Annotated in this window: 49 protein-coding genes, 1 pseudogene and 1 riboswitch; of the genes and pseudogenes, 28 read left to right on the top strand and 22 right to left on the bottom strand. The window is 58.4% G+C overall.

Annotated features, from left to right (window positions below; genetic code table 11):
- From AAAC48_RS07065 to AAAC48_RS07075, 3 genes are all read right to left on the bottom strand, one after another.
- A partial coding sequence (locus AAAC48_RS07065; protein WP_340653505.1) for a TRAP transporter small permease occupies positions 1 to 446 on the bottom strand: 446 nt, incomplete at its 3' end.
- Between the two features lie 61 nt (positions 447 to 507).
- Complete coding sequence (locus AAAC48_RS07070; RefSeq protein WP_340653506.1) at positions 508 to 1,485, bottom strand: sialic acid TRAP transporter substrate-binding protein SiaP; 978 nt, start codon at positions 1,483 to 1,485, stop codon at positions 508 to 510.
- Positions 1,486 to 1,509: 24 nt separating this feature from the next.
- Positions 1,510 to 2,265, bottom strand: coding sequence for a FadR/GntR family transcriptional regulator (locus AAAC48_RS07075; RefSeq protein WP_340653507.1), 756 nt, complete (start codon positions 2,263 to 2,265; stop codon positions 1,510 to 1,512).
- A 231-nt stretch (positions 2,266 to 2,496) separates the two neighbouring features.
- Between AAAC48_RS07075 and AAAC48_RS07080 the strand changes: the two are divergent.
- Positions 2,497 to 3,003, top strand: a pseudogene (locus tag AAAC48_RS07080) (lytic transglycosylase domain-containing protein); the annotation flags it as partial.
- 193 nt (positions 3,004 to 3,196) lie between these two features.
- Here AAAC48_RS07080 and thiD read toward each other — a convergent pair.
- From thiD to AAAC48_RS07125, 9 genes are all read right to left on the bottom strand, one after another.
- The gene (thiD, locus tag AAAC48_RS07085) at positions 3,197 to 4,009 is read right to left on the bottom strand and encodes a bifunctional hydroxymethylpyrimidine kinase/phosphomethylpyrimidine kinase (RefSeq protein ID WP_340653508.1); all 813 of its coding nucleotides are present in this window, start codon (positions 4,007 to 4,009) and stop codon (positions 3,197 to 3,199) included.
- Positions 4,006 to 4,671 carry a thiamine phosphate synthase gene (gene thiE / locus AAAC48_RS07090; protein WP_340653509.1) on the bottom strand — a complete coding sequence of 222 codons (666 nt, stop codon included), beginning with the start codon at positions 4,669 to 4,671 and terminating at the stop codon, positions 4,006 to 4,008. The genes thiD and thiE overlap by 4 nt, the downstream gene beginning before the upstream one ends.
- Before the next feature lie 66 nt (positions 4,672 to 4,737).
- Positions 4,738 to 4,840, bottom strand: a riboswitch (TPP riboswitch).
- Positions 4,841 to 4,887: 47 nt separating this feature from the next.
- Complete coding sequence (locus AAAC48_RS07095; protein ID WP_340653510.1) at positions 4,888 to 5,847, bottom strand: TadE/TadG family type IV pilus assembly protein; 960 nt, start codon at positions 5,845 to 5,847, stop codon at positions 4,888 to 4,890.
- A 249-nt stretch (positions 5,848 to 6,096) separates the two neighbouring features.
- Entirely contained in the window at positions 6,097 to 6,855 is a 759-nt protein-coding gene (locus AAAC48_RS07100) for an ABC transporter ATP-binding protein (protein WP_340653511.1), read from the bottom strand.
- Positions 6,852 to 7,685 carry an ABC transporter ATP-binding protein gene (locus tag AAAC48_RS07105; protein WP_340653512.1) on the bottom strand — a complete coding sequence of 278 codons (834 nt, stop codon included), beginning with the start codon at positions 7,683 to 7,685 and terminating at the stop codon, positions 6,852 to 6,854. The genes AAAC48_RS07100 and AAAC48_RS07105 overlap by 4 nt, the downstream gene beginning before the upstream one ends.
- Positions 7,682 to 8,611, bottom strand: coding sequence for a nickel transporter permease (nikC, locus tag AAAC48_RS07110; RefSeq protein ID WP_340653513.1), 930 nt, complete (start codon positions 8,609 to 8,611; stop codon positions 7,682 to 7,684). Before nikC ends, AAAC48_RS07105 begins: the two co-directional genes overlap by 4 nt.
- Positions 8,608 to 9,675, bottom strand: a complete 1,068-nt coding sequence (locus AAAC48_RS07115; RefSeq protein ID WP_340653514.1) for an ABC transporter permease — start codon at positions 9,673 to 9,675, stop codon at positions 8,608 to 8,610. Before AAAC48_RS07115 ends, nikC begins: the two co-directional genes overlap by 4 nt.
- A gap of 27 nt (positions 9,676 to 9,702) precedes the next feature.
- Positions 9,703 to 11,310: an ABC transporter substrate-binding protein gene (locus tag AAAC48_RS07120; protein ID WP_340653593.1), complete on the bottom strand. Its 1,608-nt coding sequence runs from the start codon at positions 11,308 to 11,310 to the stop codon at positions 9,703 to 9,705.
- Between the two features lie 39 nt (positions 11,311 to 11,349).
- Positions 11,350 to 12,405, bottom strand: a complete 1,056-nt coding sequence (locus AAAC48_RS07125) for a dipeptidase (RefSeq protein WP_340653515.1) — start codon at positions 12,403 to 12,405, stop codon at positions 11,350 to 11,352.
- Between the two features lie 321 nt (positions 12,406 to 12,726).
- Here AAAC48_RS07125 and AAAC48_RS07130 point away from each other — a divergent pair, with 321 nt between their 5' ends.
- On the top strand, positions 12,727 to 12,897 hold the full coding sequence (locus tag AAAC48_RS07130; RefSeq protein WP_340653516.1) for a BrnT family toxin: 171 nt from the start codon (positions 12,727 to 12,729) through the stop codon (positions 12,895 to 12,897).
- Positions 12,884 to 13,018 (top strand): hypothetical protein, encoded by a 135-nt coding sequence (locus AAAC48_RS07135; protein WP_340653517.1) that lies wholly within the window; start codon positions 12,884 to 12,886, stop codon positions 13,016 to 13,018. Before AAAC48_RS07130 ends, AAAC48_RS07135 begins: the two co-directional genes overlap by 14 nt.
- Before the next feature lie 140 nt (positions 13,019 to 13,158).
- Here AAAC48_RS07135 and gyrB read toward each other — a convergent pair whose 3' ends face one another.
- A complete protein-coding gene (gyrB, locus tag AAAC48_RS07140) occupies positions 13,159 to 15,597 on the bottom strand; it encodes a DNA topoisomerase (ATP-hydrolyzing) subunit B (RefSeq protein ID WP_340653518.1) in 2,439 nt (812 codons plus the stop codon).
- Between the two features lie 563 nt (positions 15,598 to 16,160).
- On the opposite strand from gyrB, the gene AAAC48_RS07145 reads away from it, so the two are divergent.
- The 3 genes from AAAC48_RS07145 (at position 16,161) to AAAC48_RS07155 (ending at position 18,928) form a co-directional block, all read left to right on the top strand.
- Positions 16,161 to 17,540 (top strand): cytochrome P450, encoded by a 1,380-nt coding sequence (locus AAAC48_RS07145; RefSeq protein WP_340653519.1) that lies wholly within the window; start codon positions 16,161 to 16,163, stop codon positions 17,538 to 17,540.
- Between the two features lie 277 nt (positions 17,541 to 17,817).
- Complete coding sequence (locus tag AAAC48_RS07150; protein WP_340653520.1) at positions 17,818 to 18,201, top strand: MbcA/ParS/Xre antitoxin family protein; 384 nt, start codon at positions 17,818 to 17,820, stop codon at positions 18,199 to 18,201.
- Positions 18,161 to 18,928 (top strand): RES family NAD+ phosphorylase, encoded by a 768-nt coding sequence (locus AAAC48_RS07155; protein WP_340653521.1) that lies wholly within the window; start codon positions 18,161 to 18,163, stop codon positions 18,926 to 18,928. Before AAAC48_RS07150 ends, AAAC48_RS07155 begins: the two co-directional genes overlap by 41 nt.
- Before the next feature lie 148 nt (positions 18,929 to 19,076).
- Here AAAC48_RS07155 and AAAC48_RS07160 read toward each other — a convergent pair whose 3' ends face one another.
- Complete coding sequence (locus AAAC48_RS07160; RefSeq protein WP_340653522.1) at positions 19,077 to 20,705, bottom strand: alpha-D-glucose phosphate-specific phosphoglucomutase; 1,629 nt, start codon at positions 20,703 to 20,705, stop codon at positions 19,077 to 19,079.
- Positions 20,706 to 20,865: 160 nt separating this feature from the next.
- A complete protein-coding gene (locus tag AAAC48_RS07165) occupies positions 20,866 to 21,483 on the bottom strand; it encodes a L,D-transpeptidase (protein ID WP_340653523.1) in 618 nt (205 codons plus the stop codon).
- A 180-nt stretch (positions 21,484 to 21,663) separates the two neighbouring features.
- Between AAAC48_RS07165 and AAAC48_RS07170 the strand changes: the two genes are divergently transcribed.
- Positions 21,664 to 22,158, top strand: a complete 495-nt coding sequence (locus AAAC48_RS07170; protein ID WP_340653524.1) for an MmcB family DNA repair protein — start codon at positions 21,664 to 21,666, stop codon at positions 22,156 to 22,158.
- Positions 22,159 to 22,309: 151 nt separating this feature from the next.
- Here AAAC48_RS07170 and AAAC48_RS07175 read toward each other — a convergent pair whose 3' ends face one another.
- From AAAC48_RS07175 to AAAC48_RS07190, 4 genes are all read right to left on the bottom strand, one after another.
- A complete protein-coding gene (locus tag AAAC48_RS07175; protein ID WP_340653525.1) occupies positions 22,310 to 22,873 on the bottom strand; it encodes an ActR/PrrA/RegA family redox response regulator transcription factor in 564 nt (187 codons plus the stop codon).
- A 167-nt stretch (positions 22,874 to 23,040) separates the two neighbouring features.
- Positions 23,041 to 24,345, bottom strand: coding sequence for an ActS/PrrB/RegB family redox-sensitive histidine kinase (locus AAAC48_RS07180; protein WP_340653526.1), 1,305 nt, complete (start codon positions 24,343 to 24,345; stop codon positions 23,041 to 23,043).
- A gap of 101 nt (positions 24,346 to 24,446) precedes the next feature.
- Complete coding sequence (gene hrpB, locus AAAC48_RS07185; protein ID WP_340653527.1) at positions 24,447 to 26,906, bottom strand: ATP-dependent helicase HrpB; 2,460 nt, start codon at positions 26,904 to 26,906, stop codon at positions 24,447 to 24,449.
- Between the two features lie 81 nt (positions 26,907 to 26,987).
- Complete coding sequence (locus tag AAAC48_RS07190) at positions 26,988 to 27,284, bottom strand: hypothetical protein (protein WP_340653528.1); 297 nt, start codon at positions 27,282 to 27,284, stop codon at positions 26,988 to 26,990.
- A gap of 25 nt (positions 27,285 to 27,309) precedes the next feature.
- Here AAAC48_RS07190 and AAAC48_RS07195 point away from each other — a divergent pair, with 25 nt between their 5' ends.
- The 4 genes from AAAC48_RS07195 to fghA are packed head-to-tail and all read left to right on the top strand — an operon-like array spanning position 27,310 to position 30,405.
- Positions 27,310 to 28,422 (top strand): S-(hydroxymethyl)glutathione dehydrogenase/class III alcohol dehydrogenase, encoded by a 1,113-nt coding sequence (locus AAAC48_RS07195; RefSeq protein WP_340653529.1) that lies wholly within the window; start codon positions 27,310 to 27,312, stop codon positions 28,420 to 28,422.
- A complete protein-coding gene (locus AAAC48_RS07200; RefSeq protein WP_340653530.1) occupies positions 28,422 to 28,895 on the top strand; it encodes a GNAT family N-acetyltransferase in 474 nt (157 codons plus the stop codon). The genes AAAC48_RS07195 and AAAC48_RS07200 overlap by 1 nt, the downstream gene beginning before the upstream one ends.
- Positions 28,896 to 28,901: 6 nt before the next feature.
- A complete protein-coding gene (locus AAAC48_RS07205) occupies positions 28,902 to 29,552 on the top strand; it encodes a DUF1345 domain-containing protein (protein WP_340653531.1) in 651 nt (216 codons plus the stop codon).
- 19 nt (positions 29,553 to 29,571) lie between these two features.
- Positions 29,572 to 30,405 carry an S-formylglutathione hydrolase gene (fghA, locus tag AAAC48_RS07210; protein ID WP_340653532.1) on the top strand — a complete coding sequence of 278 codons (834 nt, stop codon included), beginning with the start codon at positions 29,572 to 29,574 and terminating at the stop codon, positions 30,403 to 30,405.
- Positions 30,406 to 30,464: 59 nt separating this feature from the next.
- Here the strand turns inward: fghA and AAAC48_RS07215 are convergent, their stop codons facing one another.
- From AAAC48_RS07215 to AAAC48_RS07225, 3 genes are all read right to left on the bottom strand, one after another.
- Complete coding sequence (locus AAAC48_RS07215) at positions 30,465 to 31,664, bottom strand: Mrp/NBP35 family ATP-binding protein (protein WP_340653533.1); 1,200 nt, start codon at positions 31,662 to 31,664, stop codon at positions 30,465 to 30,467.
- 284 nt (positions 31,665 to 31,948) lie between these two features.
- The gene (locus tag AAAC48_RS07220) at positions 31,949 to 32,650 is read right to left on the bottom strand and encodes a GntR family transcriptional regulator (RefSeq protein ID WP_340653534.1); all 702 of its coding nucleotides are present in this window, start codon (positions 32,648 to 32,650) and stop codon (positions 31,949 to 31,951) included.
- Positions 32,647 to 34,029 carry a formimidoylglutamate deiminase gene (locus AAAC48_RS07225; RefSeq protein WP_340653535.1) on the bottom strand — a complete coding sequence of 461 codons (1,383 nt, stop codon included), beginning with the start codon at positions 34,027 to 34,029 and terminating at the stop codon, positions 32,647 to 32,649. The genes AAAC48_RS07220 and AAAC48_RS07225 overlap by 4 nt, the downstream gene beginning before the upstream one ends.
- Before the next feature lie 85 nt (positions 34,030 to 34,114).
- Here AAAC48_RS07225 and hutI point away from each other — a divergent pair, with 85 nt between their 5' ends.
- From hutI to AAAC48_RS07310, 17 genes are all read left to right on the top strand, one after another.
- Entirely contained in the window at positions 34,115 to 35,308 is a 1,194-nt protein-coding gene (hutI, locus tag AAAC48_RS07230; RefSeq protein ID WP_340653536.1) for an imidazolonepropionase, read from the top strand.
- Between the two features lie 3 nt (positions 35,309 to 35,311).
- Positions 35,312 to 36,853 (top strand): histidine ammonia-lyase, encoded by a 1,542-nt coding sequence (gene hutH, locus AAAC48_RS07235; protein ID WP_340653537.1) that lies wholly within the window; start codon positions 35,312 to 35,314, stop codon positions 36,851 to 36,853.
- Positions 36,850 to 37,653, top strand: a complete 804-nt coding sequence (gene hutG / locus AAAC48_RS07240) for an N-formylglutamate deformylase (RefSeq protein WP_340653538.1) — start codon at positions 36,850 to 36,852, stop codon at positions 37,651 to 37,653. The genes hutH and hutG overlap by 4 nt, the downstream gene beginning before the upstream one ends.
- Positions 37,653 to 39,323, top strand: a complete 1,671-nt coding sequence (gene hutU, locus AAAC48_RS07245) for a urocanate hydratase (protein ID WP_340653539.1) — start codon at positions 37,653 to 37,655, stop codon at positions 39,321 to 39,323. The genes hutG and hutU overlap by 1 nt, the downstream gene beginning before the upstream one ends.
- Positions 39,323 to 39,868 (top strand): HutD family protein, encoded by a 546-nt coding sequence (locus tag AAAC48_RS07250; RefSeq protein WP_340653540.1) that lies wholly within the window; start codon positions 39,323 to 39,325, stop codon positions 39,866 to 39,868. The genes hutU and AAAC48_RS07250 overlap by 1 nt, the downstream gene beginning before the upstream one ends.
- An 80-nt stretch (positions 39,869 to 39,948) precedes the next feature.
- Positions 39,949 to 40,332, top strand: coding sequence for a hypothetical protein (locus AAAC48_RS07255; RefSeq protein ID WP_340653541.1), 384 nt, complete (start codon positions 39,949 to 39,951; stop codon positions 40,330 to 40,332).
- Positions 40,333 to 40,417: 85 nt separating this feature from the next.
- Entirely contained in the window at positions 40,418 to 41,782 is a 1,365-nt protein-coding gene (locus tag AAAC48_RS07260) for a PepSY domain-containing protein (RefSeq protein WP_340653542.1), read from the top strand.
- A 23-nt stretch (positions 41,783 to 41,805) separates the two neighbouring features.
- Positions 41,806 to 42,339, top strand: coding sequence for a copper chaperone PCu(A)C (locus AAAC48_RS07265; protein ID WP_340653543.1), 534 nt, complete (start codon positions 41,806 to 41,808; stop codon positions 42,337 to 42,339).
- Positions 42,339 to 42,929 carry an SCO family protein gene (locus tag AAAC48_RS07270; protein WP_340653544.1) on the top strand — a complete coding sequence of 197 codons (591 nt, stop codon included), beginning with the start codon at positions 42,339 to 42,341 and terminating at the stop codon, positions 42,927 to 42,929. Before AAAC48_RS07265 ends, AAAC48_RS07270 begins: the two co-directional genes overlap by 1 nt.
- A 408-nt stretch (positions 42,930 to 43,337) precedes the next feature.
- Positions 43,338 to 43,844: a hypothetical protein gene (locus tag AAAC48_RS07275; RefSeq protein WP_340653545.1), complete on the top strand. Its 507-nt coding sequence runs from the start codon at positions 43,338 to 43,340 to the stop codon at positions 43,842 to 43,844.
- A gap of 13 nt (positions 43,845 to 43,857) precedes the next feature.
- Positions 43,858 to 44,034 (top strand): hypothetical protein, encoded by a 177-nt coding sequence (locus AAAC48_RS07280; RefSeq protein WP_340653546.1) that lies wholly within the window; start codon positions 43,858 to 43,860, stop codon positions 44,032 to 44,034.
- Between the two features lie 311 nt (positions 44,035 to 44,345).
- The gene (locus AAAC48_RS07285; protein ID WP_340653547.1) at positions 44,346 to 45,377 is read left to right on the top strand and encodes a sulfate ABC transporter substrate-binding protein; all 1,032 of its coding nucleotides are present in this window, start codon (positions 44,346 to 44,348) and stop codon (positions 45,375 to 45,377) included.
- 20 nt (positions 45,378 to 45,397) lie between these two features.
- Entirely contained in the window at positions 45,398 to 46,258 is an 861-nt protein-coding gene (gene cysT / locus AAAC48_RS07290; protein ID WP_340653548.1) for a sulfate ABC transporter permease subunit CysT, read from the top strand.
- A complete protein-coding gene (gene cysW / locus AAAC48_RS07295) occupies positions 46,242 to 47,129 on the top strand; it encodes a sulfate ABC transporter permease subunit CysW (protein WP_340653549.1) in 888 nt (295 codons plus the stop codon). Before cysT ends, cysW begins: the two co-directional genes overlap by 17 nt.
- A gap of 11 nt (positions 47,130 to 47,140) precedes the next feature.
- Positions 47,141 to 48,178 (top strand): sulfate/molybdate ABC transporter ATP-binding protein, encoded by a 1,038-nt coding sequence (locus AAAC48_RS07300; RefSeq protein WP_340653550.1) that lies wholly within the window; start codon positions 47,141 to 47,143, stop codon positions 48,176 to 48,178.
- A gap of 344 nt (positions 48,179 to 48,522) precedes the next feature.
- Positions 48,523 to 57,150: a glucoamylase family protein gene (locus AAAC48_RS07305; protein ID WP_340653551.1), complete on the top strand. Its 8,628-nt coding sequence runs from the start codon at positions 48,523 to 48,525 to the stop codon at positions 57,148 to 57,150.
- A 40-nt stretch (positions 57,151 to 57,190) separates the two neighbouring features.
- Positions 57,191 to 57,595, top strand: a complete 405-nt coding sequence (locus AAAC48_RS07310; protein WP_340653594.1) for a Fur family transcriptional regulator — start codon at positions 57,191 to 57,193, stop codon at positions 57,593 to 57,595.
- Positions 57,596 to 57,671 lie beyond the last annotated feature (76 nt).

Below are 57,671 nucleotides of genomic sequence, written 5' to 3' on the forward strand. Positions count from 1 at the left end.
ACAATGTTTCGCGGCAGATCCACCGTGACCATGCGTTCATCGGCGACGATGTCGACATACCGCCACATCAACCAGACGGCATAGATGAAGAAGCCGATGCGCACGATGTCGACGAAGGTCGACAAGATGCGGGCAATGCCAGCCGGCAGGTAGTGGTACAGCACATCGACCTGGATATGGCGCGATACGCGCACGCACATGACCGAGCCGAGAAACACCACGGCGATCAGGCAGTTGGTGGCGATTTCCTCAGTCCAGGCGTAGCTGTCATTCATGACGTAGCGGGTGAAAAACTGCAGGAAGACGCAACCAGTCATCAGCCAGAACACGGCGAGGGTCAGCCAATCCTCAATCGAATAGTCTGACAGGTCGGCAACGGGCGCCGCATCCTCGAAAGAATGGGCTATTTCCTCGGCGGTGACCTGGGTATGTACTTCATCTGTCATGAGGTTTCTCCGGTCGTCAGTTCGGGGGAATGGCCGGGCAAGGGTACCCGGCCCGTTTCGGTCATTCCTTGATGGCGCGGATGGCTTCCCAATCGGACTTCTCGTAGCCGAAATCCTCGAACTTGACCTTTTCCGTGACATTCTTCTCGAAGTCGGACTTGTCGACCTCGGCAACGTTCAGGCCACGCTCCTTGAAGCTGGTAACGAGGGCCTTTTCCTTGTCTTCGATGATCTTCGTCGTCTTTTCGGCAGCTTCCTGCATCACGTCGCCGAAGATCTTCTTGTCCTCATCCGAAAGGCTGGACCATAGCTGCTTGGAGATCACGGTGTTGAGATGATCGACGATATGTCCGGTCAGGATGATGTTCTTCTGCACTTCGAAGAACTTCTTGGCCTCGATGGTCGTCAGCGGATTTTCCTGCGCCTCAACCGTGCCATTTTGCAGCGCAAGGTAGACCTCGGCAAAGGCGATCGGCGTCGTATTGGCACCGCAGGCGCGCGGCATTGCGAGATAGGCAGGAACGTCCGGCACGCGGATTTTCAGACCCTGCATGTCCGAGCACTTGGCGATAGGCTTGTTCGACGTGGTCTGACGCGTGCCGTAATAGCTGACGGCGGCAATGTGATTGCCGGTCTTTTGTTCGTATCCGGCCGCAAGCCGCTTGAAGATGTCGCTCTTGGTATAGGCAATCAGGTGATCCGGGCCACGGAAGATGTAGGGGAAATAGGTGACGCCGATCGGCTTGAAGTCACGTGCCGCAAAGCTCGAACCGGAAATGATGATGTCGACGGTGCCGAGTTTCAGCCCCTGGTTGATGTCGGCCTCCTTGCCGAGCTGCGATGCAGGGAACACGTCGATCTTGTAGCGGCCATTGGTCCGCTTGCCGATCTCTTCAGCCGCCCAGACGGATTGCGTATGGAATGGTTCTGATGTTTCATACACATGCGCCCATTTCAGCGACGTCTGCGCCTGAGCGGCTGCCGCCGACAATGCGAGCGCGGCAACCGCGCCCAGGATTGTTGCCAGTTTGATCTTCATGTCTTTCTCCTCCCAGATGTGAATTCAGATCTTCATGTTTCCGTTTCGGCCGCCTTTCGCAGAACGGCCCTTCTCGCTCTCCAGGTCTTCGTCGAAGCTTCTGGAAAATCTCAACTGCGACTGCTGTAGATGAAACCGCATCGCTTCCTTGGCGCGCACCGGATCGCCGGAGGCAATGGCATCGCGAATGGCACGGTGCTCCTCGAATGCCTCGCGCCACGAGGCAGGACTTTCGAAATAGCTTGCCAGCTTTTCGAAATATGGTGTCATGCGCTGATCGAAGAGCTCGCCGACAAAGCGGTTGAGGGCCGAATTTTCGATGATACCGGCAATCGTGGTGTGGAATGTCCGGTCGAGTGCGATGGATGTGCGCGGACTGTTGAATGTTTGCGCCATCTTGGTCAGCACCGCGTCCAAGGACTCAATATGATCGGGCGTTACGACTTTCGCGGCTTCTTCGGCAATGGCGCATTCGATAAGCGAACGTGCGCGGAGGAGTTCGAACGGTCCCTCCAGATCTTCAGCCGGCGCCAGGGCCGGTTTTTCGCGCTGCTGACCGGTGACGTAAATTCCCGAACCCATGCGGATATGCACAAGACCCTCCACCTCGAGCGCGATCAATGCTTCACGGATCGTCGGGCGGGACACCCCAAGTTCTTCGGCAAGCTCACGCTCACCCGGCAGCCGTTCGCCAACGGCAAACTTGCCGCCCTCGATCAGCGTGCGAATCTGGTCTGCGACCTGCCGATAAAGCCGGCGCGGCTGAATGGTTGCGAACATGGATCCTCCCTGCACGGCTCTCCCTTCCGCGCTAGACTGGTAAACTGGCCTTACCAATATCTAACTGATACATTGATATATATGCTGGAGTCAACCCAAGCTGGAGCCACTGCCCACAGCCAGTATTTCAGGATTGTAACAATCCGTATTGGAAAGTGATTGCCGCAAGCCCCCGCGAACAAGCTAAGAGAAACCAATCGTTAAATATCCGCCTCTTCGAACCGGTGACAAATGCTGCTTGAATTCCGATTGCTGCGCACTTTCGGCTTGCTGGGCCTCGGCCTGGCCCTCGGCGCCTGCACGACAACCGACCCCAAATTGCCAAGCGCATCCGCTTCCATTCCGGTTCCCGAAGCTGCGCCACGCGTTGCAAACGCAACGCAAGTCAATCCCGCGGTAAAATCCCCGGACAAATCGGTCGATGGGCTGATCTCGAAATACTCGGTAGCCTATGCGGTGCCGGAATGGCTGGTCCGCCGTGTCGTCAATCGTGAAAGCAGGTTCAATCCGGAAGCGCGCAACGGCCCGTACTGGGGATTGATGCAATTGCTGCCAGCGACCGCGCGCGGTCTCGGACACGACGGCAGCGCCAAGGATCTGCTCGACGCCGAAACCAACCTCAAATATGGCGTGAAATATCTGGCAGGCGCCTACAAGGTCGCCGACAACAATCCGGATCAGGCGGTACGTCTCTATTCACGCGGCTATTACTATCAGGCCAAGCGCAAGGGTCTTTTGAACGTTCTTGGGCCCGGCCCAACGGCGGTCGAACCCGCTGCTCCCGCAGCCACTGCCGTTTATGCCGCAGCGACAGTAACGGCTGAATCCACTGCGGCAGCGCCGGCGCTCGCGGCACAAACACAGCTTGCTTTTGCCGAAGAACACGTCGTGCTACCGGCGGTGGTCCCACTGCCGTTCGAAAGGCAGGATATCATAGCGACTGCGGCACCGGCCACCACCGGTAGAAATGGTGTACAGGCCCGCGTCCCCGCCCCACTTTGAGACCTTCGGCAGCGGCTATGGCGGCTGTCAGATACGCCTTCGCGCCCGCCACGGCGTCGCATAAATCCGCCCCTTTCGCTAGCTCCGCGGCAATCGCCGCTGCCAGCGTGCAGCCTGTGCCGTGATCATGGCTTGTCATGATGCGTGTGCTCGCAAAGCGCTCTATCGTGGCGCCGCCAAACAACAAGTCGGTACACAAGTCGCCCTTTGAATGACCGCCCTTGATCAACACCGCCGAAGGGCCAAGCGCCAGCAACTGTTCCGCCTGCCGCGCGATCTGCGCCTCGTCTTCAGCAACCGGCTGCCCCGTCAGCAATGCCGCTTCAGGCAGATTGGGCGTCAGCACCAGTGCAATCGGCAATAGAAGCTGCCGCAAAGCGTCGACCGCCTCCGGTTGCAGCAAGCGATTGCCGGACGTTGCCACCATCACCGGATCAACAACGGCCCTGCGATCCCAATGCCGTAATGCTGCAGCAATCGTCTCGATCGTCTCGAGCGTCGAAACCATGCCGATCTTGATTGCCTTCACATCGATATCGGACAACACGGCATCAATCTGGGCGCGGACAATACCCGGCGAAAGGTTCTCGATGGCCGTCACGCCGCGCGTATTTTGTGCGGTAATGGCGGTGAGCACACTGGCGCCGTAGACACCGAGCGCCGAGAAGGTCTTCAGATCCGCCTGAATGCCCGCCCCGCCGCCGCTGTCCGAACCGGCGATGGTCAGTGCGATGGCGGTCATGCCCGTACCTTCAACGACAAATCGACGACGGCGCGCAAAGCTGCGGCAGAGCTTTGTGGATCAGCCTGCCGGAAGATCGCCGAAATCACCGCCACGCCATCCGCGCCTGCCGCAATCGCCGGTGGCGTCCGATCAAGATCGATACCGGCAATTGCGCCAATCGGCAGATCCGGCTTGTCCTTGCGGATGATTGGCGCGAGCCGGCTGAACCCGTCGAAGCCGATCGGGCCGTCAGGATTATGCTTGGCGGGCGTCTCGAACAGACCACCGATGCAGGCATAGTCAATATCAGCTTCAATCGCCGTCCGGGCGTCGGCTTCATTCTTGACCGTCAGGCCGATGATCGCCTCTGGTCCGAGCAGTTGGCGGGCGTCGCTGACCGGCATGTCCTCGCGGCCGATATGCACCCCTTCGACACCGGCAGCCAGCGCCACGTCGATACGGTCATTGACGACGAGCGGCACGCCCGTGCCCTTCAGCGCCACATGGATCGTCCGGGCCCGTTCGACCATCAGGCGGGTCGGCGAATTCTTGTCGCGGTACTGGATGATTGTCGCGCCGCCGCGGGCGGCTGCAAGGGCAAGCGCGCCCAGATCCTTGTCGCCGCCAATCGCGTCGACATCGACGATGGCATTCAGCCGGAAATCTACTTTTGGTCGCACAGTCTGGACTCCATCACAGCATGGTTGGAGATCCGGATATGTGCGAAGGCAAGGCAGAGTGCGTGAAGAATGCTCAATTCCCGTTCCTACGCCGGCATAACCCGGATCAGGTTCAAGGGTCCAGCTCGACGCTATCTCAGCACTGTACAGTGCCCCCCTCGGAATAAAGTCATGATGGAATGGCGCAACATCAAAGTCAATTGCGCCGCCGGATGATTAATTGGTCAGCCGAACGTTCTCGCCATCGATCGATTTGCAGGCGGCGGATACGTGATAAAAGAAATCCTGCTGGGCCCAGCCACCGCCATCTTCCCACGCATGTGAATGCGGAGTGCTGTCACAATTAAGCAAGTTGTCGAGCGGAGGAGTCGAACCCAGCGCCAGCTGCGTGCCATCGACGAACAGGTGATCGACAGTCGTCGGATCGTCGGTGCGCAGAGTGGAGTTATAGTTGGCATACTGCGACTTCGTGCTAGCCACGCAATTGACGATGTTCGTCGAGGAATTGTTCCGATAGCCGATATCACAGCCGTCGTTCTTGATTTCCATTTCGAGGTAAAGCTTGGTGTAATCACCTAGATTATAGGTTGTGGGCGTGTTCAAATCAGGAACCGTCTTACCTGTGCCTCGGCCTCCACCGCCACTGTGATCCACCGCGGTGTAAGTGATTGTCCCGACTACCACTTCCACGCCGTTTCTGACAACGATAATCGAGACACGTTTGAACCAATACCCGTAGACACTGTCGACCGTGATCGATGCCGTAGTTGGCTTAAGCGGCGCCAGCGCTGTCGAGGTAACGCCGACCGACACGTTGTTCTGATTCAACAGATGCATGAACATCGTGCTGGTCTGGCCACTGAGATTAGCAGTAACGTTGTGATTCTTCGCGTCGAACTTGAACGTAACCGCAATCGTATCCGCTTCAGCGCCGAGATTGGCTTTGAGATAGGCTCGCGCACGCGCCTCAGCCGCCGAAGCATTTGCTCCCGTGAAGATCGAAGCGCCAGCCAGTGCGGCAGCGTCCGCGGCGTCCTGCAATTTCGACCGCTCATTGCTCGCAATGCTGTAATCAACGGCGAGCCCGGTCATACCCATGATCGGCACAAGCAGCAATGCAAACGTCAGGGCAGTAGCCCCGCGGCGGTCTTTCAGGAATTCTCGCAAACGCTTCATGTCCCACTCCGGTCGCTTACTGCGCCGTGCGTCCAGTTGGACACACGGCGCAGTAACACGTCGAATTGGCGCATCATCCTTTCCAAAAACCTTAGAGATTTTTGGGGTGATGCGCTCGTGAGACCATTGAATCCATGACGTAAATGCCGGCTTAGGAAATTCGTTCAGATTTTCACTATCCGACGCTCGACGGGCGATTTTCGCAAATGCCCTTCCGGAATGGTAAAATTGCAATAAAGGACAGACGCCTCACAGCGTGGCATCCGGCCGGACAAACCCCTGGCTCGCGACCAGCAGATTGCGCGTGTAGTCCTGCGTGACCTTGCGTCTTGCAAGTTCCGATGCGCTCAGGCGCTCCACTTCGGCGCCATTCTGCATCACCATCAACCGGTCGCACATGTGGGTGACGACGGCGAGATCGTGGCTGACCATGAGGAAGGTCAATTTGCGGTCACGGCGGATCTGCTCGAGCAGGTTCAGAACCTCCGCCTGAACCGAGGCATCCAGCGCCGAGGTTGGCTCGTCGAGCAGCAGGATCGAAGGCTCAAGGATCAGCGCCCGGGCGATGGCAACGCGCTGACGCTGGCCACCGGAAAGCTGGTGCGAATAGCGGAAGCGGAAGCTCGACCCGAGCCCCACCTCGTCCAGCGCGCGCAAGATGCGCTTCTCGATATCGCCGAAGCCATGGATCACCAGTGGCTCCAGCAGCAGCCGGTCGACCGTCTGGCGCGGATGTAGAGAGCCATACGGGTCCTGGAAGACCATCTGCACCTCGCGGTAAAATGCTTTGGTGCGTGTCGAACCGAGCGTCTTGCCGTTGACCGTGATCGTTCCGCCGCTGACCGGCGCAAGACCGGCCACGGCGCGCAACAGTGTCGATTTCCCCGAACCCGATTCACCGACGAGGCCGAAGGATTCGCCCGGCGCCACCTCGAGGCTGACACCGCGCAAGGCGCGAAACCGGTTGAACACCACTTCGAGATTCTCGGTTGTAAGGGCCTGTGTCATGCTGCCCACTCCGGTTTGCGATCAAGTACCGGCAATGGATGCCGATCCGCGCCGATCTGCGGCATGCAATTGAGGAGACCTTGCGTATAGGGATGCTTGGCGTTGCCAAGGTCCTTGGCGGCGATCTCCTCGACGATACGGCCTGCATACATGACGATGACCCGGTCGCAGAACGACGAGACCAGCCGCAGATCGTGCGATATGAAGATCAGGCCCATGCCGCGCTCACGCACCAGATTGTCAAGAATGCGCAGGACATCGAGCTGGACGGTCACATCCAGCGCTGAGGTTGGTTCGTCGGCGATCAGGAGTTCAGGCCCGGTAATCAGCATCATCGCAATCATCGCGCGCTGACCCATGCCGCCGGAAACTTCATGCGGATGCAGATCGTAGACCCGTTCCGGATCGCGGATCTGCACTGCCGCCAGCATATCGAGCGCGCGCTTGCGTGCCTCGGCTTTGCTGACCTTCTCGTGGGTCCGCAGCGTCTCAACAATCTGCCGGCCGATGCTCATGACCGGGTTGAGCGAATATTTCGGGTCCTGCAGGATCATGGCGATGCGATTGCCGCGCAATGCCCGCCGCTGCTTGACGGAAGCCCCAAGCAAATCGATCCCATCGAAATTCAGCGTCCTGGCCGTGATCTTCGCATGCGGCGGCGTTAATCCCATGATGGCGCGGCCGGTCTGCGACTTGCCGGACCCGGACTCGCCAACAATACCAAGGCGCTCGCGGCCAAGGGAAAATGACACACCGCGCACTGCATCCACAGTCCCGGTCCGCGTCGGGAATTGAACCCGCAGGTCCTCGACGGTCAGCATCGTGCTCATTGATTGTTGCCTCGCGGATCGAGTGCATCACGCAGGCCGTCGCCAAGAAGATTGAAGCCGAGGCTGACGATCAGGATGGCAAAGCCCGGCATGGCGGCAACCCACCATTGATCCATGATGAAGCGGCGGCCAGAGGCGATCATCGCGCCCCACTCCGGCAAGGGCGGCTGCGCGCCAAGACCAAGAAAGCCGAGCCCGGCGGCTGTCAGGATGATGCCTGCCATATCGAGCGTCACGCGCACGATCAGCGAGGAAAGGCACAGCGGCATGATGTGACGCAGGACGATGCGCGCCGGGGAAGCACCCATCAGCCGCACGGCTGCGATATAATCGGAATTGCGCACGGTCAGCGTCTCCGCGCGGGCAATGCGCGCGTAGGGAGGCCAGGAGGTTATGGCGATGGCGATGACTGCGTTGCCGATTCCGGGCCCAAGCGCAGCGACGAAGGCAAGTGCGAGAATTAGCTTGGGGAAGGCAAGGAAAATATCGGTGATGCGCATCAGGATCGAGTCGACCCAGCCGCCGGCATAACCGGCGATCGTCCCGACGAGCAGGCCGATCGGTGCCGCAATGACGGCAACGAGAATGACCACGTAGAGGGTCAGGCGCGAGCCATAGATCAGCCGCGAAAGAATATCGCGTCCCTGATCGTCTGTGCCGAGCAGATACTCACCGCCCGGCGGCAGCAGGCGTGCGTTGCGCAGATCGCCGGTTACCGGCGAGTGCGGCGCCAGCACACCGGCAAAAATCGCTACGAGCAGAAGTGCGATGATAATGGCGAGACCGGCGACAGCGAGCCTGTTGCTGGCGAAGCGGCTCCAGACCAGATAGGCCCGGCCAAGCCTTGCCTGCATACGCGATTGCGGCCTATCGCTCATCAGCCATTCGCGGCGTGAAATGGGGCGTGTGGGAATAGCCTGGGTCATCGCGCGCGTGTCCGTGGGTCAAGCGCCCGATACAGAATATCGGACAACAGGTTGATGGCAACGAAGACCGTGCCGATGACGATCGTACCACCAAGGACCGCATTCATATCCGCATTCTGCAGGGAATTGGTGATGTACAGGCCAAGGCCGGGCCACGAGAACACTGTCTCCGTGAGAACAGAGCCCTCCAGCAGTCCCGCATAGGAAAGCGCGATCACCGTCACAAGCGGCACTGCCGCATTGCGCAGGGCATGGCCCCAGATGATGCGCGTTTCCGACAGGCCCTTGGCGCGGGCGGCAACAATATATTCCTGCTCGAGCTCGTTGAGCATGAATGAGCGCGTCATGCGGCTGATATAGGCGAGTGAGAAATAGCCGAGCAGCGAGGCAGGCAGGATAATAAAGCTGAAAATATTCCTCAACGCATCCCAATTGTGCTGCAACACCGCATCGAGGAGGTAAAAGCCGGTGATCGGCGTGAACGTATATTCGTAAACCACATCGATGCGGCCGGGCCCCGATGTCCAGCCAAGCTTGGCATAGAACACCAGCAGGGCCAGAAGGCCGAGCCAGAATATCGGCACCGAATAGCCGATAAGGCCGATGATACGGACAATCTGGTCCATGATACTGCCGCGCTTCACCGCCGCCAGCACTCCAAGTGGAATACCGAAGATGGCGCCGATCAGGGTGCCGAGCGTCGCAAGTTCCATGGTGGCAGGGAAAACCCGTCTGATATCGGTCATGACCGGATTGGTCGTCAGCACCGAATTGCCGAAATTGCCCTCAAGCACGCCTTTCACATAAATCACAAACTGCTGGTAGAGCGGCAGGTTGAGACCAAGTTCCTCGCGCACCCGCTCAACCACATGGGCAGGCGCCCGGTCGCCAACAATGGCCAGCGCGGGGTCAATCGGAATTACCCGCCCGATGAAGAAGGTGACTGCGATGAGCCCGAGAAATGTGATGGCGCCGACCAGCAGGAACCTGCCGATCGACAAGAGAAGGCTGGAAGCCCAGGCGCCTGAACGCCTGGACTCCAATTGTGTTTCGGTGCTGCTCATTTTAACGGCCTTGGGCGCTGCCCCCGATCATTTCGATACGTTGAACACGTAGTTCGTATCGAATGATGGTCCGAGCTTGAAACCCTTAAGGTTCGAGCGCAATCCCGCGACTTCCGTCTGCTGGAAAATCAGGACAAACGGGCTGGTCTCGAGCACTTTTTTCTGCAAGTCCTGATACATCGCGGCGCGCTTGGCGCCATCGCGTTCGAGCAGGGCTGCCTTGGTCTGCTTGGTCAGCTCCGGCACATCCCAGGCGTTGCGCCAGGCCAGCGTCTTGTTGGTGCCTTCGTCCGAATTGTTCGGATTGTTGGTGAACGTATCGGCATTGGAGTTCGGATCCCAATAGTCGACACCCCACTGGCCGATATAGGAATCATGCGTACGGGCGCGGTATTTGGTTAGCGTCTGCTTACCATCGCCAGGAATAATCTCCATTTTCACGCCGGCCAGTGCCATTGTCTGCTGCACGGACTCGGCAATTCCGGTGACGGGCTGGTTGTTGCGCACATCCATGGTGAAAGAGAAACCGTCCTTCAGACCGGCCTTCTCAAGCAGGGCCTTGGCCTTTTCGACGTCAAGTTTGTAGGGGTTCTCATCGAGTTCGCCGAGAATGCCCTTCGGCAGGAAGGTTTGGTGGATTTCGCCGATGCCCTTGATCAGCTTCTCGCCGATCGCATCATAATCAACGAGGTATTTCAGCGCTTCGCGCACCTCGGGCTTAGCCAGGTTCGGGTTCTTCTGGTTGAGGCTGAAATAATAGATCGTGCCCTTCGGCGCGCTGGTCGTGGCGATGTCCTTGTTCTTGACCACCTGCTCCAGATCGTTCGGCTCAAGGTTGCGGGCAACGTCAATATCACCCTTTTCGAGCAGGAGGCGCTGCGCGGCGCTTTCCTTGACGTGCCGGTAGATCACGCGGTTCAATGGCGCCTTGGTGCCGTAATAATTGTCATTGCGCTCCAGGACGATGATTTCGTTGGCGCGCCAGTCGCGGATCTTCATCGGGCCGGAACCGGCATAGGCGGTCTTCAGCCATGCCCAGCCGAAATCGTCATTGACGACGTGCTCTGAGGCCAGCTTCTTGTCGACAACCGAGGCGACCGTTGCGGTGAGGCAGTTCAATACGAAGCTCGGCGCATAGGGCTGATCAACGGTAAAAACGAACGTCGATGGATCCGTGGCCTTGGCCTTTTCGGTCACGTTGTCGGGCTTCAGGCCGAACTGGGTCAGGATGAATGCCGGGCTCTTGTCTAGTTTGACGGCGCGCTCGAACGACCAGGCGACATCGTCCGCGGTGATCGGGTTGCCGGAGGCGAATTTCAGGCCGGGCTTGAGCTTGAACGTATAGGTCAGACCATCATCGGAAACGGTCCAGCTTTCGGCGACATCAGCCACGACCTTCGAAGGGTCGTTGATATCGAGCCGCACAAGCTTGTCGTACGTATTGCCGTTGATTTCACCGGTTGTAAGCTCGAAGGCTTCAGCCGGATCGAGCGTGATCACATCGTCGATGGCGAACGCTTCGACCAGCGTATCGGCCGGCGTCTCCGCCCATGAGGGCGCGCCGGAAAGCAGGATCGCGCAAAGCGCCGCGCCGCCGAGCAAGAGGCGGAATTTTGGATTGATCTGGTTCACCAACATGGTTCTGTTCCCTGTTTTTAGAGCAATTTTAGTTTCTTAGTTTTCTTCGTGCCAAGCCGAATGCAGGACGCGCAGCCAGTTTTCGCGGCAGATCTTCGCAAGGTCGTCCCCCGTATATCCAGCGTCCCGCAGGGCGACGACGAGATTCTGATTGCCGCTTGCATCGGCAATTTCGCCGGGGATTTTAGCACCATCGAAATCAGAGCCAAGTGCCACGCAGTCTATGCCCATCCGGCTCACCATATAGTCGATGTGGCGCACCATATCAGACAGCGACGTATCGGCGTTTTCTCGCGCGTCGGGGCGCAGCATGGCGACCGCATAATTGAGCCCGACCAGTCCCTTGCTCTCGCGTATGGCGTCGAGCTGCCTGTCGGCCAGATTGCGTGCGACGGGGGTCAGGGCATGGACATTGGAATGGCTGGCGACAAGTGGTTGATCGCTAAGACGGGCGACGTCCCAGAAGCCCTTTTCGGTGATGTGGGCAAGATCAATGAGAATGCCAAGGCGATTGCAGGCTTTGACCAGCTCTTCGCCTTCCCGCGTGAGCCCCGGACCTGTATCCGGATCCATCGGATAGGCAAAAGGCACGCCATGGGCGAAAATATTGTTGCGACTCCAGACCGGTCCAAGTGAGCGCAGTCCCGCCGCATAGAACACATCGAGCGCGGCGAGATCCGGACCGATCGCCTCGCAGCCTTCCATATGCAATACGGCGGCAAACACGTCCTCGCGCATACAATCTGCGATTTCGGCCGTGCTGCGGCAGAGTTTCCAGCCGCCGGCCCGCTCCAACTTGAGCGCGATCGACGCCATTTCCAATGCGATATCCAATGACGGCGCGCGTTCAAGCGGCGCGGCAAGCGGTGTTGAATAATGGCCATTGGCATCGGGAGCCTTGAAGGCGAGATCGCCGGATGGAACATAGATGGCGCACAGCCCGCCGATCAGACCGCCCTTCAGCGCCCTCCCCTTGTCGATGTGCCCGGACGTCGTGCCTTCGATGAATTCCTGAACCGGATCGGCTCCGTCTCTTGAATGTTTCCACAACCGGTAAAGCACATCGTTGTGACCATCAAAGACAGGCTGCATTTCAATTCCCGATCAGGTTGACCCAAAAAGGTACGCCATCTTTGCCGGGTAACCGTTGGCCGATCCCCGGGACGTCGTCCGCCCTTTTTCGACAAAAGATCATGTCGCCGACGAACAGGCAAGGGAGTTGTTGTACAAAAGTATAAAAAGCCCTGGGTTGTGTGACTGAGCGCTGTCGCTCCGGTACAACCTGTGGATCGTGGAGCGGGTTAATAACGTGCGGTATCGTCGGACAACGTGACAAAGATCAACTAAGTGACAACTTTCGAATGATTTCCTGCTCAGACCGCTCTCGCAAATCAGCCACAAATCTTCCTGCATTTGCATTTTGAAGCGCCAGCCAAGGTCGACGGGGAACCACGTTTCCTTGCAATTGGCATACTTGGACACAAGCACTGGTCGGCAGTGCGTGTTCGTCGAGCCGATAAGATTCGAATTGTCTCGGTTCGCCGTGCCCGAAGGCAGGAGATAGAATTCTGTGAAAGCGAGTGATTTCGACCAAAAATTCGACGATGGCGAGGACGTCAGCGAGCAAGTGGACTGGTCAAAAGCCCGCCGTCCAAACGCCGAAACCAAACGGGTGAATGTCGATTTTACCGGTGTGGGTCGTTAAAGGGCTGGATGAAGGCTCAACGCCTTGGCGTGACGCGCCAAGGACTTATCAAGCTATGGATTGCTGAACGGCTTGGCTAAAACGATCGATATTGGCGGCATCGCAGTGGTGCAATACATGCATTCACCACTGCCTGATGTCTATACGTCCAGATTGGCCACACTCAGCGCATTATCCTGAATGAACTCGCGACGCGGTTCCACGTCGTCACCCATCAGCCTTGAGAACAGGCTGTCTGCATCGGTGGCGTCGTTGACCTTGACCTGCAGCAGCGAGCGCGCGTTCGGATCGAGCGTCGTCTCCCACAGCTGGTCGGCGTTCATCTCACCGAGACCCTTGTAGCGCTGCAGTGACAAGCCCTTGCGCCCGGCGGCGAAAACAGCCTCGAGCAGGGCAATCGGCCCAGCGACAGTATCGGTCTTTTCCTTGCGGCGCAGCACTGGCGGCTTGGCATAGATGTCGTGCAGGCGTGCCGAGTAGCGGTCGAGCTGGCGAGCATCGGCAGAACCAAGCAGCGCCATGTCGAGCGTGACCGTTTCCTTCACGCCGCGCAACGAGCGCTCGAAGACATAACCATCAACGCCATCATCCGGCGTTGCCAGACGGCCGGTCCAGCCTTTCTCGGTTTCCTCGGCAATCAGGTCGAGCCGCTCGGCGACTTCCGTCACCAGTGATTGTGCCCTCGCCGTATCGGAAATGGCTTCCGGATTGAGCGCACCGGCAATGGTCGCCTGCTCAACAACCGCGCGGTCATAACGGGTGTTCAATCCCTGCAGCAGATGCCGCACGGCGAGCGCATCATTGACAACGGAACGCAGATCGATACCAGCACGCACTTCGCCGGTGCTCAATTCGAGCGATGCTTCCTCAAGCCCTGAATCAATCAGGAATTCCTCGAAGGCCGTCTCGTTCTTGATATATTGCGAGGACTTGCCGCGCGACACCTTGTAGAGTGGCGGTTGCGCGATATAGATGTGACCGCGCTCGATCAGCTCCGGCATCTGCCGAAAGAAGAACGTCAAGAGCAGTGTCCGAATATGGGCGCCATCGACGTCAGCGTCGGTCATGATGATGATCTTGTGATAGCGCAGCTTGTCCGGGTTGAACTCATCCTTGCCGATGCTGGTGCCCAGCGCCAGGATCAGCGTGCCGATCTGGTCGGAGGAGAGCATGCGATCCAGCTTGACCCGCTCGACATTGAGGATCTTGCCGCGCAACGGCAGGATCGCCTGGTTCTGGCGCGAACGCCCGCCCTTGGCGGAACCACCGGCGCTGTCACCCTCGACGATGAAGATTTCGGATTTGGCCGGATCCTTCTCCTGACAATCGGCGAGCTTGCCCGGCAGCGAACTGATGCTGAGCGAGTTCTTGCGGGTGATGTCACGCGCCTTGCGTGCGGCTTCGCGAGCGGACGCCGCCTGGATCACCTTCTCGACGAGCACCTTGCCCTCGGCAGGATGTTCCTCAAGCCAGGTCGAAAGCGCTTCGTTGACGAGGCTTTCAACAACCGGCCGCACTTCGGAGGAAACGAGCTTGTCCTTGGTCTGCGACGAGAATTTCGGGTCCGGCACCTTCACCGAGAGCACCGCGGTCAGCCCCTCACGGCAATCATCGCCGGTCAGTGTAACCTTGGATTTCTTCGTCTGGCCGGAAGCGTCGGCATAGCCGGTCATCTGGCGCGTCAGCGCACCGCGGAAACCGGCAAGGTGCGTGCCACCATCGCGCTGCGGGATGTTATTGGTGAAGCAGAGGGCATTCTCGTGGTAGCTGTCGTTCCACCACATGGCGACTTCCACCGTGGTGTCATCCTTTTCACCGCGAATATAGATCGGCTCGTTGATAAGCTCTTTCTTGGTGCGGTCGAGATAGCGCACATAGGCGGTCAGGCCGCCCTCATAGAACAGTTCGAGTTCGACCGGATCGGCATGCCTGCGGTCGGCAAGCAGGATACGCACGCCGGAATTGAGGAAAGCCAGCTCGCGCAGGCGATGTTCGAGCGTCTTGAAGTCGAACTCGACCATCGAGAAGGTTTCAGTTGACGGCAGGAACGAGACTTCGGTTCCGGTCGCGTCCGCATCGCCGGTGACCTTGAGCGGCGCATCGGCAACGCCATGCGTGAAGCTCATCTCGTGGATCTTGCCCTGGCGGCGGATCTTCAGCTTCAGCCAGACCGACAGCGCATTGACAACCGATACACCCACACCGTGCAGACCGCCCGAAACCTTGTAGGAGTTCTGGTCGAACTTGCCGCCGGCATGCAGCTGCGTCATGATGACTTCCGCCGCGGAAACGCCCTCGGAGTGCATATCCGTCGGAATACCGCGGCCATTGTCGGTTACCGTGCAGGACCCGTCCGGATTCAGCGTCACGGTGACGCGCGTCGCGTGCCCGGCAAGCGCTTCGTCGATGGCATTGTCGACGACTTCGTAGACCATGTGGTGCAGACCGGACCCATCGTCCGTATCACCGATATACATGCCCGGGCGTTTGCGAACTGCATCCAACCCCTTGAGAACCTTGATGGATTCCGCGCCGTATTCCGGCGAGGTTTCGACTGTCATCTCGGGTGTTTCACTCATGTAATTTCAATCTTTTTCTGGCGCCTGAATTGGCGCGCCTGTCCTTATAACAGAACCGGGCGAATCATGCCCGGTTACAGTGCTAGATATAGTGTTTAATGTCGGTTTTTCCAATTCGTGACACTCACTCTATCCACGGATCATGGCCAATTGGTGGACTTTTCGACGATTTATACCCACATGCGCGTTAGAGACTGTTCGAGAAATCAACGGGATGGACACGACCAGGCTTGCTTTTCCCGCCTGGCCCGATCCCGCGCACCGGGCCGGTCGCAATATCCGTTACTCGATGATCTCATCTCCTTCGATGCTGGCCTCGCAATCGGTGACTGCGCGTTGAGAAAACCCTTGACCTCACTGAATTCAAGAGTGCCGTCATGATTGCCATCAATCTTTGCCAAATGATCGACGAAGAAGCCCAATCCTGGCTTATCGGCCAAGGCAACGGTTACAAGGTGCGTGGGGGGCTCGCCCGCCCGAAATGCCGCCAACCGGGGCGCAGGCTGAAACAGGCCCCATTCGGGTCTTGGCGTCAAGGTAAAATCGGCGCAAGATTTTAGGCAATGGATACTACTCGACCCGCGTTCATCCCACCTGCTCCGATCCCGCGCACCGGGCCGGTCGGAACGTTGCGGCTGATCCGCACCATTTATCGCAATCCGCTCGAATTGTGGGGTGAGCCTTCCTATAACGAACCGTGGGTCTCCATCGACTGGTCTTTTGCTCACACAATCATTGCAAATGATCCCGGCCTCATCCGCCATGTGCTCGTCGACAATGCCAGGAACTACAAGATGGCCGCGGTCCGCCAGCGCATCCTGCGCCCCATCCTGCGCGATGGCTTGCTGACGGCCGAAGGCGAGGTCTGGAGGCGCTCACGCAAGGCGATGGCGCCAGTCTTCACGCCGCGCCATATCCACGGTTTCGCCGAGGCGATGAAGCGCACCACGGACAGTTTTGCCGATCGCTACGAAAACCTCACCGGCACCACGGACGTGTCGCGGGACATGACGATGCTGACCTACGACATTCTCGCCGAAACGCTGTTTTCAGGCGAGATCGCCGGTGACCCTGACCAGTTTTCGCATGAAGTCGACCGGTTGTTCGAGACGATGGGCCGCGTCGATCCGCTCGATCTTCTCGGCGCGCCGAACTGGCTGCCGCGCTTCACCCAGATTCGGGGACGGCGCGCCCTCGCCTTCTTCCGCCAGATTGTCGCCAACACCATGGAGATGCGAAAGGTCCGCATGGAGAAGGAAGGCGACAAGGTCCCGAACGATTTCCTTACCCTTCTCCTCAGAGCCGAAGGTCCGGATGGCCTGTCGCGTGCCGAGATCGAGGATAATATCATCACGTTCATCGGCGCCGGCCATGAGACGACGGCGCGGGCGCTCGGCTGGACGCTTTATCTGCTGGCGCGGGCTCCTTGGGAGCGCGATCTGATCGCGCAGGAAATCGATGCCTTCATGGATCAGGCCAAAGTTCCGCCACCGCATGCATGGCTGGATGCCCTGCCCTTCACCCGCGCCGCTTTTGAAGAAGCCATGCGGCTTTATCCGCCGGCACCGTCGATCAACCGCGAGCCCATCGAGGACGATCAATACCAGGATCTGGCACTGCCGAAGGGCGCGGCGGTCCTTGTCATGCCCTGGACAGTGCATCGCCACCGGCTCTACTGGGACAATCCGGAAGCCTTCATGCCGTCGCGCTTCCATCCTCAAAATCGCGACAAGATCGACCGCTTCCAGTATCTGCCGTTCGGTGCCGGGCCGCGCGTCTGCATTGGCGCCAGCTTTGCCCTGCAGGAAGCCATCATTGCTTTGGCAACCTTGCTCCATCGCTATCGTTTCGAGATGGCGGGAACCATAAAACCCTGGCCGGTGCAAAAACTCACGACCCAGCCCGATGGCGGCCTGCCAATGACAGTGACGCCGAGGCGATAGAAATCTCGTCGTGACGTCAATGCCGGTTATCTCCCCCTTGCGGAGGAGAAAGCGATTTGTAGCACTTAAGTACGTGCTAAAGTGCTACAAATCGCAAGCAAGGGGATAATTCGCAAGGCCGCACAGGCAAATCCCCTCTGTTGGATTTTCCAAAGGCCAGCTTCGCTAACACCAAGAAAATCCTTTCTCTCCCACAAGCGGAGAGATATCGGTCACCTTGATTTCACCAGAAATTTACTCTATATTTTGTGTCAGTAGAAAAGGACAGGACAGATCCATGCGAACCACCGCGCAACACATTGTAGAAACCCCGGGGAAGACCGCCGTGGTTTCGAAAGCGCTTTTGCGTTCGGCGGAATTGCTGGGTCTGACCGCCAAGGAGCTCTCCACCATTGTCGGGCTCTCCGAACCCAGCATATCACGGCTCAAGCGCAGCGAAGGCGGTGGCCCGCTCACCGGCAAGAGCTATGAACTTGCTCTGCTGTTTATCCGCCTCTACCGCTCGCTGGATGCAATTGTCGGCGGTGATGATGCCGTAGCCCGGCAGTGGATACGAACTGAAAACACCATGCTCGGCGGCAAGCCGCTCAACCGGATCAAAACCATTGACGGTCTCGCCCATGTCCTCGCCTATCTGGACGCCCGCCGCGCTCCGATCTGAAGCTCAAGACCGTCACGGCGCCTGCTGGCGTCTCGTCGAGGCGCAGCACCGCGTTTCCACCATGAAGCTGGTCGACACGCTTGATGAGCAAGCGCTGCTCGAAGACGAACTCGAGGCGACCAAGCCACCGCTGCCGCCTTCCTGCACCCATCTCGACTATCTGCTGGCGACGCCGTTCCGGTATGGCCGCTACCCGGGCAATTCGCGCTTCCGGCGCGAGGGCTATTCACCGGGCGTGTTCTACGCAAGTGAACTGGTGGAAACTGCCGTCGCCGAAACTGCCTTCTACAGGCTGCTCTTCTTCCTCGAAAGCCCCGGCACGCCATGGCCGCGCAACGCGCTGGAGTTCACTGCATTCGAAGCCCGCTACGCGACGACCAATGCCATCGACCTGACCGCCGCACCTTTTGGGGGCCAGGCGAAACAGTGGATGCATCTCACCGACTATTCCGCCTGCCTCGACCTTGCCGACAGCGCGCACGAAGCGGGGATAAAACTTATTCGCTACCGCTCCGTGCGCGATCCGCAAGGTGGTGCCAATCTCGCGCTGCTCTCCTGCACCTGCTTTGCCATGCCGCATCCGGTGCGTATGACAACCTGGCGCCTGCATTTTTCCAACTACGGCGTCAACGCCATCTGCGACTTGCCGGATCTGAGGCTCGGTTTCAGCATTGCGACATTTGGCGGGGACCCGCGCATGGCCAGTCGTCAGGGCGTCGTCATATGACCAGGATGGGTTCCGCCTGATTTGGTTTATCGACAATTTCGAGTCGGCGCTCAATGCGATCCAACCTGTCGTCGATTCGATCTGCCCTGCCCGCCAAAGCTAAAATAGGGATCAGATTCTACCAGATCGCAACAAGGTCCTAAGCCGATCAAGTAATGACGCTGGGCTTGTCGCGGCCTGTATGGGCTTTGATGCCGGCAAGGTCTTCGGCAGCGCGAACGAGATCGGCGAGCGCACTTTGCGTTTCCAGATCGTGGCGCTTCGGATCGGGCTCGTAGCGCTCGACATAGACGCGGATTGTTGCGCCCGAAGTTCCGGTTCCCGACAGGCGGAAGACGACGCGCGAACCGCCCTCGAACAGCACACGAATACCCTGGTTCTTGCTGACCGATTTGTCGACCGGATCATGATAGGCAAAATCATCGGCGGTTTGGATCGTCAGGCCCTGTACCGAGCTCCCGGGCAGCTTTGACAACCTGGCCCGCAGGTCATCCATCAACGTATTGGCCGCCGCGGTATCGACCCCCTCATAATCGTGTCGCGAATAGTAATTGCGGCCATAGGTTGCCCAATGTTCCCTGGCGATTTCCTGCACGCTGATGTGGCGCACTGCCAGAATGTTGAGCCAGAGCAGGACCGCCCAGAGTCCATCCTTTTCGCGCACATGGTTGGAGCCTGTCCCGGCGCTCTCCTCACCGCAGATCGTTGCCATGTCCGCATCGAGCAGATTGCCGAAGAATTTCCAGCCGGTCGGGGTTTCATATATGCCGATCTTCAGCTTTTCCGCGACACGATCTGCTGCGCCGCTGGTCGGCATCGAGCGGGCGATACCCTTGAGGCCAGCCTTGTAGCCGGGCGCGAGATGCGCATTGGCAGCAAGCATGGCGAGTGAGTCGGATGGGGTGATGAAAATGCCTTTGCCGATGATGAGATTGCGGTCGCCATCGCCATCGGAGGCCGCGCCGAAGTCAGGGCCGTCCGGTGACATCAGGAGATCATAAAGATCCTTGGCATAGACGAGATTAGGATCGGGATGATGCCCGCCGAAATCCGGCAGCGGCACAAAATTGACGCAGGTCCCTTCCGGTGCGCCGAGACGGTGTTCGAGAATTTCCTTGCCATAAGGACCGGTGACGGCATGCATGGAATCGAAACGCAGGGTGAAACCCGATTTGATGAGCGCGCTTATCGCATCGAAATCGAACAGCTCTTCCATCAACGCGGCATAATCGGCAACGGGGTCGATGATCTCAACGACCATGTCACCGAGCTTCTGCGTGCCGATTGTGTCGATATCGGCGTCCGGCGCTTCAGCGATGACATATTGCGTAATCGTCTTTGAACGGGCGAAGATCGCTTCGGTGATCTTTTCCGGCGCCGGGCCGCCATTGCTAATGTTGTACTTGATGCCGAAATCCTCGGTCGGACCGCCGGGATTATGACTGGCGGAAAGAACCAGCCCGCCGAATGCCTTGTATTTGCGGATAACGTTGGATGCGGCGGGCGTCGACAGGATGCCGCCCTTGCCGACAAGGACGCGGCCAAAGCCGTTGGCGGCCGCCATCTTGAGCGCAATCTGGATGACTTCGCGATTGTAATAGCGTCCGTCACCGCCGATCACCAGGGTCTTACCCTTGAAGCCTTCGAGCGAATCGAACACCGACTGGATGAAGTTCTCGGCGTAGTTCTCTTGCTGGAAAACCGGGACTTTCTTGCGCAAGCCCGAGGTTCCGGGCTTCTGGTCGTCGAATGGCGTGGTTGCAACGGTTTTAAACATGTGGACCTTCCAGTTTTTAGCCAGTGTCTGCGCAGTTTCCAAAGTCTGTAGGGCGCAATCTATGGGGCGCCCAATGATCAGGTCAACACGACAAAAGTCAGGCAGGCAAATAAAAAGGCCGCTCGAAAGCGGCCTTTAAGTCTGGTGCATAAGCCAGCAATTAGCGGACGATGACCTTGGCGCCGACTTCCGCGCGGTTGTAGAGGTCGATGATGTCCTGATTCATCAGGCGAATGCAGCCCGAGGACATGGCCTTGCCGATCGACCACCATTCGGGCGTGCCGTGCAGACGGTAGCCCGTGTCGCCGCCCTTGTTGAAGAGGTACAGCGCGCGCGCGCCAAGCGGATTTGTCAGCCCGGGATCCATGCCATCGCGGAATTCGGCAAGCTCGGGCCGGCGCTGGATCATTTCCTTCGGAGGCGTCCATGTCGGCCATTCGCGCTTCAGGGCTACACGTGCGGTACCCGACCATTCGAAGCCCTGCTTGCCAACGCCGATGCCGTAGCGCATCGCCTTGCCATCGCCGAGAACGTAGTAGAGATATTTTGCGCCCGTATCGACGATGATCGTCCCGGGCGCCTCGCCACCCTCATAACGGACTTCCTGGCGCAGATATTGCGAGGGAACCTTGGTGCGGGGAACGGCGGGAATCACGTAGCCGGCGTCGACGACGGAGTTGTAGGAAGCAGTCGAAAAGTTCAAACCGATAGTCGAACAGCCGGAAAGAGCGGTTGCACCCATCAGTCCAACCGCCAGGACAATAGTCTTCAATTGCATGGTCACCCCGTTAAATATTGCGCGAATCTATGATGGCTTTATTGTGCTGCCTCTCTACCGGCACTATTGTTAATACCTGATTAACCGTAAAGCGCAGTTTTCCGTTAACCATGTCTTTCTTCAGCTTGGTAGTGCATTTTTCCTGAGCATCGTTGCAGATTTGCCGATATTGTTTCGCTCATGCCTCTTGTGATTCCAGGTCAGACAAGCCCGCTCGTCGACGGCCGGCAATCGGAAAACGCCATGCTGGTGCGACGCGGCGTGCAGCGGCTTTTCCTTGAACTTGGCCTCGCCGTCCTGCCCGAATTACCGTTGGCATCGGGCCGCCGCGCGGATCTTGTTGCCCTGACGCGCAGCGGCGAAATCTGGATTGTCGAAATCAAATCGTCGATCGAAGACTGGCGGGTCGATCGTAAATGGCCGATCTACCGCGCGCACTGCGACCGGCTGTTCTTCGCCACCCATCCTGGGGTACCGGCAGAGATTTTCCCCGAGGATTGCGGGTTTATCCTTTCCGACGGCTATGGCGCGGAGATCATTCGCGATGCGCCGGAGCATAAATTGGCGGGCGCCACGCGCAAGGCCATGACGCTGCGATTTGCCCGCGTCAGCGCCGCGCGCATGACGTTGGCCGAGCTATCGGGCGTTCATCTGCCTGAGACAGATATGGACTAGGGCGCCTAAAGACCGTTTGAGAAACCAGCCTGATGGGGCAGGTGGTGCGGCTTTCGAGAATCGGAGCGCAGTGCACTTTTGGGTGCATGAGCACCGCAAGCGCAGAAAATCGCATCAGATGCCCATCAGGCTGCAGTTATCAAAAGGTTTCCTAACGAGGAGCCCGCTTGGCCAGGATCCGCTGCAGGGTGCGGCGGTGCATATTGAGGCGGCGCGCTGTTTCGGAAACATTCCGGTCGCACATTTCGTACACCCGCTGGATATGCTCCCAGCGGACCCGATCGGCAGACATGGGATTTTCCGGCGGAGCCACCTTTGCACCCGAGCGCCGCGTCAACGCCGCAAATACCTCGTCCGCATCGGCCGGCTTCGACAGATAGTCGATGGCGCCAAGTTTGACGGCATTCACCGCCGTCGCAATATTGCCATAGCCAGTCAGAACGATTGCCCGCGTATCCTCGCGGCGCGCACGAATGGCTTCGATAATGTCGAGACCATTGCCGTCGCCGAGACGCATATCAACAACGGCGTAGGCTGGGGCATTCACCTTGACGCTGGCGAGACCAGCCTCAACCGAGTCGGCGATGGCGACAGTAAAGCCCCGCGTTTCCATGGCGCGCGCAAGACGCTGCAAGAAGGGCTTGTCGTCGTCGACAAGAAGAAGTGTGCGATCACCGCCTATGGCTGCAATATCGTCCTGATCCGTGTTTTCCATCAGGTTTTCCTGCTCATTTTCTACAAATATACTCCGTTAATGGTTCGCAATGAACAAAATGTCAAAGACTATCCATTTCGGACACTTTTTCATAATTCAGCCGGAAAACAGCACAAGGCAACCCGATACGCGCAAGAGCGCATCTCGTGTCTATCGGGAACGGTTCGTCAGGAGGTCTCAGCGACAAGTTTATGGCGTGGCCAGATCACCACAACTTCGGCGCCCTGCCCAGGATCATTGCGGTTGCGGAAGGTAATGGTAGCGCCTGAACGCTCCAGCAACGTCTTGGCAATGAAAAGACCAAGCCCCAGACCGCCGCCATGTTCCCTGGTCTCGCGGTCCCGCCCGGTGGTGTATGGCTCGCCGATCCGGTCAAGAATATCGGGCGCGAACCCCTTGCCGTCGTCGCTGATGACGATCTCGACCGTCTTGTCGGTCCAGCCCCAATTGACCTCGATCGTCTCGCGGGCAAAGTCGACAGCATTCTCGACGAGATTGCCGAGACCATAGATGATGCCGGGATTACGGCGGATCACCGGCTCGTTGCCCTCGCCGCGCAGTTTGGTCACTTTTATGTTGATGCCGAAATTGCGGTTCGGCTCGATGACTTCCTCGATGAGCGAGGAAATCTTCAAGCGGGACATGTGTTCTTCGCTCGCCGATGACAGGCTTGTCAGGCGCTTGAGGATTTCGCGGCAGCGTTCCGTCTGCGAGCGCAAGAGGTCGATATCCTCGGCGAAGCGGTCGTCCTGTTTCAGGCTCCGCTCCATTTCCTTGGCGACCAGCGCGATGGTTGCAAGCGGCGTACCGAGTTCGTGCGCGGCCGCAGCCGCAAGCCCGTCCAGTGCCGAAAGGTGCTGTTCGCGCTGCAGGATCAGCTCTGTCGCGGCCAGAGCGTCAGCGAGCAGACGCGCCTCCTCGGCGACACGATAGGCATAGACGGCGGTAAACACCAAGGCCGAGACCACCGAACACCAGACGCCGGCAATCAAGACGAGCGGCAGTTGCATCGACTCGTCGGGGTACCAGGGCAATGGCAGATAAACATAGGCCAGCACCGTCGCGCATATCGTGACAAGCAGCCCGAGGGCTGCTGTCGCGTAAGCCGGCAGCGACGTGGCCGAAATGATCACCGGAACGATCATAAGGACCGCGAACGGATTCTGCAGCCCCCCCGTCATATAAAGCAGCCCTGCCACCTGCAGGATGTCAAAGCCAAGAACGGTTATCGCCGCGCGCGGCTCAAGCCGGTGGTTGATCGGATAGCGGAACGACATCAGCAAATTCAGCCATGCCGAACAGGCGATCAGCGCGAAGCAGATGCTGACGGGGAAGGGAAATTTGAGATAGAGCGCGACAAACAGCACCGCGATGCTCTGGCCCGCCACGGCAAGCCAGCGCAGGCGGATAAGCGTCGTCAACCGCAGGCGGCGCGACAGATAAGATGAGCGTATGCCGAAATCCTGAACCATGCGCGAGCTTTAGAACAAACATGGGATAAAGGGAATTGTGGATTTGTTGGGCCACGCCGCCGCTTACCCTCCCCCTCGTGGGGGCGGGTAAGCCATGCCGCTCAAGTACCGCGCGGCTTGGCGCGGGCGGTCGGCGTTGCGGAAGCGGGATCTTCCGGCCAGACATGCTTTGGATATCGGCCGCGCATGTCGCTGCGCACATCCGTCCAGGAGCCTTTCCAGAAGCCGGGAAGATTGCGGGTGATCTGGATCGGACGGTGCGCCGGCGACAGCAGCTCGAGGAGCAACGGGATCGTTCCGCCCGCAATGGCGGGATGCGTGGCAAGGCCGAACAGTTCCTGCACGCGCACCGCGAGCACCGGCTCCTCGGCATCATAGCGGATCGCAATATTGGAGCCGGTCGGCACCTCGAAATGTGTCGGCGCAAGTGTCTCGATCTTGCGCTGCAGGTCATAAGGCACCAGCGAACGAAGACCTTCTGTAAGGACATGCGCCGGGATCTGGCCGAGCTGCGCTGTCCCCTTGAGGAATGGTAGCAGCCAATCGTCGAGCGCGCTGGTCAGAGCCTCGTCATTCATGGCGGGCCAAGGCGCGCCAAGCCCCTGATGCAGCCAGGCAAGGCGCCGTCTCAGGGTCGTCGCCTCTTTCGACCAGGGCAGGATGTCGAGCCCATGGGTGCGCACGGCGGCGATGACACCAAGATCAGCTTCCTCGCCGCTCGGCGCGGGCAGCGTCTTTTCGGAGAGCGTGACAGCACCAATGCGCGTAGCCTCGCGCGCCTGCAAGGCATTGCGGGCTGGATCATAAGTCACCTGCCGGCCGCTGACGACACGCTCTGCGAGCGCCTCGCGGATTTCGGCCTCGGTCACTTCAGCGGCAGCAAGAATGCGTGCTCGCCCTGCACGTCCTGCGAGATCCGCGACGACCAGCCATGGCGATTTCGCGAGTGACGTTGCGGGATCAACCTCGCCGCCGCGTCCGCTGGCCAGAATATATTGACCAGTGAACTGACCATTGCCGCGCGCCTTGGCAATACGGTCGGGATAGGCCCCGATGAGCAGCCGGCCCACACTGTCGGGATCTCCCGCTTCAATGAAATCCTGCCCTGCGAGCCGCTTTGCCAGGGCGCGTGCCCGTGTCGCCCTGTCACCCCGTTCTCGTTGGAAGCGTGAAAGTCGAACGTCCAGATCGATATCATTGCCGCCAAGGCCGCGCTCGGTCAAAAGCACCGCGAGCTCCGCGGCGCGTAGCCCCTGCCCGCGTTCACGGGCGGCCAGCACCATGTGAGCAAGCCTGGCAGGCAGCGCGAGCGAGCGCATGGCGTGGCCCATCGGCGTGATACGATCCTTGTCCAGCGCGCCGAGATTTTCGAGGAGTGCCTTGGCTTCCTTGATGGCCGCAGCCGGAGGTGCATCGAGAAAGGCGAGGCTTGCCGGATCGGCAACGCCCCATGCCGCGCAATCGAGGACCAGCCCTGAAAGGTCCGCCTCCAGAATTTCCGGAGGAGCAAAGGCCTCCAAAGCCGCCGTTTGCTCGGCCCGCCAGAGCCTTATCGCTATGCCGGGTTCGGTGCGTCCGGCGCGGCCCGCACGCTGGTCGACGGAAGCGCGCGCTGCCCGCACGGTTTCCAGCCGCGTCAGCCCCGTAGCGGGCTCGAACTTCGGCAGCCGCGCGAGGCCGCTGTCGATGACGACCCGCACGCCGTCGATGGTGATCGAAGTCTCGGCAATAGACGTGGCAAGTACCACCTTGCGCTTGCCGGCGGGTGCCGGCCTTATCGCCGCATCCTGATCGCGGCTCTCGAGCGCGCCGTAAAGCGGCACAATGAGTGTATTGGCGCCCGCGCGGCCCTCGAGCGCGTCAGCCGTGCGCTCGATTTCGCGCTGGCCGGGGAGGAAGGCGAGGATGCTGCCAGTTTCGCTCCCAAGCGTTTCGCGGATGGCTTTTGCCATGGCGTCCTCGATCTTCTCGTCGGGCTTGCGGTCCCGATAGCGGATATGAACAGGAAAGGAACGACCCTTGCTCTCGAGCACCGGTGCATCGTTCAGCAACGTTGCCACGCGCGCACCATCGAGCGTCGCCGACATGACAAGGAGCTTCAAATCGGGACGCAGTGCCACCTGAACATCGAGCGCCAGCGCGAGGCCGAAATCCGCATCGAGACTGCGTTCGTGGAACTCATCGAACAGCACCGCGGCGACATCGTTAAGGTCCGGATCGTCGAGGATCATCCGCGCGAAGACCCCCTCTGTAACGACGAGGACGCGCGTTTTCGCCGACACCTTGTTCTCAAGCCGCATGCGGTAGCCGACCGTCGCCCCCACCTCTTCGCCGATAAGGCTTGCCATGCGGCTGGCTGCGGCGCGCGCTGCAAGGCGGCGTGGCTCGAGCAGGATGATCGTACGGTCTTCGCGCCAGGGCGCATCGAGCAGATGCAACGGAACGAGCGTCGTCTTGCCGGCGCCGGGCGGCGCTACCAGCACGGCGGCATTGGCCTTCGCCAACGCATTTTGCAGCGCCGGCAGGATGTCGGTCACGGGAAGGGCGGGCAGGTCTTTCAAGCGTTTCGGTCCACTGTCTGTGTTGCGGCGGTTTGACAAGGTTTGTCTTGCCAAGTCCAGACTTTTTCACAGCCACCGGCTTCATTCGACGCTGCGGTTGCCCTGCGGAAAGACGCCAAGCTGCTCAAGCAGGTAGCGCAAATGCTCAAAGGCGCCGGGCGGCTCACGGTGGCTGGCGAGATATTCGTGGCCACCGGGATAAAGGACGATGGCGATCCAAAAGAGCCTGAAAAACGCAGCCAGCGCATGGCGCGAATAGCCGTTTGCTCCGGTGGCGGTTGCCTGACCGGCGGCATTTCGTTCGGAAATGTCGCCGGTTAGATTGACGACCTCCCGTGCGATCCTGATAGTGCACGCACACAAATCAGTATACTGCATGATCGAGACGCATAGGGAGACACTCATGAAATCGCGCGCCGCCGTTGCCTTTGAAGCCAAGAAGCCACTGACCATCGAAACAATCGAGATCGGCGGCCCCAAGCCCGGCGAAGTGCTGGTCGAGATCATGGCGACCGGCGTCTGTCATACGGACGCCTACACGCTGTCCGGCCTTGATTCGGAAGGCAAGTTTCCGGCCATTCTCGGCCATGAGGGTGCCGGCATCGTCCGCGAGCTTGGCGCCGGCGTCACATCGCTGAAGGTTGGCGATCACGTCATCCCGCTCTACACACCGGAATGCCGCCAGTGCAAAACCTGCCTGTCGCAACGATCCAACCTCTGCACCTCGATCAGAGCCACGCAAGGCCAGGGCGTCATGCCCGACGGCACCAGCCGCTTCTCCTGCGATGGCGGCGAAGTGTTCCACTACATGGGCTGCTCGACCTTCTCGAACTTCACGGTTCTGCCGGAGATCGCTTTGGCCAAGGTGCGCGAGGACGCGCCCTTCGACAAGATCTGCTATATCGGCTGCGGCGTCACCACAGGTATCGGCGCCGTCATCTATACCGGCAAGGTCTGGCCCGGCGCCAATGTCGTGGTCTTCGGTCTCGGTGGTATTGGTCTCAACGTGATCCAGGGCGCCCGCATGGTCGGCGCCGACAAGATCATCGGCGTCGATCTCAATCCCGGCAAGGTGGCGATGGCGAAGAAGTTCGGCATGACCGATTTCATCAACCCCATCGAAGTCGGCAATGACAAGGTGGTGCAGGCGATCCAGGACCTGACCGACGGCGGCGCGGATTTCTCCTTCGACGCAACCGGCAACACCAATGTCATGCGCCAGGCGCTCGAATGCTGCCATCGCGGCTGGGGCACCAGCATCGTCATCGGCGTCGCCGAAGCTGGGAAGGAAATCTCGACGCGTCCGTTCCAGCTCGTCACCGGGCGCAACTGGCGCGGTACGGCGTTTGGCGGCGCGCGCGGCCGCACCGATGTTCCGAAAATCGTCGACTGGTACATGGAGGGCAAGATTGATATCGATTCGCTCATCACCCACAAGATGCCGCTCGAAGAGATCAACACCGCCTTCGACCTCATGCATGAAGGCAAGTCGATCCGTTCGGTCGTGACCTTCTGATGAATGCGGGTCCTTACAAGGTCGTGCTGAGCGGGCTCGATGAGCTATCGCCGCGCGACCTTTACGCCATGCTGAAACTGCGGGTGGACGTTTTTGTCGTCGAGCAGAAATGCCCCTACCCCGAGCTCGACGGCAAGGATGCGGATGCGCTGCATCTGCGCCTTCTTGCCGGCGAGGAGCTGGTGGCGAGTGCGCGGATCCGCAAGCCCGCGAAAAGCGATCCGGCGGCGCGGATCGGGCGGGTCGTCGTCTCGCCCGAACACCGTGGCAAGAAGCTTGGAGACCGGGTGATGGTCGAGGCAATTGCGCAGTGCGAGCGGCTCTACCCGCACAGCCCGATCAAACTCTCGGCCCAGAGCCATCTGCAGCGCTTTTATGGGTCCTTTGGCTTCGTGCCGGTCTCGACAGAATATCTCGAAGACCATATTCCGCATGTCGACATGCAGCGCCCCGCGGCGATCGCATCGGAGTAGCGAGGCATGTGGAAGCGGCACAATCCCTTCTTTCTTGCCGCCATTGTCGGGCTAATCGTCCTGGCCCTCGCCCTTGCATTCGCGCCGCATATTGCCTACGCGGCCGCGGCCAATGCGTTTTTTGTGGTCTATCTGACGCTTTCGACCATCAAGGTCCGCAAACTGACGCCGGACTATCTGCGCAGGCACGCAGCGCGATCGGATGAGCCCGTGTGGATTATTTTCGCCGTTACGTTCGGTACTGTGGTGGTGGCGCTTGGCTCGCTGTTCGTGCTGATCAATTCCAGCCACAACCCCCATCCGCTCGATCTGTCGCTGGCGCTTGCCGCTGTGCCGCTGGGTTGGCTGACCATCCACATGATGACCGCCATCCACTACGCACATCTCTACTGGCAGCCCGACGAGACATCGGACGGCACCGTGCAACAACCGCGCAGGCACGCCGGCGGGCTGGATTTTCCCGGCGACAAGGAGCCCGGCGGCATCGAGTTCCTCTACTTCTCCTATGTCATCGGCATGACGGCACAGACATCGGATACCGCTATCACCAGTACGGAAATGCGCAGGATCAATCTCCTGCATGCCATCGTCTCATTTTTCTTCAACACGGTGCTCGTTGCCGCCGCGGTCAATGTCGCCGTCTCGCTCGGTCAATAACAATCCACACGGGGAATTTATGGAAACGCTATCTATCGCCAAAAGCTTTGAGGGAATGCAAGGGGTCTACCGCCATCGCAGCGATGCCTGCCAGTGCGACATGACCTTCGCGCTATTCCTGCCCCCGCAGTCAAAGGACGGACCAGTGCCACTGCTCTGGTATCTGTCGGGCCTGACCTGCACTCACCAGAACGTCATGGACAAGGGCGAATACCGCCGTATCGCCGCCGAGCTCGGCGTGGCCATCATCTGCCCGGATACGAGCCCGCGCGGCGAGCATGTTCCCGATGAGAAGGACAATTGGCAATTCGGAAGCGGCGCAGGCTTCTATCTCGACGCGACCGAAGAACCCTGGTCAACCAATTACCGCATGGCGACTTATGTCGCTGCGGAACTTTCTGAACTCGTCGCTGCCAACTTCCCGGTGGATATGGAACGCCAGGGCATTTTTGGTCATTCCATGGGCGGTCATGGTGCCATCATGCTGGCATTGAAAAATCCAGGCCGATTCAAATCCGTTTCGGCTTTTGCCCCTATTGTCCGGCCGATGGTTGCAGGCTGGTCCCGCCCGGCATTCGAGAAATATCTCGGCAAGCATGAAGCGGCGTGGCGCGCCTATGACAGCGTCGCGCTGATCGAGGATGGCCACCGCGTACCGGAACTGCTTGTCGACCAGGGCAAGGCCGATGGTTTCCTTGAGGATGGCCTCAGGCCATGGCTGCTTGAGGAAGCCTGCGCCAAAGCGAGCATCCCGCTCACGCTCAACATGCGCGATGGCTACGACCACTCCTATTTCTTCATCTCCACCTTCATGGCGGATCATATTACCTGGCACGCGCAGCGGCTGGGTTAGCCGAGCGGGAGCGAGGCAAGCGCGGATGCCTTCACGGCAAGCGCAAAGGGGCCGCGCGACTACTCGAACACAATCGCCGGCGCGGCGCGGCCGCCCTTTGCTGCTGCGAGCTGGTCCCAGACCTTGGCCGCAATGTCGCGATAGGCTTTCGCCTGCGGGCCACCGGGGTTGCTGACGACCACCGGTTTGCCGGAGTCAGACGTTTCGCGGATTTCCATGACCAGCGGCACCTCGCCAAGGAATGGCACATCGAGACGCTCGGCTTCCTTGCGCGCCCCGCCATGGCCGAAAATGTCGTAACGGGCACCGGTATCCGGCGCGATGAAATAACTCATGTTCTCGACGATGCCGAGCAGCGGCACATCAACTTTCTTGAACATGTTGAGGCCCTTGCGCGCATCGATCAGCGCCAGGTCCTGCGGCGTCGAGACGATGACGGCACCGGCCAGCGGGACCTGCTGCGCCATGGTCAATTGCGCGTCGCCCGTGCCGGGCGGCATGTCGACGACGAGGACATCAAGATCACCCCACTGCACTTCGCGCAGCATCTGCGTCAGTGCAGACATGACCATCGGCCCGCGCCAGATCATCGGCGTTTCCTCGTCGACCAGGAAGCCGATCGACATGACTTTCAGGCCGTACCCTTCCATCGGCTTGAGCACCCGGCCTGATACCACTTCCGGCTTGCCGTGAAGATTGAGCAGGCGCGGCATGGAGGGCCCGTAAATATCCGCATCGAGAATACCGACGCGGTGGCCATTGGCCTGCAGGCCCAGCGCAAGGTTGACCGCAGTGGTCGACTTGCCGACACCGCCCTTGCCGGAGGCAACCGCGATGATCGCGCCGACACCGGGCACGCCGGATTTGACCGGGGCATGGCTATGTGCACCTTGTGCGGGTGCACCCTGCGCTGGCACGCGCGGCGGTGGAACAGCCCCGGCCGGAGCCGGACGCTGTGCAGGGCGCGGCGGAGCGGCTCTTGGTGCGTCGTCGCTGGTGGGCCCGCCCCTCTTCTCGGCGGTCAGCGCAACGATGGCACCGGCGACACCCGGCATCGTCTTGACCACGCGCTCGGCAGCGGCGCGCAACGGCTCCAGTTCCTGCGCTCGCGCGGCTGGCACGGTGATCGAGAAAAACACCTTGTCATCGGCAATGAAAATATCCGAGACGAGGCCAAGCTCGACGATGTTGCTGTTGAAATCGGGACCGGTCACCGTCTTCAGCTGTTCGAGAACCTGGTCTTTCGTCACGCCTGCCATTGCAATTCCATCCCTGTCATTCCTTGCATTCAAATAGTGCAGTTGGAGTGAAACGCCAATGGTCATTTATCCAAGAGACCGATCATAAATCGCAACCATCGCCGGATCGGAACATCCCTCATGGTGAGCTTGCCGAGCCAGGCACTCGGTTTGAAGCACGTTTCGGCCAGATCAGGAAAGTTTTGGATAAGAACCGTCAAACTTCGCACAAAAACCGCCAAAAATGGCACAAGAATCGCCGATTGCGGCACGCTTTTAGCAACCCTGCCGCGCATTTTGGTTGTCTAAAGTTGCGTGACCATACGATGTGATCCTGGATGGATCATCCGAACGAAGGTAATGGGTTTTTGCGGCAGATAAGTCAGGCGTTCGATGATGAACACCGAATCCTTTGCGTTGACGCCAAGGATTTCGGCCTCTTCAGTGCCGGCCAGATCAGCGTGAAAGACGATTTCGGCCTGCGAAAACGGCGAATGGGTCACCAGCCATTCATTCGGGCTGACGGTCTCGAATGTCTCATGGCGGATCGAGGGAACGGCGTCGAGATTGACCCAGCGGTCCTCATATTGATAGGGCCTGCTATCGGAAAGATGCAGGCAGCGAACATGCAGCATCTCTTTGCCCTTGGCGAGGCCGAGCCGTTTGGTGACGGCCTGCGGCGCCTTCTCAACCGCATTGGAAAGCAAGCGGAATTGGTAGATTCCGCCTTTGTTTTCAATCTCTTGGCGCACGATCGGAATAACGAAGCGCGCCTCGCGCATCGGATGGAGGGCGACACGGGTTCCAGCCTTGCGCTTGCGTACGAGGACGCCGCCCCGCGCCAATTCCTGCAGGGCCCGGTTAACGGTGGCCCGGGCGCAGCTAAACTCGACGGCCAGCACTTCCTCGCCCGGAATGAGCGCGCCAGGCGCCCAGACCCGCTCGGCGATGCGCCGTGCCATCTCGGCCTTGATGGCATGGAATGATTTGCGCGCGTTTGCCGTCACACTCTCTCCAATATTGACGCGAGCCGCGCCTTGTATGTTTTGAATATCGCCGTCCGGTCGCGATGCCGGCCCTCATGCACCACGTGACGCCCTGCCGACCAGACATCGCTGACCGCCTGTCTGTCGCCTGCAAAAATCCAGCCGTCAAGCAGCCTGTCGCCGGCCAAACCTAAAAGCGCAGCGTTTTCAATGTCCAGGGCAATCATGTCCGCCCATTTGCCGGGGGCAAGGCTTCCCGAATTGCGGCCGAGAGCCTGCGCCCCGCCTGCAAGGGCCGTGTCATAAAGCGTTCGGCCGCACGACTTGCCCTCGGCCGTCAGGGTGACGCGCGACACATCCCGCAATCGCTGGCTGTACTCAAGCTGACGCAATTCTTCCGATGGCGAAATGCGGATGTTGGAATCAGATCCCGTGCCAAAGAGGCCGCCTGAAGCCAAGTAATTGACCCCATTGAATATTCCGTCGCCGAGATTGGCTTCGGTGATCGGGCAAAGGCCAACCACCGCGCTACTTGCTGCAACGCGCTGCGTTTCCTCAGGCGTCATATGGGTGGAGTGGATCAGGCACCAGCGCTCATTGACCGGCAGATGATCAAGCAGCCAGCTCATCGAGCGTTGCCCATAGGCAGCCTGGACCTCTTCGATCTCCGGTATCTGCTCGGCGATGTGAATGTGGAAGGGGGTGCCGCGGAATTGCTGCTCCAGTGCCTTCAGGTCACGCTCGTTCACGGCGCGGATCGAATGCGGGGCAACGCCAAAGCCCGCGTCCGGATTAACGCTTTTTGCAGCCTTTTCAGCCGCTTGCGCCAGTTTGACATAACGGTCGAAATCATTGCCGAAGCGCAGTTGTCCCCCCGCCAGCGCCCGCCCGTCGACGCCGCCCTGCGCATAGGCAACGGGCAATAGAGTCAATCCAATGCCCGTCGCGCTGGCTGCTGCTGCAACCCGGTCCGACAATTCGCCGAGCTGCGCATAGGGCTGTCCGCCCGGCTGGTGGTGAACATAATGAAATTCAGCGACGCTGGAATATCCGGACTCCAGCATCTCGACAAAGGCGAAGGCTGCGATCGCCTCGATGTCTTCCGGATCCAGAATATCGAGAAAGCGATACATGATCTCGCGCCACGTCCAGAAGCTGTCGCGTCCCGCCGGGCTGCGTGCTTCGGAAAGACCCGCCATCGCCCGCTGGAAAGTGTGACTGTGCAGATTGGCCTGTGCCGGGAGCAGAGCATCGACAACGTAAACATCTGAACCAGCTTCGCTTTTTGGCACGATGGAGGCGATGCGCCCTTCCGCATCGATGCGCACGAGGACGTCATTTTCCCAGCCGTTCGGCGTCAGGGCTTTGCGCGCAAAAACAGATTTCATGGCCTCGCTCATTTCTTCTCCAGCAACCGATTGACATAATATGTATATACATAATAATGATGTGAGCAAGACCATAATGGGGAGCCTGCATAGGCCAATGAGGAAAATTCTGTCGGGATTGAGGATCGCCACACTTGAGCATACCGGCGCGCCATATGGCCTGATCGAGAACGGATCGATCGGCATTGATTGCGAGCGGATCGCCTGGGTCGGGGAAGATATTCCGGGCGGCTGGAGCCACGTCGAGCGCCAGGATTTCGGCGGCAGACTGGCAACCCCGGCCCTGATCGACTGCCACACCCATCTCGTCTTCGGCGGCAATCGTGCCCGCGAGTTTGAAATGCGGCTTGAAGGCGCGAGCTATGAGGAGATTGCGCGGGCCGGCGGCGGCATCGTCTCTTCGGTCAAGGCGACCAATGGCTTGAGCGAGGATGAACTTGTTGCGCAGAGCTTACCCCGGCTCGATACGCTTTTGGCCGAAGGCATTTCGACCATCGAAATCAAATCTGGCTACGGTCTCAACGTTGAGGCTGAGCTGAAAATGCTGCGCGTCGCGCGCCGTCTTGGAACGCTGCGGCCGGTTCGGATACTGACGAGTTATCTTGGAGCCCATGCCGTGCCGCCCGCATATCGTGGCCGCGCTGACGACTATATTTCGGAGGTGGTGCTGCCCGGGCTTGAGGCCGCACATTCTGAGGGCCTTGTCGATGCAGTGGATGGTTTTTGCGAGGGGATTGCCTTCTCTCCCGCCCAGATCACACGCGTCTTTGAAAAAGCCAAGGTACTGGGTCTGCCGGTGAAACTCCATGCCGAGCAACTGTCCAATCTTGGCGGCGCCAAGCTTGCCGCGTCGTTCGGCGCGCTGTCAGCAGACCATCTCGAATATCTCGATGAAGAGGGCGCGCGAGCGATGGCCACAGCGGGAACGGTGGCTGTGCTCCTTCCTGGTGCCTTCTATGCCCTGCGCGAAGAACGGGCACCGCCGGTCAAAATCTTGCGCGATGCCGGCGTGCGCATAGCCGTCGCTAGCGATTGCAATCCCGGCACATCGCCGCTCACCTCGCTGCTTTTGACCATGAACATGGCCTGCACGCTCTTCCGCCTGACTGTGGAAGAGGCACTCGCCGGGGCGACGCGCGAGGCGGCCCGCGCACTCGGCTTGCAGGCAGACATCGGCACCTTGGCCCCTGGCAAGCGCGCCGAAATCGCAATCTGGAACGCAGAGCAACCAGCGGAACTCTGCTATCGCATCGGCTTCAACCCGCTCCATCAGCTTGTTTTGAAAGCATAACCTATGACCGTTATCCTGCATCCCGGCTCCGTGCCTATTTCCGTTTTGGAAACAATTTATTGGCAAGGAACGCCCGCCCGGCTCGATCCTTCATTTCACGCCGGGATTACGGCGGCGGCACGTCGCATCGCTGAGATCGCCAGCGGCGATGCGCCGGTCTATGGCATCAATACTGGTTTCGGCAAGCTGGCCAGCATCAAGGTTGCGCCGGCCGATGTGACCACATTGCAGCGCAACCTGATCCTTTCGCATTGCTGCGGTGTGGGTAATCCGCTGCCGGAAAACATCGTTCGCCTGATCCTGGCGCTCAAGTTGATTTCGCTCGGACGTGGCGCCTCAGGTGTGCGCCCTGAGCTCATCAGCCTGATCGAGAACATGTTGGAAAAGGGTGTAATCCCCGTCATCCCGGAAAAGGGTTCTGTCGGCGCTTCGGGCGATCTCGCTCCCCTCGCCCATATGGCGGCGGCAATGATCGGCGAAGGCGATGTCGTGTTCGACGGTAACCAGATGCCTGCAGGTGAAGGCCTTGCCAAAGCTGGTCTGAAGCCTGTTGTGCTCGCGGCCAAGGAAGGTCTGGCACTCATCAACGGGACGCAGGTTTCGACCGCTCTCGCCCTCGCCGGTCTTTTCCGTGCCCATCGCGCGGGTCAGTCTGCACTGATCACCGGCGCATTGTCGACCGATGCCGCCATGGGCTCTTCGGCACCGTTCCACCCGGATATTCACAGTCTGCGCGGGCATCGCGGCCAGATGGACACCGGTGCCGCCCTGCGGCGACTGCTCGAGAATTCTCCCATCCGCGACAGCCACATTGAAGGCGACGAGCGCGTTCAGGACCCCTATTGCATTCGCTGCCAGCCGCAGGTGGATGGCGCGTGCCTCGACCTGTTGCGCATGGCCGCCCGCACACTGGAAATCGAAGCCAATGCAGTCACCGACAATCCGCTGGTGCTGAGCGACGGCTCTGTCGTGTCCGGCGGCAATTTCCACGCCGAGCCCGTGGCGTTTGCGGCCGATCAGATTGCCCTTGCCATCTGCGAGATCGGGTCGATCGCCCAGCGCCGTATTGCGCTCTTGGTCGATCCGGCGCTCAGCTACGGCTTGCCAGCCTTCCTCGCCAGAAAGCCGGGTCTCAATTCGGGGCTGATGATCGCTGAAGTTACATCCGCCGCACTGATGTCGGAAAACAAGCAGATGTCACACCCGGCGTCGGTCGACTCCACACCGACCTCGGCCAACCAGGAAGATCATGTGTCGATGGCCTGCCATGGCGCGCGCCGCCTCTTACAGATGACCGAAAACCTGTTTTCAATCATTGGTATCGAAGCCCTGACTGCTGCGCAGGGCATCGATCTGCGCAGCCCTCTCAAGACCAGCCCGGAACTGACCCGTGCGCACGGCGTTATTCGTACGGCAGTGCCGACACTCGATGACGACCGCTATATGGCACCCGACCTGAAAGCCGTTTCAGATCTTGTTGCCTCCGGTGCGCTCAATGCCGCGATCTCTGCCGAAATTCTGCCCGCGTTGGACACAAGCCTATGAGTGTTGTCGAAGTCAAACAGGGCTCATCCCCGATCATTCTCGGATTTCCGCATACGGGAACCGATGTCCCTGCTGACGTGTGGGGTCGGCTAAACGAGAACGGCCAACTGCTTGCCGATACGGACTGGCACATCGACCAGCTTTATGACGGGTTGTTGCCTGGGATATCAACGGTGCGAGCGACATTCCATCGCTATGTCATCGATGCGAACCGCGATCCGGAGGGTGTCAGCCTCTATCCTGGACAGAACACCACGGGGTTGGTTCCGGAAACCGATTTCGACGGCAAGCCGATCTGGCGGGAGGGCGAGAAGCCCACTGCTGCGGATATACAGTCACGGCTGGAACAATTTCATCGTCCTTATCATGCAGCCTTGGCTCAGGAAATCGACCGGGTGAAGGAGGAGCACGGGATGGCTATCCTCTATGATTGCCATTCCATCCGTTCGCATATTCCGTTTCTGTTCAAGGGCAAGCTGCCGGATTTCAATGTCGGCACCAATGAGGGCAACAGCTGTTCGCCCGAGATCGCCTCGGCAGTCGGCCGTATCGTGTTTGCGGCCCGCGGCTATGACGCCGTCATCAATGGCCGGTTCAAGGGTGGATGGACGACGCGCCATTATGGGCGGCCACAGCTTGGCATCCACGCCATCCAGATGGAGCTGACGCAATCGTCACATTTGGCGAGCGAGGTGCCGCCTTTCGCCCTCGACAAGGCCAAGGCAGAAAAATTACGCAGACATCTCAAAGACATTCTCGAAATCATCGAACAGACAGCCATCAAGTTGGGGAGCAGGTAATGAACAATCCGCGCCATAACATCCGCGAAATCCGCAGCCCCAGGGGCAATGAACTCAACACCAAATCCTGGATGACAGAAGCGCCGCTACGGATGCTGATGAACAATCTCGACCCGGATGTTGCCGAGAACCCGAATGAACTCGTGGTCTATGGCGGCATTGGCCGCGCTGCCCGCACCTGGGACGATTTCGACAAAATCGTCTCGACCTTGAAGACGCTGAACGAAGACGAGACGCTGCTCGTCCAGTCAGGCAAGCCGGTAGGCGTGTTCAAGACCCACGCCAATGCACCGCGCGTATTGATTGCCAATTCCAATCTCGTGCCGCATTGGGCGACCTGGGATCATTTCAACGAACTCGACAAGAAGGGGCTGGCCATGTATGGCCAGATGACCGCCGGTTCCTGGATTTATATCGGCACGCAGGGCATCGTTCAGGGCACCTACGAGACCTTTGTCGAGGCGGGCCGTCAGCACTATGGCGGCAATCTCAAGGGTAAATGGATCCTGACCGGCGGGCTTGGCGGCATGGGCGGCGCACAGCCGCTGGCAGCGGTCATGGCCGGGGCCTGCTGCCTCGCAGTCGAATGCAATCCGGACTCCATCGATTTCCGCCTGCGTACCCGCTATGTCGACGCCAAGGCGGAAACGCTGGACGAAGCGCTAGAGATGATCGATCGCTGGACGAAAGCGGGCGAAGCTAAGTCCGTCGGCCTCCTCGGCAATGCCGCGGACGTTTTGCCGGAACTGGTGCGCCGCGGCGTGCGGCCCGATATCGTCACCGATCAGACATCGGCCCATGACCCGATCAACGGCTATCTGCCGAAGGGCTGGACCATGGCCGAATGGCGCGAAAAGCGCGAAAGTGATCCGAAGGCCGTCGAGAAGGCTGCACGTGCGTCGATGCGCGAACATGTCGAAGCGATGATCGCATTCTGGAACCGGGGCATTCCAACACTCGACTACGGCAACAATATTCGCCAGGTCGCCAAGGATGAAGGTCTTGAAAACGCTTTCGCCTTCCCCGGTTTCGTTCCGGCCTACATTCGTCCACTGTTCTGCCGGGGCATTGGCCCGTTCCGCTGGGCGGCGCTCTCCGGTGATCCGGAAGATATCTACAAGACCGATGCCAAGGTGAAGGAACTCACCCCGGGCAACACGCATCTGCACAACTGGCTCGACATGGCGCGTGAACGCATCGCCTTCCAGGGGCTGCCGGCGCGCATCTGCTGGGTCGGACTTGGTGACAGGCATCGCCTTGGTCTCGCCTTCAATGAAATGGTGAGGAACGGTGAATTGAAAGCGCCGGTCGTCATTGGCCGCGATCATCTGGATTCAGGTTCGGTCGCCTCGCCCAACCGCGAAACCGAAGCGATGAAAGATGGGTCTGACGCTGTATCCGACTGGCCACTTCTCAATGCGCTGCTCAATACCGCTTCGGGCGCGACCTGGGTGTCGCTGCATCACGGCGGCGGCGTCGGCATGGGCTACTCGCAGCATTCCGGCATGGTGATCTGCTGCGACGGCTCGGATGATGCAGCAGAGCGCATCGGCCGCGTCTTGTGGAACGATCCGGCCACCGGTGTCATGCGCCATGCAGACGCTGGTTATGAGATCGCCATTGAATGCGCGAAGGAAAATGGCCTTAACCTGCCGGGCATTCTTGGCTGATGCGCATTTTGCGTGCCAGCGACCACCGGCAAATGCCATGGAAGAATGGTGGCGGAGTCACGACAGAAATCGCGATATCGCCGCCCGGTGCAATGGTCGGCGATTTCGACTGGCGCGTCAGCATGGCAAAGGTCCCGAACTCTGGGCCGTTTTCCAGCTTTGCCAATATTGACCGGGTCCTCGCCATCCTGGAGGGCGAGATGCGGCTGGCAATTGATGGCGCCGAGGCTCAATTGATGGATCCGAGCTCACCGGCTCTCGCTTTCCCGGCAGATGTGCCGACCAGCGCCGAGGTGATCCGTGAAGTCACCGATCTCAACGTCATGGTTCGTCGCGGCAGATTTTCAGCCAGCGTCAGACGCCTCGACAAAGCCGAGATAATAGCGAATGCCGACGAAACCCTTGTGCTCTTTCGCGAGGATGCGGAGGTTAAAAATGGTGAAAAGTTTGAGCTGGATGATGTGATCCATCTGACCCCCCCTGAAGTGATTACCCTCGGCAGCATCCCTCAAACTGCCTGGCTGATCGAGATTCAGAGCATCTGACCCTTTACTGTCTCTTTGCCGCATAGATTTCGACGACCGGCTGATGTATTTGAAGCGTCTGGCTGGAATATGAGGCGTTGATGCGCAAGGTATGGAACGATTGGCGATTGGCGGTGCGCATGCTTTGCGCATTGGCTCTCGTATTCGTTGCTTTCGCGCACCGGCCGATTGAAGCAAGGCCTAAAGACCAGATCGATCTCGCAGCCTACACTCTGCCAGATGGTACTGTTCCCGTACTTTGTCTCCCCGGCGATGACGATAAGGACCTGCACAAGACCGCCTGGCATGACACTGGTTGCAAAGCCTGCCGGCTCTCCGCATCGTTTGTCCTGCCGGTGCCACCGTTTACACCCGGTCCCAAAGTCCAGCCTGCCCAATCGCTCGCAATACAGCGCGAAGCGGTCCTGATCGCGCGCAGCCTCTACCCGCCATCGGCTCCGCCGCAAGCGCCTCCCCTCGCCTGACAGAAACAATGCGCCCTCTCTGGCGCGTCGCGACGGTCTGTATCCGCAGTCCGTCATCTTTTGCTGTCAGACGATTGGAACACCCATGACCGTCTCAAGCTTGGCTTCCGAAAAGCCCAATGACATCAGTCTTTCGCTCTACCGCGCCATTTGGCGCTGGCATTTTTTTGCTGGCCTTCTGGTCATCCCCTTCATGCTCAATCTTGCCGTCACCGGCAGTCTCTATCTGTTCAAGGACGAGATCGACAATACGGTCTTTGCCTATCGCAATGTGGTGCAGCCACGCAGCGAAGCCCTTGCGCCATCACTGCTGACCGACAACGCGAAGGCTGCAGTGCCTGGCTCAAAGATCCTGCGCTACCGGGAGCCAGACGCACCAACCCGGTCTGCGCGCGTTACGGTCAGCACGAATAGCGGGAACGTCCTGGTATTTGTCGATCCGTACAGCGGCTCGGTTCTCGACAAGGTCGGCGAGAAGGAGGAGTTCAATTGGGTCGTCAAGAAGATCCACAGTCTCGACTATTTCGGTTTCGCGTTCAATCGCATCGTCGAAGCCGTTGGCGGACTCGGGCTCATTCTCGTCGTCACCGGCTTTTATCTCTGGTGGCCGCGCAAGCAAACCGGCGGTGTCATCAGTGTACGCGGGAGGCCGGACAAACGTGTGTTCTGGCGTGACATTCATGCGGTCACTGGTGCGGTTGCGGGTGCGTTGATCTTTTTCCTGGCAATCACGGGCATGCCCTGGTCCGGCTATTGGGGCGACGGGGTCAATGCGACATTGTCGAGCGCTGGCCTGGGTTATCCTGCGCAGCTCTGGGACGACGTTCCGGTCTCAAAAGTCCCGACCAAGGATGTGCTGACCAATGCCGGTTGGACTGTCGAGAACGCCCCGGTGCCAACATCATCACCGAACGTCGCTGCACAACACGTCGGGCTCGACCAGATAGTCGACGCGGCGACGGCAGGTGGTATCGCACCAGGCTTTGAGGTGTCCCTCCCATCCGGCAGGAAGGGCGTTTATACGGCAGCAATATTTCCGGACGATATCGCACGGCAACGGACGATCCATTTCGACCAGTATACGGGCAAGCCGCTTGTCGATCTGAAATTTGCCGATTACGGCGCTGGTGCCAAGGCCATCGAATTTGGCATTGGTGTGCACCAAGGTGAGTATTTGGGTCTCGCCAACCAGATTGTCATGCTCGTCACCTGCCTTGCCATCATTCTGACTTCCGTCTCGGCGGTCGTCATGTGGTGGAAGCGCCGTCCTTCAGGCCGTCTCGGCGTTCCGCCGATGCCATCGCAAAAGAGCGTCTTTGCGACACTCACGCTCGTCATTCTCGGCTTCGGCATCCTCTTTCCACTCACCGGGTTTGCAATTCTCGCCATGCTGGTCGTCGACCAGCTGGTCATGCGCGTCCCTTCGCCTTTGAAACGTGTATTCTCTTGAACATTCTGAACTGGAGATATCCAATGAGATCCTTTTCCCGAATTGCTGCGCTCGCGCTGCTGGTCGCGTCAGTCTCTTTTGCCGCCGAGGCGCATGATCACTCCGCGATGATGAAGAGTGATGCATCCGTGATGAGCGATGATGATATGATGGAACCGGTAAAAGCCGGCGATCTCGTCTTGAGCGGAGCATTCACCCGAGCAACGCTGCCGGGCGCCAAGGTCGGCGGCGGCTACGTCAAGATTACCAACCAATCAATGGAGCCTGATCGCCTGATTGGCGGCTCCAGCTCCGTGGCCGCCCGTGTCGAAGTGCATGAAATGAAGATGGACGGGAATGTAATGCAGATGCGCCGGTTGAAAGACGGTCTTGAAGTCCCCGCAGGCGGTACAGCCGAACTCTCGCCGGGCGGTACGCATCTGATGCTGATCAATCTTACTGCGCCGCTGAAACAAGGCGACATGGTGCCTGTCACGCTTGAGTTCGCCAAAGCCGGCAAGGTCGAGCTCCAGTTTATGGTTGGACCAGCCAACGCCACCAGCATGGAACATAACTGATGAATTTTCGGCTTTTACGCTATGGGCTGTGGGCGGTGATCGCCGTCCTGTCGCTCTTTCTGGTTTTCACCTATGCCAATACCCGTTTCGGCACCAAGGCTGAGGGCGCGCAACTTGGCGCGCCGTTCAATCTGACCGATCAGAATGGCGCGCCAATCACCGAGGCGGCCTTCAGCGGTCATCCGAGCGTGCTTTTTTTCGGTTTCACACACTGTCCGGAAGTTTGCCCGACGACACTGTTCGAAATGGCAGGGTGGCTCAAAACGCTCGGCGATGATGGCAAGGATCTACGCGTGTTCTTCATTTCTGTCGATCCGGAACGGGATACACCCGAGGTGATGAAGGGCTATACTGCTGCTTTTACCGACAGGATCACCGGTATCACTGGCAACCCAGACGAGGTGGAAAAACTTCTAAAGAGCTGGAAGATCTACGCCAAGAAGGTGGCGACCGAAAATGGCGATTACACCATGGACCATACTGCGTCGGTCATGCTGCTCGATCGCGACGGGCGGCTGAAGAGCACGATCGACTACAAGGAAAGCCCGGACGTTGCCTTAAAGAAACTGCGACTTTTAATTGCCGGTTGACCCGCAGGACACCGTCTCCGCCGGATTGGCATCCGGCCGAGACAAATGCGCTTATTTTGCGTTCATTCGAGCATTTGTATACTGAAAAACTCATAATTTCCTAGAATCATTCTAACATATTGATATTTTTGCATGTTTTAAAGAATTAGTATTTGACATTGCGATTATCCAAGGCCTTTATGCACAAGCGCAAGAGCGCATACCTTTGATGTCTGGGCCTTGAACCCTTTCAATTGGAGGACCCAATGATAGGTCTTTTTCTGCCACGCCAGCGCGTGGTTTGCCTGCTGTGCAGGCAGCATATATTTTCAGCTGGGTACCATAACAGGCTGACACAGCAGCTCGCCGGAACTTGCCGCAACGGCCCCATCGCCTTGATCTGCAACAATGAACGGGAGGGAGGTGACGATGTATCCGCGCGCCGCTGAAGCCGGCAACGGCACGGGCTGCTATTTCGACCGCACTCCGGAAAAGCTGGTGCTGGAAGGTTACCGCCGCTGGGCAGCAGGTTTTGAAACGGGTTCCGTGATTTCCTGGGAGATGGCCTACGGCCTCTACAGTGAGCTTCTCGGTGCCCGCAATGGCAACCGCGCGCTCTCGGAACTGTCGTTCTTTGTCCGCACGTTGCGCCATTGCGCGCTTTGTCCGCTCAAGACCTTTCCGTTCGGTTCGCATCACGTTTGCCGGGAAGAATGCCTCACTTTGGGACTGATTGCCGGGCTTCAAAATTGCGACATGGTTGCGGCACGAACCTGCCTCAATGCCATGGCATGCCCCTCCCGCCAGGAGGAAGTGGAGAACGCTGCGATCACTTTTGCAGAAACTTTGGTCGAATTGGATCAGGTGCTTTTGCCAATCCCGAAATCTGCGATCGACGACATCATTTCTCGCCCGCTACGGGCAAAGTATCATTAGGAAGAGTGAGATCATGATTATCAATTCACGCATGGAGCGACGCCTTTCGATCGCCGCAACCGCTGTCCTGACGGCAGCGATCTTTGTCATGCCGATATCGACGCGTGCCTTCCACGACGCTGAAGGCGAACGAGCCAATTTTGCAACGGTCGCGGATGCAGCGCCCGTCAAGCAGCTGTTCCTCAAATAAAGTTCATTCAATTAATCAACGCTACGGGCCGGACGCCAATGTGGCGGTCCGGTTCGTATGACGGTGCTAGAAAGAATATTTCATAATAGGCTAATTTTTCAGAATCGCGGATTCTAGCGTTTCCGATATCGCTCGATCGCCTTCATATTGGACAACGTCGGAATCCCATGCCCCAGCCAATTAGACGACCGTTTCAGTAGACTATCCTCGACAGGTAGAATATTCTAATTTTCGCATATAAAAGGAATTCTTTCTAACGCCCCTATTGTGAGGGGCTCTGCTACGCTTCAGTTCTAATCACGGAGGCAGGCATGACACATTCCCGACTTTCCCTATCACTGGCGGCGGCGTTGCTTACAGCAACGATTGCGTTTCAGCCATTGTCTGCTGCCAATGCGGACACCACGCTTCTGAACGTGTCGTATGATCCGACGCGTGAGTTTTACAAAGATTACAATGCGGCTTTCGTAGCAAAATGGAAAGCCGACACGGGTGAGACGGTCACAATCCAGTCGTCGCACGGGGGATCGGGTAAGCAAGCTCGCGCCGTCATCGACGGACTTGACGCCGATGTCGTGACCCTGGCGCTCGAGAGCGACATTTCGGCCATCGCAGACGCAACGAAGAAAATCAATCCGAACTGGCGCACCAAATATCCACACAATTCGGCGCCCTATACATCAACGATCGTCTTTCTCGTGCGCAAGGGCAATCCGAAAGGCATCAAGGACTGGGGTGACCTGATCAAGGACGATGTCGAGGTGATTACACCCAATCCGAAGACATCGGGCGGTGCCCGCTGGAACTACCTTGCCGCATGGGCCTGGGCCTACGGTCAATATGGCGGCGATGAAGCCAAGATCAAAGAATATATCGGCACGTTGTTCCAGCACGTTCCAGTCCTAGACACCGGTGCACGCGGTTCGACGACCACTTTCGCGCAGCGCCAGCTTGGCGACGTGCTGTTGGCCTGGGAGAATGAAGCCTATCTCTCGCTGGCTGAATTTGGCGAAGATCAATTTGATATCGTCGTTCCACCCCAGTCCATTTTGGCGGAACCGCCAGTCGCCGTCGTTGATGGAAATGTCGATGCCAAGGGCACACGCAAGGTGGCCGAAGCCTATCTCCAGTATCTCTATTCCAAAGAAGGTCAGACCTTGGCCGCCAAGCATTATTATCGACCGGCACAGCCTGAACTGGTGCCCGCCGAGGTGCTGCAAAAATTGCCGCAGTTGAAACTCGTGACGATCGATGATCCAATCTTCGGCGGATGGGCAAAGGCACAGCCCTATCACTTTGGAGATGGCGGAACGTTTGACCAGATTTATAAACCAAAACAGTAATAGGCCGAAACAGTAACAGCATGATTTCCAACCTAGCTAAGGCGGGTTGGCGGTTTAAGAGGCCGAGCGTCATTCCAGGATTTGGATTGACGCTCGGCTTCACTCTTGCCTACCTCGCATTGATTGTACTTATCCCTTTAACAGGCCTCGTGTGGCGCTCCGCATCACTGGGTTTTACGGGATTCTGGCATGTTGCCGTCGACCCCCGCACTGTGAATGCGCTGAAGATCAGCTTCGGTACCGCACTGGTCGCCGCCCTGATCAATGTTGTGTTCGGCGTGATCGTCGCGTGGGTGCTTGTGCGGTATCGTTTTCCTGGCCGGCGAATTATCGACGCGATTGTCGATCTTCCCTTTGCGCTGCCGACAGCCGTTGCCGGTATCGCGCTGACATCGCTTTATGCCAAGAATGGCTGGATCGGTCATTTTCTCGAGCCACTCGGGATCAAGGTGGCGTTTACACCCACCGGCATCACCATTGCCCTGATTTTCGTTGGTCTTCCCTTCGTCGTCAGGACCGTACAGCCGGTAATGGAGGAAATACGCAAAGAGGTCGAAGAAGCAGCAGCAACGCTCGGCGCCAATCGGTTTCAGACGATCACGCGCGTGCTGTTGCCCGGGTTGCAACCGGCCATTCTTACGGGGTTCGCACTGGCATTCGCCCGTGCTGTGGGCGAATATGGCTCTGTGATTTTCATTGCAGGGAATCTTCCTTACGTCTCGGAGATTGCCCCGCTGCTGATCGTCATCCGGCTCGAAGAATTTGACTACGCAGGCGCGACGGCTATCGCAACGATCATGCTGCTCCTTTCGTTTTTCATGCTCTTTGTGATCAATCTCATTCAGGCCTGGAGCCGCAGGAGGTATGGCTATGGCGCATGAAACGACGCGGGCCGTCGATCCGACGGCCATAGCCCGGCATGCGACGTCGGAACGTCGCACAGCGCGCTACATGTTAATTGGCATTGCTTTGGCTTTCCTGGGACTGTTTCTGGTGCTGCCGCTCGTTTCGGTGTTTGTAGAGGCCTTCCGGAAGGGACCTACCGCCTATCTCGCGGCGTTTGCTGAAGCTGACGCGCTCGCAGCGATTCACCTGACGTTGCTCGTCGCAGCTATTGCTGTTCCGCTCAATGTCGTCTTTGGTGTTGTCGCAGCATGGGCAATCGCCAAGTTCGAATTCAAGGGCAAAGCATTCCTGACCACCCTGATCGATCTGCCATTTTCGGTCTCACCGGTAATTTCGGGCTTGGTCTATGTGCTTCTATTCAGTTCGCACAGCGCGCTTGGACCCTGGCTGAAATCGCATGGCATTGAAATCCTGTTCGCTGTTCCCGGCATTGTCCTCGCGACGGTCTTTGTCACATTCCCGTTTGTTGCGCGAGAATTGATCCCGCTGATGCAGGAACAGGGGACGACAGACGAAGAAGCCGCGCTTTCGCTTGGGGCCAACGGCTGGCAGACATTCTGGCATGTCACATTGCCAAACATCAAATGGGGCTTGCTCTATGGCGTGCTTTTGTGCAACGCCCGCGCCATGGGCGAATTTGGTGCAGTTTCTGTCGTATCAGGTCATATACGTGGCCTGACCAACACAATGCCACTGCATGTGGAAATTCTTTACAACGAATATAATTTTGTCGCTGCGTTTGCTGTGGCTTCGCTACTTGCGCTGCTTGCGCTGGTAACACTCGTACTCAAGTCTGTTCTGGAACTGAGATACGGTACAGAGCTTCGCGCTCACGGCGGACACTGAGAGGGTTAGATATGGACGTTCGCGTAAGTTGTGTACGCAAGGAGTTTGATCGATTTCCGGCGTTGCACGACGTCTCGCTCGATATCAATTCCGGTGAATTGATTGCTCTTCTGGGCCCCTCGGGATCCGGTAAGACGACGCTGTTGCGTTTGATCGCCGGCCTCGAAACGCCGACCGAGGGAAAAGTGTTTTTTGGCGACGAAGACGCCTCACTGAAATCGGTGCAGGAGAGAAATGTCGGCTTTGTATTCCAGCATTATGCCTTGTTCCGCCACATGACGGTAATCGACAATGTTGGCTTCGGATTGAAGGTTCGGCCTTCCTCTACCCGCCCAAGCAATGACGAAATTCGGCGCCGCTCATCGGAGCTGCTCGATTTCGTCCAGCTCTCGGGTCTTGAGAAGCGCTACCCGGCTCAGCTTTCCGGTGGCCAGCGCCAGCGTGTAGCGCTGGCACGTGCCATGGCGATCGAGCCGCGGGTACTGCTTCTCGACGAGCCCTTTGGCGCGCTCGACGCGAAGGTCCGCAAGGAGCTCCGCCGATGGCTCCGCGAAATCCACGACAAGACCAAACACACCACGGTTTTTGTGACGCACGACCAGGATGAGGCACTCGAACTGGCCGATCGAGTTGTCGTGATGAGCCAGGGCAAGATCGAGCAGATCGGCACGCCCGACGAGGTTTATGACAAACCGAACTCCCCCTTTGTCTACAGTTTCATTGGCGAATCAAGTTCGCTGGCGGTCCGCGTAAAGAACGGGACGTTGTTGCTTGGGAATCAGGTCCTTGGCATTGAGAGCGATCGTCAGGATGGGGAAGGCCTGCTCTATTTCAGGCCGCACGATGTCGAACTTGTCGACAGCTCCGAAGAATGCATAGCGGGGACCGTCGTGGCGAGCCGCCGCGTGGGTGCAACAAGACGCGTCGAGCTGCGGATCGAAGGTATCGAGGACCATGTCGAAATAGAGATCGACGCCGACCATCCGGCGAAGGAAAAGAGCCGCATCGCATTCCGTCCCAAACACTGGCGGGTGTTTGCAAGAGGCTGACGCAATTACCATTCAGAGCAAAAGACCGGGATTGATCAAATTCCGGTCTTTTTTGAAATCGACCGCGTCATGATCATTTGCCTCCAAGCGACCATTTTGGCTTCAGGTTATATTCGCAGGCTGCTTCGCTTCCTGTTTTCACTGGGCACCGCCCTCAAAATTGCATAAAAAGGCTAATGGAAATCTGACTCATTTTCATCAAAACTGATCGCTAACTACAAAAGTGATGATAGCGTAATTGCCATGACCTGATTAGATCGTAAACTCAATCATGGATGATCGATCCATGATTGAGTTTGTGTAGCAATCCCGAAGATTTTTTCTTCCAACCGAAACGAAGGCAAATGCCCGTATTGAGCTTTTTTCAAGCGTTCGCATCTCAAAAGAAGACCGTTGGCCAGATCCTGTCTGCCCAGCCAAACCCCATCAGGGCGCACTACAAGTCCATTGATGACCTGAGCGATTTGGGTGCCCGCGTGGCAAAGGGCGAAGATGTCCGTTTGCCTGATTACGAGCCAATGGTTTTCGAGCAACGAACGGTCGAAAATGCCAGGCTTATCTTGCATTCCTATCGCTCATCCGATGCCGCAGCCCGCAAGGGCGAGACCATCACACCGGCGGCCCAGTGGCTGCTGGATAATTACTACCTGGTCGATCAGAATATCCAGCAGGTAGAGCGCGACCTGCCGAAAAAGTTCTTCCGGCAGCTGCCGTCACTGGTGAACAAGCCCGGCATCCCGCGCGTGATGGCGCTGGCATGGCTCTATGTCGCACACACGGACAGCCAGTTTGCGCTGAACAGCCTCAGTGCCATTGTCGAAGGATTCCAGACGGTCCAGCCGCTGCACATCGGTGAATTGTGGGCACTGCCCTCAGCTGTCCGTTTCATCCTGATTGAAAATGCTCGCCGCCTTTCGCTGCGTGTCGAACGTGCTCGTCGCATGCGCGCCTACGCCAATAGTGTCGCTGACGAAATCACACTCAACGCCGACAAGGAAAGCTTGCCGCAACTTCTCGCGCAGTATGCCGCGGCGGCGCGCGACAGCACCTTCGCCACCCATTTGCTCTATCGCCTGCGTGGAGGCGCGACCCATTCGGGCGCCGCGGTCGCATGGCTCGAAGAAGAGCTGGAGAAGAACGGCAGCGATGCCGAAGACGCAATCATCCAGGAGCACACACGCCAGTCGACCGGCGGTGTGACAATGGGCAATCTCATCCGAAGCCTGAAATCCATCGACGATGTCGACTGGATTACGTGGTTCGAAACCGTCAGCGGCGTCGACGCCGTTCTGCGCGAACATTCGAATTTCGATGCACTCGATTTCCATTCGCGCAATGCCTACCGTGTTGCGATCGAAAAGATCGCTCGGCGCTCGGGAAAGAGCGAGCAGGACATCACGCTGGAGGCCCTGGATCTGGCGCATAAAAGTGCCGAAGAGACGGGTGATGAGGGCGGCGTTACCGAGCAGCGAAAACGCGATGTCGGTTATTATCTTGCGGGCGAAGGCCGCCCGGAACTTGAAGGGAAATGTGACTACACACCGACGGTTCTTTTACGCTGGGTCCGTTTCTATCGCAAACTTGGGCTTGCCGGTTTGTGGATTCCAGCTTCCATTTTCTCGATCGCCATCCTGCTTCTCATCCAGTACTGGCTGGGCCGCGCGGGATTGTCCCATGAAATGACGTTGCTGTTCACCCTGCTGGCTGTGTTCCCCACGATGGAAACCGCCAATGGGTTCGTCAATTGGATCATACCAATGTTCATGCCGCCGACGCGGCTGATCGGTTTTGAATACAAGAATGGGCTGCCGCAGGAAGCAAAGACCCTCGTCGCCGTTCCAACGTTGATCACTTCTCGTGACTCGGTCGATGAACACATCCGCAATCTCGAGGTGCATTACCTCACAAACCCGCGCGGTGAAGTGTATTTTGCGCTTCTGACCGACTGGGCCGACAGCAAGTTCGAGCAAACCGACGATGATCTCGACATCTTCGATTATGCGCGCGAAAAGATTACTGCGCTCAACGAGCACTACACGCAAACCAATCCACGCTTTTTCCTGTTGCATCGCAAACGTCTGTTTAACGCTCAGGAAAACCGCTGGATGGGTTGGGAGCGCAAGCGCGGCAAACTGCATGAACTCAATCTGCTGTTGCGCGGTGACAAGGATACGACCTATTTCCCCACAAATGAGGAAGTGCCGACCGATATCAAGTTCGTCATGACGCTTGATTCCGACACGCGGCTGACACCGGACTCGGTAAACCGCCTCGCCGGCAAGCTCAGCCACCCGCTCAATCGTCCCATCTACAGCGCCAAATCGGGTCGTGTCGTCAGCGGTTATTCAGTCTTGCAACCGCGTGTCACGCCTTCGTTGACGACCGGTGATGACGCATCGTTCCTGCAACGCGTCTTTTCGGTCAACCGTGGTATCGACCCCTATGTTTTCGCCGTTTCCGACATCTATCAGGATGTTCTTGGAGAAGGAACGTTCACCGGCAAGGGCCTTTACGATGTTGACTTCTTTGAAGCGGCACTCGACGGCAAGATCGGTGAAAACTCGGTCCTGAGCCATGATTTGCTTGAAGGTGGTTATGCTCGCGCCGCGCTCGTCAGCGATGTCGAAGTGGTTGAGGATTACCCGACTGGTTACAATGTCGACATTTCCCGCCACCATCGCTGGACCCGCGGCGACTGGCAGCTGTTGCCTTATCTGTTCAGCGTCAAGCCCGGCGTAACTGCAGTTACACGCTGGAAAATGGTCGACAATCTGCGTCGATCCCTCACGCCGATTTTCTGGATCATTGCCTCCATTGCCGGATGGACCTTGATGCCACCGGGCCTTGCCACGCTTTGGCAGTGCTTTCTTATTTTCAGCATGTTCATCGTTCCAACGATGATCCTGTTCACCAACCTTGTGCCGACCGATATGAACCTGTCGCTCAAGGGCCATGTCCAGGCGATCCTGACCGATGTATTCTCGGGCGCTGCCGATATAGCGCTGCGCATCACGTTCCTGGCCAACATGGCCTGTCTGATGGCTGACGCGATCGTGCGCACGCTTTACCGCTTGTTCATTTCGCGCAAACATCTGCTCGAATGGCGCGCCGCCGCACAAGCCAAGACCAGTTCGCCGGATACGCTCGCATATTACATGCAGTTGATGTGGCCCGCGCTCATTGTAGCCATCGTTGCGATAGGTCTACCTTTAGCCGGCCACAGCCGGGCATGGTTCCTCGCCGTGCCCTTTGCATTGATCTGGTTCTTCTCGCCGATGATTGCCTGGCTGGTCAGCCGCTCGGCCAAACCGCTTGACGACCTCAATGTCCGTTCGTCAGACAAAGGCGAACTGCGCCGTTTTGCTCGCCGCACCTGGCACTATTACGATACATTCGTGACCAAGGAGCAGAATTTCATCCCTCCGGACAATTTTCAGGAGGACCCTCATCCTGTCATTGCCACGCGCACATCACCAACCAATATCGGCATGTATCTGCTCTCGACGGTCGCGGCTCGGGACTTTGGCTGGATCGGATTCAACGAAACGCTGACGCGAATCGACCAGACGCTCGAAACCCTTGAACGGATGGAAAAATATCGCGGCCATCTCTACAATTGGTATGAGACGACCACTTTGCGGCCCTTGCTTCCCCTCTACGTCTCGGCTGTGGACAGCGGCAATCTTGCAGGCCATCTCGTTGCCCTTTCTTCCGCGCTCGAGAAATGGGCTGAGGCTCCCTCGGTCTATCTCCAGAGCGATCTCGACGGCGTGCTTGACGTTGGCGATATTCTCGAAGAAGCCATCGGCGACATTCCGGATGACCGCCGGGTCCTCAGACCCTTGCGCCGGCGCCTTGAGGAACGCGTCGCGAATTTCCGCCGCGCCATTACAACGATCAAGGAAGAGCCGGAAACAGCCTCCTTGCGCACGATCAATCTGTCACTCTTTGCCGGTGATATTCAGCGATTGACTGAAGAACTGCACGGCGAACTCGAAAGCCCGGTCAGTGCCACTGCCAATGAGTGGGCATTGCTTCTTGTCAAGACATGCCAGGCTCATACCGACGATGCGATTGGCACCCATGAGAGTACGGACATTCTGCGCGACCGGCTGGTGACGCTTGCGACCCGCGCTCGACAGCTGGCGTTCGATACCGATTTTACCTTCCTCGAGCGCAAGGAACGCCGTCTGCTGTCGATCGGCTTCCGAGTCGAAACCAACGAGCTTGATGCAAGCTGCTATGACCTTCTCGCGTCGGAAGCGCGCCTCGCGAGCCTGTTTGCGATTGCCAAGGGCGACATACCAGTTGATCATTGGTTCAGGCTTGGCCGCCTCCTCGTTCCGGTCGGCTGGCGCGGTGCGCTGATCTCCTGGTCGGGCTCGATGTTCGAATACCTCATGCCGCCGCTGGTCATGATTGAACCGCTCGGCAGCATGCTGGACCAGACCAACAAGCTGATCGTGCAGCGGCAGATTGAGTATGGCGACTCGAAGGGACTGCCATGGGGCATTTCCGAAGCCGCCTACAATGCGCGCGATCCGGAAATGAACTACCAGTACACCAATTTTGGCGTTCCGACGCTTGGCCTCAAGCGCGGCCTTTCCAAGAACTACGTCGTTGCCCCCTATGCCAGCATCATGGCGAGCCAGTATCAACCGGCCGAAGCTGTCAAGAATCTGAACCAATTGCGTAAAATGGGTGCGCTTGGCCAGTATGGCTTCTACGACGCTGTTGACTTCACGAAATCGCGTGTTCGTGAGGGCGAAGACTATGCGGTCGTCCGCAATTACATGGCGCACCATCACGGTATGTCGATCGTCGCGGTCAACAATGTAGTCTTCGAAGGCCGTATGCGTGAGCGTTTCCATGCTGACCCGGTCATTGAGGCGGCCGAGCTCCTGCTGCAGGAAAAGGCCCCGCGTGAGATCCCGGTTCTTCAGGCCAAAGCCGAAAATCCGATGCGCAAGGCGGTCGAGAGCAGCGAAGAAACACCGTCGATACACATCATCCAGAATCCACTGAATGCACCGCGCGCGACGCAGGTCATGTCGAATGGCCATTACTCGGTGATGGTCACGGCCAATGGCGGTGGCTACAGCCGCTGGAACGGGCTTGCCGTCACGCGCTTCCAGCCTGATATCCTGGAGAGCGGCTATGGCACCTTCCTGTTCCTCCGGGATATGGAAAATGGTGAGTGGTGGTCGGCAACAGGCGACCCGGTGCGGCCTGCAGGCGAAAAGAGCACGACGATCTTCGCCGACTACAAGGCCGAATTCATCAAGGAAACCGGCACGCTCCATACCACCGTGGAAGCTATCGTGGCTTCCGATTCGGACGGCGAGGGCCGCCGCATCGTCATCACAAATACCGGCACCAAGGACCGCATCATCGAGGTAACGTCCTATGCGGAACTGGTCCTGACCAATGACGATACCGACACGGCTCATCCGGCATTTGCCAAGATGTTCGTGGAAACCGAGATCGACCAGCGCGGCGATACGATCTACGCCACGCGGCGCAAGCGCAACAATGACGAGCCCGATATCCATGTTGCACATATGGTCAGCGATAGCTCGGGCGCGATGCGCGAGGTTCAGGCCGAAACCGACAGGCGGGCCTTTATCGGACGCGGGCGCTCCTTGCGCAATCCGGCGGCTTTCGATGAAGGCGCTACCTTAAGCGGCAGCCACGGGTTCGTCCTTGACCCGATTGCTTCGTTGCGTTGCCGGGTTCGTGTACCGGCACACAAGAAGGTAACACTGGTGTTCTGGACACTCGTGCGACCTAACCGGCAGGAGCTGGAAGAGGTCGTGGCGCGCTTCCGCCATCCGGATTGCTTTGCCCGAGAGTTTTCGCTGTCCTGGACAAGTTCGCAGGTGCGCCTCCACCACATTGGCATCAACCCCGATGAGGCTCAGGTCTTCCAGCGCGTTGCAACCAGCCTCATCTACCCAGAGAAGGCCTTGCGTATGCCGTCCGAAAGCATCGCAGGCGGTCTTGGCAGCCAGTCTGAACTATGGCCGATGTCCATTTCCGGTGACTTCCCCATCCTTGCTCTGCGCATCGATGACGAAGCGGACATGGAAACGCTGAGGAACCTGCTCAGAGCGCATGAATATTGGCGGGCGAAGGGCCTCGTCGTTGATGTCGTTGTCATCAACGAGCGTTCCTTCTCCTATGCGCAGGATTTCCAGCGCGGCCTCGAAGCCATCTGCGAAAACAGCCGCGCGCGTGGCGCCCAGCTTGGACCACGCGTCCACATCTTTACTGTCCGCCGCGATCAGATGAGCGATGTAAGTTACAACACCCTGCTCGCCTCGGCTCGCATCGTCATGCACGCGCAAAATGGTTCGCTATCCGAACAGTTGAAGCGAATGGAGGGCCTCAGTCTGGACCTTCTTCCTGGAACGGAAACCAGGGGCAAGGCTGTCGCAACAGCTGACCACGAGCTCGAAGACTTGCGCGGGATTGCTCCGGCACCGACGCAGTTGATGAGCACACGCCGTCCGAAAATTTCCGGAGACGATCTGGCGTTCTGGAACGGCATTGGCGGTTTTGACATGAAGAGTGGCGAATATGTTGTCCGTCTCGGTGGTCTGACCTGTACTCCCCAACCATGGATCAACGTGATTTCCAATCCCGCTTTTGGCTTCCACGTTGCAGCAGAAGGAGGTGGCTTCACCTGGTCGGGCAACAGCCGCGACTACCAGCTGACGCAATGGTCGAATGATCCGGTAATCAACCGCTCCGGCGAAGCGATCTACGTGGTAGATCTCGACAAGAACACCGCGTTTGCACCAACCGCTTCGGTACTGAGAGATCCCTCGGTGCAATACGAAACGCGGCACGGACAGGGCTACTCGACCTTCCTGTCGCGTCATGGAAATATTGAACTCGAGTTGACTCATACGATCGACCCGCAATTGCCCGTGCGAGTTTCAAGACTGAAGATCACCAATCATGGCGGTGCGGCCAAACAATTGCGTGTCTATGGTTTCGTTGAGTGGGTACTCGGCAATGCTCGTGCAAAAACCGCGCCGTTCCTCGTACCGTCGAGCGACGCCGAAACAGGCATGCTCTTTGCACGCAACCCGTATGGCGTAGACCGGCGCGATCATGTCGCCTTCTTTGCTACCAATGTTAAGCCGCAGTCTGTTACCTCCGACCGTGCCGAGTTCTTCGGCGCGCTGGGTTCGGTTGATCGGCCCGCAGCAGTGCTCCAAGCCAAATCCCTGTCAAACCTTGTTGAGGCGGGTGGTGACCCCTGTGCAGCGCTCAGCGCCGATATCGAACTCGCTGCCGGCGAGACAAAGGAGCTTCTGTTCTATTTGGGTGATGCGGGCAGTGCCAATGAGGCACGCAGCATTCTGGCTGAACATAAGAAGCGTCCTTTCGAGGAGACCCTCAACGCTTCCAAGGGCATCTGGGCGAGCTTCCTTGATGGGCTGCAAGTCGAGACGCCAGACAGTGCATTCGACGTGATGGTCAATCGCTGGCTGCCCTATCAAAGCCTTGCCTGCCGAATCTGGGCGCGCTCAGCCTTCTATCAGGCAAGTGGTGCGTTTGGTTTCCGCGACCAGTTGCAAGACACGCTGTCCATGCTGATCCTCGATCCATCCCTCGCTCGAAAGCAAATTTTGAATGTCTCCGCCCGTCAGTTCAAGGAAGGTGACGTCCAACACTGGTGGCTGCCTACCACAGGAGCGGGTGTACGAACGAAGATCTCCGACGATGTGGTCTGGCTTGGTTATGCTATCGCTCATTACACCGCGGTAACCGGTGATATGAGTATCCTTGACGAGCAGATTGCATTCATCGAAGGGCGTGCGCTTGAAAACGGCGAGCATGATGCTTTCTATCAGCCAACCATCTCCAGTGAGAAGGCCAGCGTCTACGAGCATGCCGCCCGTGCGCTTGACCTCGCAATTGCTCGTACAGGACCCCATGGCCTGCCGCTTATGCTGACAGGCGACTGGAATGACGGCATGAACCGTGTCGGCGAAGGTGGCAAAGGTGAAAGTGTCTGGCTCGGCTGGTTCCTGATCAGCACATTGCGGGATGTGCTGCCAATCGCCAGACACTTCAAAGACTCGGACCGCATCCAGCGCTGGGAAGGCCATATCGAAAGCCTGAAAGCCGCTCTCGAAAGGGACGGCTGGGATGGCGAGTGGTATCGCCGCGGATACTTCGACGACGGCTCACCGCTTGGCTCGAAGAAGAGCGAAGAGTGCAAAATTGATTCCATCGCTCAGTCGTGGAGCGTGTTGTCCGGCTATGGCGAACCGGGCCGGGCCAAACAGGCCATGCATTCAGTGGCAACGCATTTGATCGATGACGAAGTCGACATCATCAAGCTGTTCACGCCGCCCTTCAACAGATCGCGCCACGACCCGGGCTACATCAAGAGCTACCCGGTAGGTGTGCGCGAGAATGGCGGGCAATATACCCACGCCGCGACTTGGGCCGTGCTCGCCATGACCAAGCTCGGCGATGCGGACGAGGCATATCGCTGGTTCAAGATGCTCAATCCTGTGAACCACTCGCTGGATATGGACAAAGCCGAATCCTATCGCGTGGAGCCTTATGTGGTGGCTGCTGACGTATATTCTGTCGATCCGATGCGAGGACGCGGCGGCTGGACCTGGTATACGGGTTCAGCCGGCTGGCTCTATCGTGTGGCGACGGAAGGAATTCTTGGCATAAGCCGTCGGAATGACCGGCTGTTTGTAGACCCGTCGTTGCCGTCTGATTGGGACGGATTCAGTTTCGTGCTCCGTAACGGCGAAGCCAGATACACCGTCGAAGTCAGACCAGCGGCCAAGGGCGGCAAGAAGATTACCCTGAACGGTAAGAAACTCGCCAAGGCCGATAGCGGCATCCCGCTGGAGACATCGGGGGACCACAAGGTTATTGTCGAAGTGCCGTCGAGCAACGTTATCAGCGGTGTTACGGCGACGGCCGCCAGCTAAACTCACACGCCGCCAGTGCTTTGTCGCTGGCGGCGGACTTATTCCGGGTCATGCAATCAAACACGGTGAATTGCGCAAGGCAGGCGTGCGTATTACGCGCGCCCGCCGCATCATTCTTGATATTCTGACGTCAACAGAAGACCATCCGGATGCGATGAAGATCTTCCATCGCGCCATAGAGATCGACCACAGCATCGCTTTGTCGACAGTTTATCGTACCATGAACCTCCTGGAGGAGATGGGCGCCATTCATCGCCACGCCTTCAATGGCGGTCCATCACGTTTCGAGCAGGCGCATCGTGAGCATCATGATCACCTGATCGATATCGATACGGACGCTGTCATCGAATTCAAGTTGGACAAGATCGAGAAGTTGCAGGAAGAGATCGCCAGATCACTCGGTTACGACATCGTACATCACCGGCTGGAGCAGCTTTCGTTTTGATCCTTAAGCTCATTTCTAATGGCGTACAGGCGCAACCTGTCGTCTACAACATCCAAAAATACGTATAATATATATT

Origin of the sequence: Phyllobacterium sp. (assembly GCF_037994405.1) — a bacterium.
Taxonomy (GTDB): Bacteria; Pseudomonadota; Alphaproteobacteria; order Rhizobiales; family Rhizobiaceae; genus Phyllobacterium.

What these genes read in the sequence shown, in the direction of transcription:
- AAAC48_RS07070 (WP_340653506.1), bottom strand. Translation starts at nt 1,485, where the DNA reads ATGAAGATCAAACTGGCAACAATCCTGGGCGCGGTTGCCGCGCTCGCA.
- AAAC48_RS07075 (WP_340653507.1), bottom strand. Translation starts at nt 2,265, where the DNA reads ATGTTCGCAACCATTCAGCCGCGCCGGCTTTATCGGCAGGTCGCAGAC.
- thiD (WP_340653508.1), bottom strand. Translation starts at nt 4,009, where the DNA reads ATGACCGCCATCGCACTGACCATCGCCGGTTCGGACAGCGGCGGCGGG.
- AAAC48_RS07095 (WP_340653510.1), bottom strand. Translation starts at nt 5,847, where the DNA reads ATGAAGCGTTTGCGAGAATTCCTGAAAGACCGCCGCGGGGCTACTGCC.
- AAAC48_RS07100 (WP_340653511.1), bottom strand. Translation starts at nt 6,855, where the DNA reads ATGACACAGGCCCTTACAACCGAGAATCTCGAAGTGGTGTTCAACCGG.
- AAAC48_RS07105 (WP_340653512.1), bottom strand. Translation starts at nt 7,685, where the DNA reads ATGAGCACGATGCTGACCGTCGAGGACCTGCGGGTTCAATTCCCGACG.
- nikC (WP_340653513.1), bottom strand. Translation starts at nt 8,611, where the DNA reads ATGACCCAGGCTATTCCCACACGCCCCATTTCACGCCGCGAATGGCTG.
- AAAC48_RS07115 (WP_340653514.1), bottom strand. Translation starts at nt 9,675, where the DNA reads ATGAGCAGCACCGAAACACAATTGGAGTCCAGGCGTTCAGGCGCCTGG.
- AAAC48_RS07125 (WP_340653515.1), bottom strand. Translation starts at nt 12,405, where the DNA reads ATGCAGCCTGTCTTTGATGGTCACAACGATGTGCTTTACCGGTTGTGG.
- gyrB (WP_340653518.1), bottom strand. Translation starts at nt 15,597, where the DNA reads ATGAGTGAAACACCCGAGATGACAGTCGAAACCTCGCCGGAATACGGC.
- AAAC48_RS07145 (WP_340653519.1), top strand. Translation starts at nt 16,161, where the DNA reads ATGGATACTACTCGACCCGCGTTCATCCCACCTGCTCCGATCCCGCGC.
- AAAC48_RS07150 (WP_340653520.1), top strand. Translation starts at nt 17,818, where the DNA reads ATGCGAACCACCGCGCAACACATTGTAGAAACCCCGGGGAAGACCGCC.
- AAAC48_RS07155 (WP_340653521.1), top strand. Translation starts at nt 18,161, where the DNA reads ATGTCCTCGCCTATCTGGACGCCCGCCGCGCTCCGATCTGAAGCTCAA.
- AAAC48_RS07160 (WP_340653522.1), bottom strand. Translation starts at nt 20,705, where the DNA reads ATGTTTAAAACCGTTGCAACCACGCCATTCGACGACCAGAAGCCCGGA.
- AAAC48_RS07165 (WP_340653523.1), bottom strand. Translation starts at nt 21,483, where the DNA reads ATGCAATTGAAGACTATTGTCCTGGCGGTTGGACTGATGGGTGCAACC.
- AAAC48_RS07170 (WP_340653524.1), top strand. Translation starts at nt 21,664, where the DNA reads ATGCCTCTTGTGATTCCAGGTCAGACAAGCCCGCTCGTCGACGGCCGG.
- AAAC48_RS07175 (WP_340653525.1), bottom strand. Translation starts at nt 22,873, where the DNA reads ATGGAAAACACGGATCAGGACGATATTGCAGCCATAGGCGGTGATCGC.
- AAAC48_RS07180 (WP_340653526.1), bottom strand. Translation starts at nt 24,345, where the DNA reads ATGGTTCAGGATTTCGGCATACGCTCATCTTATCTGTCGCGCCGCCTG.
- AAAC48_RS07190 (WP_340653528.1), bottom strand. Translation starts at nt 27,284, where the DNA reads ATGCAGTATACTGATTTGTGTGCGTGCACTATCAGGATCGCACGGGAG.
- AAAC48_RS07195 (WP_340653529.1), top strand. Translation starts at nt 27,310, where the DNA reads ATGAAATCGCGCGCCGCCGTTGCCTTTGAAGCCAAGAAGCCACTGACC.
- AAAC48_RS07200 (WP_340653530.1), top strand. Translation starts at nt 28,422, where the DNA reads ATGAATGCGGGTCCTTACAAGGTCGTGCTGAGCGGGCTCGATGAGCTA.
- AAAC48_RS07205 (WP_340653531.1), top strand. Translation starts at nt 28,902, where the DNA reads ATGTGGAAGCGGCACAATCCCTTCTTTCTTGCCGCCATTGTCGGGCTA.
- fghA (WP_340653532.1), top strand. Translation starts at nt 29,572, where the DNA reads ATGGAAACGCTATCTATCGCCAAAAGCTTTGAGGGAATGCAAGGGGTC.
- AAAC48_RS07215 (WP_340653533.1), bottom strand. Translation starts at nt 31,664, where the DNA reads ATGGCAGGCGTGACGAAAGACCAGGTTCTCGAACAGCTGAAGACGGTG.
- AAAC48_RS07225 (WP_340653535.1), bottom strand. Translation starts at nt 34,029, where the DNA reads ATGAGCGAGGCCATGAAATCTGTTTTTGCGCGCAAAGCCCTGACGCCG.
- hutI (WP_340653536.1), top strand. Translation starts at nt 34,115, where the DNA reads ATGAGGAAAATTCTGTCGGGATTGAGGATCGCCACACTTGAGCATACC.
- hutH (WP_340653537.1), top strand. Translation starts at nt 35,312, where the DNA reads ATGACCGTTATCCTGCATCCCGGCTCCGTGCCTATTTCCGTTTTGGAA.
- hutG (WP_340653538.1), top strand. Translation starts at nt 36,850, where the DNA reads ATGAGTGTTGTCGAAGTCAAACAGGGCTCATCCCCGATCATTCTCGGA.
- hutU (WP_340653539.1), top strand. Translation starts at nt 37,653, where the DNA reads ATGAACAATCCGCGCCATAACATCCGCGAAATCCGCAGCCCCAGGGGC.
- AAAC48_RS07250 (WP_340653540.1), top strand. Translation starts at nt 39,323, where the DNA reads ATGCGCATTTTGCGTGCCAGCGACCACCGGCAAATGCCATGGAAGAAT.
- AAAC48_RS07255 (WP_340653541.1), top strand. Translation starts at nt 39,949, where the DNA reads ATGCGCAAGGTATGGAACGATTGGCGATTGGCGGTGCGCATGCTTTGC.
- AAAC48_RS07260 (WP_340653542.1), top strand. Translation starts at nt 40,418, where the DNA reads ATGACCGTCTCAAGCTTGGCTTCCGAAAAGCCCAATGACATCAGTCTT.
- AAAC48_RS07265 (WP_340653543.1), top strand. Translation starts at nt 41,806, where the DNA reads ATGAGATCCTTTTCCCGAATTGCTGCGCTCGCGCTGCTGGTCGCGTCA.
- AAAC48_RS07270 (WP_340653544.1), top strand. Translation starts at nt 42,339, where the DNA reads ATGAATTTTCGGCTTTTACGCTATGGGCTGTGGGCGGTGATCGCCGTC.
- AAAC48_RS07275 (WP_340653545.1), top strand. Translation starts at nt 43,338, where the DNA reads ATGTATCCGCGCGCCGCTGAAGCCGGCAACGGCACGGGCTGCTATTTC.
- AAAC48_RS07280 (WP_340653546.1), top strand. Translation starts at nt 43,858, where the DNA reads ATGATTATCAATTCACGCATGGAGCGACGCCTTTCGATCGCCGCAACC.
- AAAC48_RS07285 (WP_340653547.1), top strand. Translation starts at nt 44,346, where the DNA reads ATGACACATTCCCGACTTTCCCTATCACTGGCGGCGGCGTTGCTTACA.
- cysT (WP_340653548.1), top strand. Translation starts at nt 45,398, where the DNA reads ATGATTTCCAACCTAGCTAAGGCGGGTTGGCGGTTTAAGAGGCCGAGC.
- cysW (WP_340653549.1), top strand. Translation starts at nt 46,242, where the DNA reads ATGGCTATGGCGCATGAAACGACGCGGGCCGTCGATCCGACGGCCATA.
- AAAC48_RS07300 (WP_340653550.1), top strand. Translation starts at nt 47,141, where the DNA reads ATGGACGTTCGCGTAAGTTGTGTACGCAAGGAGTTTGATCGATTTCCG.
- AAAC48_RS07305 (WP_340653551.1), top strand. Translation starts at nt 48,523, where the DNA reads ATGCCCGTATTGAGCTTTTTTCAAGCGTTCGCATCTCAAAAGAAGACC.